This is a genomic window from Paenibacillus sp. J2TS4, from assembly GCF_018403245.1.
GTDB lineage: Bacteria > Bacillota > Bacilli > Paenibacillales > NBRC-103111 > Paenibacillus_L.
In genome coordinates, this window is record NZ_BOSH01000001.1 from 288,357 (window position 1) to 346,027 (window position 57,671).

Below are 57,671 nucleotides of genomic sequence, written 5' to 3' on the forward strand. Positions count from 1 at the left end.
GAGCCGGTGCTTCGGGCACAGGCCGAGCAAGCCGGTGTCGATTTGCGCTACAACACGGAGTTGATCGAATTCGAAACGGATGCCGACGGCATCTCGGCCACGATTCGCGATCGAATCAGCGGCGAAACGCGTCACGTTCGATCCGAGTATATGGTTGGAGCAGATGGGAGCAAGAGTGGAACCCGCACACAATTAGGGATTGGTCAACATGGAGAAGGTACACTCTGCCACCTGATCAGCATCGTTTTTGATGCGGACATTCATGACCTGTTTGGAAGCCAAAACGCGCACATGTGTTTCTTCGCCAATGATACCGCAAGCGGAAGTCTTGTTCTGTACCCTGGAACTTTCAGGCGGCCTCATATATACCGGTTGGACGTTGTATACGATCCGGAAGAGGAAACCATAGACGATTATCCGGAGGAGCGCTGTGTTGAATTAGTTAGGGCCGCCACCGGAATTCCTGACATCCCGGTTACGATCAGAAAGATATTGACTTGGGAAATGGCCGGCCGTGTAGCTGACCGCTTCCAAGATGGGCGCATTTTTTTAGTTGGCGATTCCGCACGGGTTCAACCTCCAAGCGGCGGTTTGGGAGGCAATACCGGCATCGCCGAAGCGCAGAACCTCGCCTGGAAGCTGGCTGCTGTCTTGCGCGGTGAAGCCGGTCCAGCTTTGCTTGCTACTTATGATGCTGAGCGGCGGCCCATCGCGGATTATACGGTAGAGCAGGTCATTATGCTTTCCCAGCAGCGCGAACATGAGGGATCGGAAGGGATTACGGTAAACACCCTGCATGTCAATATGGGTTATCGTTATCAAGACGGCGCAATCGTACCGGAAGCCGACGGGATGAACCTCCCCATGGTACAGCCGCCCGAGTTATGGACGGGACAGCCGGGAACCCGCGCGGCGCACGTCGTTCTCGAACGGGATGGTCAACCCATTTCGTCATTGGATCTATTTGGTTCCCGATTTGTCCTGCTCACCGGCCCTGACGGACAGCATGCGTTGGAGGCTGCTCAACATGTTAAGGATGCACTCCGTCTTCCGCTGGATATTTATCGGATTGGCGGTCATAAAGCTGATTTCAGCGATCCCGGGAACGATTTTCTTGACGCATACGGAATCACTTCCACGGGGGTCATCCTTGTGCGGCCAGACGGGTACATCGGATGGCGAACACCAGTTGGCGAGGAGAATAAGGAAGAAATGAAACAAGTAATAACCCATGCACTGTCAACCATCCTCTTTCGTTAAATCATACACACCTAAAAAGGAAAGGAAGATAATCATGCTTACATTTGAATATTCCGAAAGCTATGAGTATCCTGCCTCTACCGTTTTTTCACGCCTCATTGATCTAAAGGGGCGAGCTTCCTGGATGAAAGGCATTATTGAGAATCGAGTCACCCCCGAAGAACCTGCCCGGTTGGGGACCAACTATTTCGAGAGCGGAAAATATTCAGGCTTTAAAAGTGAAAAAAATATGGTCGTGACCGAGCTTGTTCAGGATCAATTGTTGACAATGGAGACGGTTCCCGATGAAAAACAATTTTTTCGTGAAAGCTACCGTATTGAGCCGGTCTCCGAAAAATCCTGCCGTGTTCATTTCGCCATTCAGGTTGACAAAGTTCCGAAGGTAGCTGAATTTTTCATGCGTCAATCGATGAAGAAAGAGCAGCCGAAAACAGCCGCCAGCTTGAAGGCCGTTCTTAATAGCTAATCATAAATACCAGTTGGCTTGGTCATTGTCGAGATGTCAGTCGATATCGGCTCCGCTCCGAGAGTTACCCAATCGTTGCCTTGCGAAGAGCGCCGTATGATTTCCGAAGAAATATTCGGTGGTATTTAAAGCTTTGCTATAGTGGAAGGAGCGAAAAATGATAGAACAAGAAGATCTGCTGGCCCGCCAACTGCAGCTGCAAGCTGAAGCATCTGCAATTATGGAAGAGTTGAACCTTGACCAATTGCTGAAGGCAGCCGGTAAACCCGTGAAAGTAGGGAGTGCGGCACTTGGTTTAATGGCTTGGAGAGACCTCGATATGACGGTCGTTAGCTCCAAGTTGAACATCGCTGCAGTTACCGGAATTGCTTCACACTTGATGTCCGATCCCGGGATCCGGGATTTGAAATTCATTAACGATACCGGGAAATGGAACACCGACCCGGCCTACCCTGACGGTTATTTTCTCGGTATGACGTATGAGGCCAAGAACGGAAACAAATGGGAACTGGATATTTGGTTCGTAGACGAACCTGAGAAACAACCCGATCTGCAGCATATTCGCACGATGCCCGATCGTCTTACTCCGGCAGCCATTGTTTCTATTCTAAGTATTAAAACTGTTTGGGCATCACGAGCCGAGTATGGGAAACAAGTGAAAAGCTTCGATGTCTATACTGCTGTATTAGACCATAATGTGCGCACACCTGACGAATTCGAGCAGTGGCTGCAAGGTCGCAACAATATATCCCTTTGAGCAGTCCGGTTGTGCATATGAAACGATCCCCCACTCGCCCGACCGCGCGGGCGAACTACGGGGGTTATTCGTTCCCACGCATTTGTACAGATTAGAGACCGTCTTGGAAAAGGCCGACATTGAATCATCCATGATTGCGATAACGAACAACGAAATATTTGAGTGCAGTGAAGGGAGAAAGCAGATGCCCGATTTTTCAACTTTAATTACGTATATAATAGTGGTCATAGGTCTATTTCTGATTCCAGGCCCGGCCGTTCTTCTTACAATTACCCGTACCGTTCAGAACGGGCGCAAAGGAGGCATTATGGCAGGGCTCGGCATCGCAACCGGGGATTTTCTTCACACGTTATTTGCCGCTGTGGGGCTTTCCGCCCTACTGATGACCTCAGCTCTCGCTTTCAATGTAGTCAAATATGCAGGAGTGGCGTACTTGTTATATCTGGGGATTTGCGAAATGATAAGGAAGCCCTCCGAACCGCAGCTTCCAAAGGTTGAGTCGGCAGGAGCATTAAAGTCATATGTATCGGCAACTTTAGCAGAGGTTCTTAATCCGAAGACGGCACTGTTCTTTCTAGCGTTCTTGCCTCAATTTGTTCATCATGAACGAGGCGAAGCCGTCATGCAGTTTTTGATACTTGGATTCATCTTTGTCATATTAAGTGCATTGTATACAACTACGATTGTATTAAGTGTCTCTACGCTTGGAAAGATGGTTAAACGGTCGGCATGGATAAACCGTTTAAGCCGTTGGAGCGGCAAACTCGTCGGAATGATCTATATCGGGTTGGGCTTAAAGGTTGCATTCCAAAGGCAGTAATGACGATTTGTGGCATCTTTTGCAAGGGTTCGAAATCGAATGTTGCTCAGCTGAGATCATTCTCATGGGTGCGCGCCAGAGCCCCCTCAATGCTTGACAGGAAAACAGTTCCCGGGATTCACCACAGGGTGCCAAACGATACGGCTACCCGGGCAGAAGCGACGGAATAGTCCTGATGAAAAAACGAGTGTCAATGGGATACAGATCCACTGGCACTCGTTCCTTTTTGAAGAAATCATTAAATCATTAACTTTCTATTGGTTCAAGTTCCTGCTTGATTGGCCCTAGTTCAACGGATTAAAGCGAAACCGCACATTGAAGAATGCGCCAGGCGGACCGCATATCATCCTGCATGACGGCTTGACAGGGGCGAAGGTTCTGCAGATTCGCCCTGCTTGGTTCGCGCACTCGCAAACAAGCTCAACAAAATCAATGCAAGGTTGAACATCATAGCGATCGTAATTGCCGCTTCCAATGACAATCCCCCCGTTTGACTCATTGCGATGATGGCGCCGCCGATTCCGATCGCCACTCCGGGAGTAAACGAATCGGCAAATTGCAGGCTCCCGGAAACTTGCCCGGATTCCCCTTCTTTAGCGAGAGAGAAAGCGACCGTACCGCTAACGGTATGAGCCAGACCGATTCCGATGCCTGCAATAATTTCACCGAGAACCGCTAATACAATATTGACTGCAGGAATCCATACCATGATCGCGATACCGACGATCATCAGCAGTATACCGGCGATGATCCGTTTATTCCGGCCGCGCCCTTGATCTGCCGCATCCCAGCGAGCCTGCAAAATGGCGATGATACACCAGCTAAGCGCCGCACTGGCCACGATGAGCCCGGCTCTGTCGGGGGCCATTCCTTTCGTATCTGTCAAGGCAAGCACCAGAAAGTTCTGGGTGAAGACATAAGCGGCGAAGAATAATCCACGGGAAGCGATGAGAGACGGTAATCCTGAACGAAATGTCAACGTGCCGGTCGGCAGCAGCTTGCGAAGGGGCTGTACCATAAGCGCCAAACCGATAAGCAGAAGTGCAATTCCCAATATTTTGGGAAGCATGCCAAGACCACTTAAGAAGACCCCGGTTCCGATCGCGAGCAGCACAGACAACCGAATGACTCCACTTTCTTTCTTCTCTTGAACGCTCGGCATTTTCAGTTTGCGGAAGACAGGCAGGCTGAGAAGCACCGCTAAAAGCAAAAAGGGAAGAACTCCCCAAAAAACGAATCGCCAAGACCACTGCTGGGCTATAACCCCGGCAACGTAAGGGCCTAGCATTGAAGGCAAAACGTAGGCTGTGCCGAGAGCGCCCAAAATTTTGGCGCGAAGCTCATCCGGATAACTTAAAGAGATGGCTGTGTATATGCAGGTATACATGGCTCCTGCACCAAATCCTTGCAAGGCGCGAGAGCCGATCAACACATACATGTTGTTTGCAACGGCCGCCATGATCAAACCGACTGCAAATAACAGTATAGCTATTGTAAAAAGGACAGCAGGTCCTTTCCTATCAATTTGGCGGCCGATCACCAAAGTACCGACAATTTGTGCGAGCAGATAAGCGCTGAATATCCAACCGAAGAGATGAAGGCCTTGCAGATCGCCGGCAATGACCGGAGCAACCGTTGTTACGGCCAATCCTTCAAACCCGATCGTCATGGCAGCCAAAATAATACCGATTGATAATGCCAGATAGCGTGGTCCAAAAATGCTTTGCGAGCTTTGCGCAGAAGACAACCTGTTCACCTTCCATCATGAATTCTAAGTAGACGCCGTATCCGGATACTTTATAAACAAAGATCTTTACAAACAAATTATACCACCCTTTTGACTTTGTCAACATTTTTCTTTATAATCTTTTCAAGAACAAATCTGAAGGTGAGTGAAATGAATAAAAGGAATTCGCGAACAAAAGAAGGTGTCGAAAGAACAAGAAGAACCCTTGTGAAGTTGCTTAAACATAACGGATCCATGGATGCCCATCAATTGGCAAGCGAGCTCGGAGTTACCGCTATGGCCGTGCGGCAGCATTTATATGATCTGCAAGAGCAGAGGTTGGTCACCTTCACGGAAGAATCAAGGGCAATGGGGCGACCCGCGAAGATGTGGGCGCTTACCTCCGAAGCGAATCGGCTATTTCCGGACGGATACGCTGATCTTACAGTCAGTTTGATCGAATCCATGAAACAAGCGTTCGGGGACGAAGGCCTGGAGAGACTGCTGGAGATCCATAACCGCAGACAAGTCATGGATTACCAGAGCAAAGCGCCGGCGAGTCTTCCGTTCAAGGAAAAATTATTGGCTTTCGCCGAATCGCGGACGGCAGAGGGATATATGGCCGAAATCATTGAGAACTCCGATGGTTCCTATTATTTTGTGGAAAAGCATTGCCCGATTTGCGAGGCGGCGAGAGCATGTACGGACATTTGCAGGAAGGAATTGGAGATGTTTCAACATGTCCTTGGCGACGATGTTGACATTACTAGAGGCGAGCATATTTTAAAAGGCGACAATCGTTGTTTGTATCGGATTAAACCGGGAGGGACATCTGTGTGAACATCGGGATGCTGAAAGGGGAACTGTACCTATGAAGCTAGTTGGCATATCGGGAACGATATCGGGTTCCAAAACATTGATCACGGTTCAGGCTGTGCTGGACGAAGTTAGGCGGAACTATCCGGAAGTGGAAATAGAATTGCTTGACCTGAAACAATACAATGTTCAGTTTTGCGACGGGCGGGATCCCGCCGCTTATACGGGCGACACCAAGACCGTCATCGACATTGTCTCTTCGGGCGATTTTTTTCTTATAGGCACTCCGATTTATCAAGCATCGCTAACCGGGGCGTTAAAAAATTTGTTCGATCTTGTTCCGGTCTCCGTTTTCCATCATAAGGTGATGGGGTTTGTGGCGACAGGAGGAACCTACCAGCATTATCTCGTCATTGAGAATCAATTAAAGCCGATCGCCGGCTTTTTCCGTGCATTTGTCGCACCAAGCTATGTATATGTTCATAATGAACATTTTAACGGACATAACGAAATTTCCGATAAGGGCATATTAGAGAGAATCCGCAATCTGGCGCATGAACTGGTCTTGATGCAGAAACAATTGAAAGCAGCTCATTAACATTATTCTGAAGAAGATGGTCCTAAACGGTCAGGGCCATCTTCTTGTGTGCGACGGGCAGCATACGCGTCATCTCTAGGGTGAATTCTATAAACTCAATCATTGATCGTAACGATGATCAGCGATTGACATTTTTTGTGTGCTGGAAAAATAACAACATTAGAATGAGGAAGGGTACAAACTTTACTAAGACAACTTCTCAGATACCCCGTACTTGGATATGGAGTAGATCGGGCAAATCCCTATCTACAATAGGTACATGAAGTTGTCCGTGGTAAGAAGCCCCGACTTCAACTCGCGATAGCGAGTAAGTCGGGGAGGTTCACTTTCCGAGATGAAGCAAAGCACTTTATCATCCGGTAAGGCAGGTGGAGTTCAATGAACAGGAATTCAGGCGTAGACTCTGCGAAGTCTTTGTCCGCTATGGATGTGGTGGCATCCATCGATATAGGCACCACCGCAGTAAAGGGGGTGCTCGTAGGCCGGGATGGAGAATTGCGGCACGAACAAACTATCCCTCTAACGACTCTGCACCAGGACGGCTATATGGAACAGGATGCCGAAAGCTGGTGGACTGCGGTGATTCGGATGTGCAAGGAGTGGGAAGAGTTAGGGGTAGGCGGCCCGCATATTCGCTGCGTTGCTTTCAGCGGACAGATGCAGGATTTGATCGCGGTCGGCTCCGATGGAAGACCTCTCCGACCGGCGATCCTGTACTCGGATAGCCGGGCTGGAGCCCAAGCGGAAGCGCTGCTTGCGCGAATCACCGAGCCGGAGATGAAGCGGCGCACAGGAAATCATTTCGACGGAACCGGGCTGCTGCCGGGACAGCAGCCCGCTGTCATGAATGTCATCGGCGGGGGAGGCAAGAGCGAGTCCTGGATGCACATCTTGGCCGACATTACCTCGAGCCGGGTTCTCGTTCCCGATCATGCTCAATTCCTGCCCGCTCTCGGAGTAGCCTCGCTCGGATTCGTGCATTTGGGCTGGTCCGCTGATTTTGCCGATTTTAAAGCGGCGTACTTGCAGCAAGAAGAACAGACCGCCTATCCGGCAAACAGCGAAATAGCGAATCATTACGAAAGCAAATTCGCAAAGTATAAGAAGCTCTATGATGCCGTTCAGCCATTGATATGATATAGGGGTCATTAAGCAAAGCTATCTTTCATTTCAAAGGTGCTTTCAAGTAATCGTTTTAATAAAGCCTGTCTTCCGTAGAAGGAAGGCGGGCTTTATCAGAATTTTTAAGATTCACACTTATCCTTGTACTGATCCATCCCCACGAACCGTTATTTCACTAAATCGTGCATATCCATCCCCACGAACCGTTATTCCACTATAAGAGCTTGGCTGCGGTCGTCTGCGCTTATATTAACGGAACGGATAAATGATCGAGAGGAAAGCGGGTTTCTCCTTGAATTTTTATGAAGGAATGCAAATGTGCAGTCGATGAGTGACTTTTGATCTCATTCCGACAGATCTACTGCAAAAGTACAGTAGATTCGTCCATTTAAGCCTGCAAATGGATGGATCTAAAGATTTGACTGCAGAATTGCAATCGATGGTTTGAAAAGAGCGGATTACGGTCAAAAGGACTGTAGAAATGCAGTCGAGCGTCAGCGGGACGCCCAGCCCTCCTGGCAGCACACTTTACTGCACCTAATTTACGCGCACGCTTGACTGACCTAATTTACGCGCACACTTTACTGCAACTAATTTACGCAGTATCTACGGTGCACGCTTGCTTCCTCATAGGACGCCGAGGCCGTTTATTCTTGTCACCGTCCACACCGGGTGCTCCTCCGTTTTGCCCCCCCCCTTGTAGGCAAGTCGTGGGTTACTCCTTCGAGCATTCGCTCCAGCAGGGCGTTCCTCCTATTAAATTGCCCCACTATAGTTAGTAAATATCAGATTCTGAGCCAAGGGGATAGCAGTCAAAAGAAGAGCCGGCCCAACTTGGTCCGCACTCCTTGATCAGGAATGCTATAATAGTAGAACCGACAGGAAATGGTCTGGTGCAGACGGGCACTCACCGAAGCCTGTGTAGCTGCAGGCGATTCTCATTCGGAACGGAAGGACCACAATAAATAGAGGTGTAACGATGCTTCATAAAGCTGAACAGCTGCTGCGTACGGTTTACGGCTATCCGACCTTTCGACAGGGTCAGGAGGACATTATTTCGGATATTTTACATAGACAGGACACAGTCGGTATTATGCCGACCGGAGGGGGGAAATCGATTTGCTACCAGATTCCGGCGCTGGTGCTTCCCGGTACGACTATTGTAATATCCCCGCTTATTTCCCTTATGAAGGATCAGGTAGATGCTCTTCACAGCTTGGGAGTGGCGGCTACCTATATTAATAGCTCATTGAGTCAAACAGAGACGGAGGAAAGACTGCGTCTGGCGGGCAATGGGGAGTATAAACTGTTATATGTTGCTCCCGAGCGTCTTGATTCTCCCCGTTTTCAATCGCTGCCATATAGGGTTCAGGTCCCGCTCATTGCTATTGACGAGGCCCATTGCTTGTCGCAATGGGGGCATGATTTTCGCCCCAGCTATTTGTCGATTGTACCTTTCCTCAGGCAAATTCCCGACCGGCCGGTTGTGGCGGCTTTTACGGCTACCGCTACGGAGGAAGTCACTCACGATATTGTGCGGTTGCTGGGGATGTCCCGGCCGAGCTTGCATATTACCGGATTTAATCGCGAAAATTTATCACTATCCGTGCTAAGGGGCGTTAACAAAACGGAGTACGTGCTGAATCATATCCATCATCATCCCGAACAAGCAGGCATTGTCTATGCGTCTACCCGCAAGGAAGTGGATGAGCTGTGCGGCTTGCTGGAGCGTAAAGGAGTAGCTGCAGGCAAGTATCATGCCGGGATGAGCGATGAGGAGAGAAAAGCGAGCCAGGAAGCTTTTTTGTACGATGAGATCAAGGTAATGGTGGCGACCAATGCCTTTGGGATGGGAATTGACAAGTCCAACGTCCGGTATGTCATTCACTACAACATGCCTAAAAATATGGAAGCCTACTATCAAGAAGCGGGACGTGCCGGAAGAGACGGCGAACCCGGCGAGTGCGTGCTGTTATTCAGTCCGCAGGATATTCAGACTCAGAAATTTCTGATTGAGCAATCCGTTTCCGATACGGAGCGCAAATCCAATGATTACAAGAAGCTGCAGACGATGATTGACTATTGCTATACCCAGCAATGCTTGCGCAGTTATATTCTTGCTTATTTTGGCGAAGAAACGGCCAGCACTTCCTGCGATAACTGCAGCAGCTGTAAGGATGAAGGGGAATGGACCGACATTACGCTGGAAGCCAGTAAAATTTTTTCCTGCATTTGGCGAATGAAGGAGAGATTCGGAGTTACTTTGGTAGCCCAGGTGCTGAAAGGATCGCGTAATAAGCGGGTTACGCAATTCGGGCTCGATCGGCTTCCTACTTACGGAATTATGAACCAGATGACGGAGAAGGCGATTTCGGATTTGATTCATAAGCTGATTGCGGAGCGTTATTTGGCTATGAGCGAGGGACAGTATCCGGTTGTCAGGTTGTTGCCGAAGGCGGCGGAAGTATTGAAGGGCAAAGAGAAGGTGATGCACAAAGTCCGCCCGGCCCCGCGAGCGGTCCAAGAAGCCGGACCTTTGTTCGAACGGTTAAGGGGGCTTCGCAAACAGCTGGCTGATCAGGAAGGAGTCCCTCCCTACATCATTTTCTCGGACAGCACCTTGCACGACATGGCCCGCCGGTTGCCGCGGAATGAAGAGGAGATGCTTCAGGTCAAAGGAGTGGGGGATGCCAAGTTCCTTAAGTATGGCAAACCTTTTTTACATGCGATTGGTGAGTTAGTGGAAGGAAGGGATACTTCAGCAGCAGAAGACTATGAAGCGGGGCCTGTCTGGCGGAGTGAACAAGCTGCGGCTGAACTGAAACGGACCAAGAGTGGAAGCGGCGGCAAAGGCAGTCATTTGATTTCCTATGAAATGTTTATTCAGGGCAGGACCGTGGAGGAAGTAGCGGAGGAAAGAGGAATGGGGCTGATTACGATTCAGGATCATATCATCCGCTGTGCGAAGGAAGGGCTGGAGCTCGATTGGAGCCTCATCATCCCAGAATCCTATGAGGGACAAATTATTGAAGCGGCTCAGGAGCTCGGGGCTGACCGGTTGAAGCCTCTCAAAGAAGCGTTGCCGGATGAAGTGGACTATTTTGCAATCAAAGCAGCCTTGGTTAAGCATGAATTAATTTGAATTATTGCCGGTGAAAGGTATAGTGTTCATATTTAAAATGAGCCAGGGCTCCCTTCGTTAGGGAGCCCTGAGCATGTTTCAGCTATATCCTTAGGTTAGAAAATGAGTTTTTCCTCAATGTACGCTCGCAGCTGATCGATCGGAATCCGTACTTGCTCCATCGTGTCGCGGTCGCGGACGGTCACTTGACCATCCTTCTCCGACTCGAAATCATAAGTAATACAGAACGGCGTTCCGACTTCGTCGTGACGGCGATAACGTTTGCCAATGGAGCCGGATTCGTCATAATCGACCATGTAGTGTTTGGCCAGATCGGCAAAGACCTGTCTCGCTCCGTCGGAGAGCTTCTTCGACAGCGGCAGGATGGCTGCCTTGTATGGAGCTAACGCCGGATGCAGACGCAGAACGGTCCGGCTGTCGCCGTCTTCCAACTGCTGCTCCTCGTAAGCGTCGACGAAGAAGGCCAGAGTGACGCGGTCGGCGCCGAGCGAAGGCTCGATGCAATAAGGAATGTAGCGCTCATTCGTCTCTCCGTCAATATAATGGAAATCTTCGCCCGAATGCTCCATATGCTGCTTCAAGTCGTAGTCGGTCCGATCTGCGATGCCCCACAGCTCTCCCCAACCGAAGGGAAACTGATATTCAAAATCAGTGGTCGCCTTGCTGTAATGGGACAGCTCCTCCGGAGAATGATCGCGCAGACGAATATGTTCCTCGGTCATGCCCAAGTCGAGCAGCCACTGGCGGCAATAGTCGCGCCAATATTCGAACCACTGCAAATCTTCTCCCGGCTTGCAGAAAAATTCAAGCTCCATCTGTTCGAATTCCCGAGTCCGGAAAGTGAAGTTGCCCGGCGTAATCTCGTTCCGGAAGCTTTTACCGACTTGGGCGATCCCGAACGGTATTTTTTTGCGCATCGTTCTCTGGACATTTTTAAAGTTGACAAAAATTCCTTGGGCAGTTTCCGGACGCATATAGATTTCGTTTGAGCTGGATTCCGTAACTCCCTGGAACGTTTTGAACATCAGGTTAAACTGGCGAATGTCCGTGAAATCCAGGCTGCCGCAATCCGGGCAAGCCAGCTTATGCTCTTGAATCAATTGAGCCATTTCGGCAAAGGACAGACCGTCGGCGACCATTTCTGTTCCTTGCTGCGCAAGCCCTTCTTCAATGAGCTTATCTGCGCGGTGGCGGGCTTTACATTGCTTACAATCGATCATCGGATCGTTGAAATTGCCGATATGTCCTGAAGCGACCCACGTCTTGGGATTCATCAGAATAGCCGCGTCCAGGCCGACGTTATAAGGCGATTCCTGGACGAACTTTTTCCACCAGGCGCGCTTGATATTGTTTTTAAGCTCCACTCCCAATGGGCCGTAATCCCATGTGTTCGCGAGGCCTCCGTAGATTTCGGAGCCGGGAAAAATAAAGCCGCGATGCTTCGCCAATGCGACAATCTGATCCATAGAAACCGTCATCATTCATTCTCCTTTTCTTACGCCTTGCAAGGGATGGCGGCAAATGAAAAAGCCCTCTCCCTTAGGCATGAAATATGCCTAGGGACGAGAGCTTGAGCACCCGCGGTTCCACCCTAGTTGATGCGCCGGAAGGCACATCCCCTCTTTAAACAAGCAGCTCCGGACTGCCGTTTCCCTGAAGCTTCTCCCGGGCTTGCACTCTCCCCGGGTCGCTGGAGCAGAAGGATTTCAGATACTATAGGTCCATCACAGCCGCATTTAATATTATTATCCATGATACTGATTTTAATCAGGAAATGCAAGAGCTACTCCCTAGATCGACAGTTTGTGGAAAAGGAAAGGGGAAGTAAGTATAGGCTTACATCCCTTGGTCAGTACAGAATATCTGGTAAAATCTTCACACCAAATTCATATCCGGTAAGTTAGAATGATAAGAAAATTAACCGCTTACATTTAAAACAGTGAAAGGGGTGCCTACGCGTGGCCCGTATATTGATGAACCATGTATACAAAAGCTACGGCAAAGACAACTTGTACGCCGTAAAGGATTTCAATCTGGAAATATTGGATCAGGAGTTTATTGTCTTTGTTGGTCCCTCCGGCTGCGGCAAATCCACTACTCTGCGTATGGTGGCAGGTCTTGAGGACATTAGTGAAGGAGAAATTTACATCAACGACCAACTCATTAATGATTTGCCGCCGAAGGACCGGGACATTGCAATGGTTTTCCAAAATTACGCGCTTTATCCCAATATGAGTGTTTATGAAAATATTGCTTTTGGCCTGCGGCTGAGAAAGGTGCCCAAACATGAAATCGATTTGGGGGTGAAGAGGGCGGCACGTGTGCTGGAGATTGAACAGTATCTGGACCGCAAGCCCAAGCAGTTGTCCGGGGGACAGCGTCAGCGTGTGGCCCTTGGCCGGGCGATTGTCCGTAATCCACAGGTGTTCCTGATGGATGAGCCGCTGTCCAATCTGGACGCCAAGCTTCGTGTGCAGATGCGTACGGAAATTACCAGGCTGACCAAACAACTCGGGGTGACGACCATTTACGTCACGCATGACCAGACCGAAGCGATGACCATGGGCAGCCGCATCGTCGTCATGAAAGATGGATTGATTCAGCAGGTGGATACACCCGAGACGATCTATAACTTCCCGCAGAATATGTTTGTGGCCAGCTTCATTGGCTCCCCGCCCATGAATTTCATTCATGGCAAGCTGCAGGAAGTCGAGAAAGGCCGCCTGGAGTTCCACACCCGCCGATTCGCCCTGGACATTCCGACGGGAATCGCACAGATGCTGCGGGAGAAACAGTTTGTCGAGCGCTACATTATCCTCGGTGTCCGTCCCGAGAACATCAGCCTGGATCAGATTGTATTCGATGCTTTCCCCGATGCTACCTTCGAAGGGATCCACAAGACCGATGAGCTGATGGGAGCTGACCGTTATATTCATGTGGATGCAGGGACCGAGACCAATATTGTAGCGCGTGTCAATCCCAGAAACCGATTCCAGGACGATGAGAAGGTCAAACTGGTCATGGATATGAACAAAGCGTTGTTTTTCGACAGGGACACAAACGAACGGATTATGAAATGAACCTGAAGCGGAAAGGAGAAAGTACCCCCATGGCATGCTCAACGGAAAAGAACGGAAAAGGGAAAGCTGCAGCTGCCAAGCGCCGGAGAAAAATAAGTCAAACTACCGTCATGCTGCTGTTGATGATGGTCTTGCTCACCTCTTCTTTAACGGACGGTTCATCGGTCAAAGCGAATAATCCTAAGGATGACCGGCTGGCGGATGATCTCAGCCGCTTTATTCAGGAACAGCTGGGGCCTTTTTATTACCAAGTGAAGCAGCAGTGGGAACAGGATGGCTTTCCGGCTGCAACGGAATCGTTCAGTGTCAAAGCTGTGAATTACACAGCTGCTTCCAATGAGGATCTTGTGACGGCAGGGAGCTATGAAGGCCGTCAGAATGTTCTGATCTGGAGAACTAACCGGGAGGAATGGATCGAGCTTGAGCTCGACGTTCCGACCACAGGGCTTTATGAAATGAAAGCCAGTTATAACCATTGGCGGGATCCACAAGCGGAAACGACCTCCTTCCGTCCGGTCAATCTCGCTATGACGATTAACGGAGAGTTTCCTTACCGCGAAGCCCGGTCGATCCGCTTTCCCCGTTATTATCATGACGATTATCCTTGGAAGAAAGACAAGGACGGTCATCATATACGCCCCCAGCCGATTGAGATTGAACGGTGGGCAGAGCTTCCGATTACGGACAGGGAAGATTCCTACGGAACGCCCCTGTTATGGTATTTAGAAGCTGGAACGCAAACGCTGCGACTTCAAGGAAGCTCATCCATCGTGCTGGATGAGTTGCAGTTCGGGCCTCCGAGCATGATTCCCGATTATGCGACGGTGAGACAGGCATACCCAGCCACTGCTGCTTCACCTGATGTCGAGCCAATCGTTATTGAAGCGGAAGCTATGACTGAGAAGAATGAAGTGTCGATTCAGATATTGAGCGATCCCGACGCGTTCATGACTCCCAAAGCCAATGGAAAAATTATATTCAACGGAGTTGGCGGTAACCGCTGGAATGACGGCGGGGAAATGATTACGTGGGAGTTCGAAGTAGTGGAAGACGGACTTTACCAGATAGGTATGCGTGCTCTGAATAACTTGCAATTCAATGTAACCGCTCATCGGAAGGTTTACATCGATGGACAGGTACCGTTCCAGGAAATGCTTGCTTTCAGAATTCCCTACAATCGTTCTTGGCAGAAGGTGGTGCTGAATGATAAAGAAGAGCAGCCCTATGCATTCTACTTAACTAAGGGCAAGCACACCCTGTCGATGAGCGTAACCTATGCTCCTCACAAGCAGGTGCAGGTGCTCCTGGAACAGGTCAACCAGGAGCTGGGAGTAGTATCCCGGAACTTGCAGGCATTGACCAAGGGGGATGACGACAAGAACCGGACGTGGGATATTGCCGCCAGCTTCCCGGAGATGCTCGAGGATTTAAGAAGTGCCCGCGATAAAATCAGCGTCATGGCCGATTTGTGGCTGGATGAGAATCTTGAAAGGGATAACAATTATCAGTCATTGCGTACAGCGATTTCCGATATAGACAAGCTGCTTGATTATCCTAACCATATTCCGAACAAGAAGGATACGCTTTCTCTGATTCAGACAAAAGTGGTTTCCATAACGAATCAACTGCTTAAATCGCCAATGACTTTAGACCAGATCATCATAGCTCCATACGAGCAGGAACTGCCGAGAATGACCGCCAACGTATGGGAGAAGTCGGTCAATGGGATGATGGGATTTTTCCGCTCATTCTCTGAGGAAACAACATTAACCGGAGCTGACGGGGAAGTGCTGACCGTATGGATGAATTACGGACGGGATTATGTCAACCTGCTCCAGGAGCTGGCAAACCAGTACTTTACTCCGAAGACAGGAATACCGGTCAAGATCGACCTGCTTCCAAGCGAGGATCTGCTGGTCTTGGCCAATGCTACTGGCAATGTACCTGACGTGGCGATTGGAATAGGGGAAGGGCGTCCATCGGAATTCGCCTTCCGGAACTCAGTGATCAATCTGGCGGAGTTCGAAGGATTCGATCAGTTGATTGAAGATTTCGCGCCGGGCTCGATTATGCCTTATTACTATGACGGTGGTTATTATGCCCTGCCGGAGACACTTCAGTTCAGGCTGCTGTTCTACCGCAAAGACATTCTCGATCACTTAGGGCTTGAAGTTCCTGATACATGGGATGATGTGTATGAAATGCTTCCGACTTTGCAGCAGAATGGCTACAATTTCTTCCTGCCGACAGGAGAATTCCTTCCCTTTGTCTACCAGAATGGAGCGGATTTCTATGCCAATGACGGAATCAGCACCGGACTGGACTCCCCGGAAGGGTTCGCTTTCTTCCGCGAAATAACGGAATTGTTCAGCATGTACGGCATTGATAGACAGGTATCAAGTTTCTTACAGCATTTCCGTGACGGCTACATGCCGATCGGCGTAGCGGATTTGAATATGTATTTGCAGCTGCTTGTAGCAGCTCCCGAGCTCACCGGCTGGTGGGGGATGGCTCCGCTCCCGGGTTATCCGAACAGTGATGGGGAAGTGCAGCGCTGGTCCGGCGGCAACATCGGCATGCTGGCGCAAGGGCTTGGATTTGGTGCTCAGGCCAGTTCCGGGAGCGGAGGACAGTCGGCAGCAATGATTATGAGCAAATCCGAGAAGTCGGAAGAAGGATGGGAGTTTATCCGCTGGTGGCTCTCTGCTCCTATCCAGGAGCAATTCGGTTCAGAATTGGAAGGATTCTACGGAGCGGAATTCCGCTGGAACACGGCTAACCTGGAGGCATTCATGCGCCTGCCCTGGACTCAGGAGGAGTTGACTCCTATCCTTGAGCAGTGGCGCTGGTATAAGGCCATGGTTAACGTGCCGGGGTCCTACTTTATCCCCCGGGAACTGAACAATGCCTGGAACCGGACGGTCGTCGACGGCATGAACTACCGCCGATCGTTCGAAATGGCCATTATGAACATCAACCGGGAGATGGTCCGCAAGCAGAAGGAATTCGGCTACCGTGACGAGGACAATCAGGTAATCCGGACGTTTAACCTTCCGGAAGTGAACCTGCCGTGGGAAGGAGTAAAGCGCTATGTCAGCGATTGACTATAAGACTCAAACGATCAAGGGCTCTATGCGAACCAAGGGTAGGTTCGGCTTGTTTCTGCAGGAAGTATGGAAATACCGGCTGTCCTATTTGTTCATTGCCCCCTTCCTGATAGCCTTCTCCATCTTTATTCTTATCCCGGTTCTGGCTGCAATCGGATTAAGCTTCACCTTCTTTAACGGAATGGAGGCGCCGAGCTGGATCGGCTGGGCCAACTATGAATATTTGCTCTCTGCAGACTCTCTCTTTCTGCAGTATGCGCTGCCTAATACGATCAAATTTGCCGTCATTGTAGGCCCTGGAGGCTATATTGCTTCTTTTATCCTAGCATGGCTGATAGCGCAAATTCCGGATAAAGCCAGGTTGTGGTATGTCCTAGCGTTCTATGCGCCGTCGCTGGCTGGCGGTGTAACGATGAGCATCATTTGGATTCCGATGCTGTCGGGTGACCGGATCGGGTATTTGAATAGTTTCCTGCTCGGGCTGAACATTATCGATGAACCGATGCTATGGGTGCTCGATAAAGATCTGATTATGGGTTCCATGATCGCTGTAACGCTATGGTCCTCAATGGGAATCGGTTTTCTGGCGATGCTGGCCGGCATTCTTAATGTCGACAAGCAGTTGATCGAGGCCGGACGGCTGGACGGGATCCGCAGCAGACTGCAGGAAGTATGGCATATTACGATTCCGGTCATGAAGCCGCAGATGCTGTTCGCTGCAGTCATGGCCATCGTAGGAGCGTTTAAGGCGGGAAACATCGGGGTCCAGCTCTCCGGACAGAACCCGACCCCGCAGTATGCGGGAAACCTGCTTGTCAACCATGTGGAGGATTACGGTCTCATCCGTTTCGAGATGGGGTATGCTTCCGCGGTTTCCGTCGTTCTACTAGTAATTATCTTTTTTGCCAACCGATTAAGTTGGAAACTATTTGGAACAAAGGGTGATGAGTAATGGCTGCTGCCGAACCGGTTAAAGAGCAGAAGAAATGGCCGATGCGGTGGAAGAAACCCCACTTTATCAGATGGGAGCTGGCGCAAATATGGCTTGCCTTCTGGTTGTTCTTTCTGGGCATCTTCATGCTGCTGCCCTTGATTTATATATTCAATCATGCTTTGAAGCCTTATTCGGAACTGTTCATCTTTCCGCCCAACATCTTTGTAATCAACCCGACGCTGTCTAATTTCTTGGAATTGTTCGTAATTACCCGGGACTCGCTGGTCCCTGCTTCCCGTTATTTGTTTAACAGTATTACGATTGCCATCTTGGCCACGTCAGCGGTAGTTATAGTCAGCGCTTTATGCGCTTATCCATTGTCCAAACACAAGTTCCCCGGTGCCAACGCATTGTTTATGGTCATCATCGTCTCCCTTATGTTTGTTCCTGAGACGATGCTGATCCCGCGCTATGTTGTTGTGTCCAGCCTGGGAATTATGAATACGTACTGGGCGCATATTTTGCCTCATGTTGCCGCACCGGTCAGTGTCTTTCTAATGAAGCAATTTATGGACCAGGTGCCTGATGAACTGCTTGAAGCGGCAAAGATCGACGGGGCCCGTGAATTCACCGTCTTTCTTCGCATCGTTATGCCTATCTGCATGCCCGCTGTAGCGACGACGGCCATACTCCAGTTTCAAGGAATTTGGGGAAGCATCGAAACATCCGTTTTTTTCATGACCGATGATGCGATGAAGACGTTCCCTTTCTTCCTGCAGACGCTGACGCAGAACTTGGCCAACTCGGTAGCCAGACAGGGAGCCGCAGCCGCTGCTGGCCTGGTCATGTTCCTGCCCCTGCTTTTTGTGTTCCTTGTCTTCCAGCGCAAAGTAATCGCTACAATGGCGCATTCCGGAATCAAATAATAGAAGAAAGGAGGAAGTGAGCCAACATGAAGACATGGGCCAAACGATGGGCACTGCTTCTTGCAGTCGTTATGATGGTTTCCATCCTGCAAGGAACAACAGCCGTCTGCGCGGAGGTTACGTATCCGACTTTTACCCGCGACAGCTTTGGAAATGTTATCTTTACCCAGCCTGCTTATATCCCCATAAAGGTTATAGGCAGCGAGCTGACTCAGCCTGATCCTGAAAATCCGGGAGAGGTGATCCCTTCGCCGCTGGCCAATCCCAAAGATGTATTTGTAGGTCCTGATGATCATATCTACATTGCCGACAGCGGCAACAACCGGATTGTCCATTTGGATGAGAACTACGATTTTATCCGTTACCTGACGGTTTCAGAGAAACCGCTGTTGAATCCTGAAGGCGTGTTTGTCAATGAAGCGGGTCATGTCTTTATAGCAGATACGGGAAATAAGCGGATTGTCCAATTGGATGCCGACGGCAGTTTAATCCAGGAAATCGCCAGGCCGGAATCCCGGTTTATCCCGGATTCTTTTCAATATGATCCGGTTAAGCTGGTGGCTGATAAAAGAGGGTACCTCTATGTAGCAACGCTTGGAGGCTACCGAGGGCTGCTGCAATTGGATCCTGAAGGGGGATTCCAAAGCTTCTATGGTGCCAACCGCACCGAGTTCTCGGCTATGGATGCGTTAAAAAGGACGATTTACACCCGGGAAATGTATGAGAACGAAATGAGCAAGCTTCCCGGTACGATCAGCAATGTTACGGTGGGACCTAACGGCTTTATATATACAGTCAGTTCCGGTGAAATTACAAAAAATCAAATTAAAAGACTGGATGCCCAGGGCAGAAATCTGCTGATCAGATCAGATGAGACGCTGACAGGCGCTGGCAAGACTCTGGTTTTTGGAGAGAGCTTGTTCACCATGTATTCCGGTGGGAAGAAGCTGATTCCGCAGCTGACGGATGTTGCCGTTGACCAATATGGCAATATGGTTGTCATCGACCGTCAATTCAATTTCGTCAATCAATATGATCCTTATGGCAACCTGCTGTTCTTCTGGGGAGGCAATTCCTCGAATTCGTTAACCCAGCTCGGGCTTATCAAGAATCCGATAGCCGTCGATATTAATTCGCGGGATGAGCTAATGATTCTGGACGATCAAGGAGCGGTCCTTCAAGTGTTCGAGCTCTCGGAGTTCGGCCACCTGGTTTATAAAGCCAACGAGCTGACGAATAACGGGTTCTATAAAGAAAGTGAACCGTATTGGCAGCAAATCTTAAATTTGAATGCACAGTTTGCCCCTGCTCTGACCGGTCTGGCCAAAGCGGCCTACGCCAATGGAGAGTACAGCCGCTCACTGGACTTGTTCCACAGGGCAGGGGATCAGAACGGCTACTCCGATTCGTTCTGGCAGTTGAGGTTGAACTGGTTCCAGGAGCGGTTCTCTTTCTTCGCGAGTGCTGCTTTGATCGTCGGAATGCTCTATTTGCTAGCCGGTTATTTCAAGAAAAAGATTCCTTGGCTCCGGAGGAAGAACAAAAAATCTGGAAAAACCTTCGAGGTTATTGAACAACTCAAACATGCTTTGTACCTGTTAAAGCATCCTCTGGATGGCTTTACCGCCTTGCGCTTTGAAGGCAAAGGGGGGTTCATGGGGGCAATCATTCTCTTAATAGGCATGTATGCTACGCTGGTGATCACGCGGATGTATACCAGCTTTACGTTTAACAACATACCGCCCAATTCGGTTAATGCCGTTGCGATTCTGATCCAGTTCGCCCTGATTTGGCTCGCCTGGGTCGTATGCAATTACTTGATCAGCTCGATTTATCGTGGAGAAGGCCGCTTCCGGGATGTCTTTATTGGCAGTTCTTATGCCTTGACGCCATTCGTTCTGCTAGGCATTCCTTTGGCTCTTGTATCTAATGTAATGACTGGATCCGAGGAAGCCATCTATCAGTATCTGCTCTATGCAATCTATGTATGGGTTGGAGCGATGTTCTTCTGGAAGGTCCAGTCCCTGCAGAACTATGGGGTTGGAGAGACCGTTGTCAACCTGTTATTGTCGTTGTTCGCTATGGTGGTCATGGGCGTCATTATTTTTGTAATCGTTGGACTATCCAATGAGCTTCGCTTGTTTATCTATGAGATTTATCAGGAGGTGTCGATGCGGTGAATAAGATAAAATCATTCATTGCCGGGCTGCCATCCCGAATGATGTCAGGCATCCGCTCCCATCTTCTGCAAACGGTCTTTGCCGCGGTCCTGATTATTGCCATAGCCATCTTCCTGTCCCAGACCAATATCAAGTTTCGGGACAGTCCGAGCGCTAGCGCGCAACCCCCTCCGGCTTCATCCACGCCTAATCCGATGAAGTCGCATGATCAACTGCCCTCCCTTGAAGGGTTTGCCGAGGTGGCTAAAAATGAGAATCTCGTGTTGAGGTTTGACCAAATCAGCGGGCATTTTGCCGTTGATGACAAGCGTACGGGCCGCACCTGGCTCTCTTACCCAGATCCGCAGGATTGGCCCAATGAAACAATCGGAGGAATATGGAGGGACCACCTTCGTTCCCCGCTGATGCTCTCTACTTTGGATTTCTCCGTATTCAACTCGCAGGCCAAGGTATCGAACTGGATCGTGGAAGATGGGACGATTGAGAATTATGAGCCTATTGAGGGTGGGGTAAGTCTGGTCTATAAGTTCCCTCAGCTTAATGTGGATATTCCGGTACAAATCCGGATACAAGATGATTACGTGGAAACCAAAATTATCAATGACGGAGTAGTTGAAGGTAAGAACGGTCTTCTGTGGGTAAGGCTGTTTCCGTTTTTTGCAGCAGAACACAGCAGAGGACAGGAAGGGTACCACTTTATTCCTGACGGCTCCGGAGCGCTAATTGATTTCAACCGGCAGGGAACGGCAGGCAATCTCATCTACAAGGCTCCGGTTTACGGATCCGATGGGTCCTTCTTTTCAGGAAATCAGTCAAGGCAGAGTGTAAGTATGCCGGTGTTTGGAATGAAATCGGAAGATGGCGCCTACTTGGCAGTAATTGGCGAGGGTGCTGAGTATGCCGATGTAATGGCTTCCCCCGCAGGAGCCTACAGCCGGTACAACTGGATGGGAACCGAGATGCGTTACCGGTCCCTGTTCAGACAGATCACCAACCGTTCCCGGGGAACCGGATTTGACAAATATCCCGAGGAAATCCGTTTTGGCAGCGACCGTCAGGTCCGTTATTATTTCCTTGAACCGGATCAGGCTTCTTACTCCGGAATGGCGAACCGCTACCGCCAAGTATTGATGGAAGAGCAGGAATATGAGCGGATACAGCCTAATGGAGGTTTGCCTCTCCACTTAACGTTAATTGGGGGCGCCCAGGAGAGGGGGACTTTTCGCAATCGTTACATTCCGATGACGACCTCCTCCCAAGCAATGGAGATCGTTAACAGATTGTATGGCAGCGGTGTCGAGAAGATGCAGATCAACTTGCTGGGCTGGCAGAAAGGGGGATTTTCCGAATTCGGAACTATGCTTCCGGTAGACAACAGGCTTGGAGGCAATGACGGGTTGTCCCAATTCATTGATTTTGCCCATTCCTTGCAAATCCCAGTGACCTATGGGGTTAATTATTTCCTGCATAATGGCAAGGGCGGTTTCTCAGAGCGCTATCACGCCATGAGGGATTTATCCGGAACCATTGTTAAGTATTGGGATTGGGGGAACCGGGAAATGCCCATCGTCAGCCATGGTTATGTCCAAGAAGCGATCTCCCGGGACATTGAAAAAATGAAAAAACTGAAACTGGATGGAATGACTTTTGGAGGTGGCTACTGGTACGGGGAAGGACTTGGCCAGAGACTGATCAGTGACTTCAATAACCGATTCGGCACCACCCGGACCGGCTCCATGGAAATCCAGAACCAATACTTCGAGATGGCGCAAGAGGCGTTCGATATAGTAGGGGGAACGAGCACCAAACAATTTGTTAATCAGCATGTCGATCATATTATCTACCAAAGTGATGACTATTCTTATGATCTCTTTTCTTCCAGAGCGGTTCCCTTTATTCAAATAGCGACACATGGGCTGTTGACTTATTCATCCGAATATGTCAATGAGCGGCAGGAATTCGGAAACCAGTTGCTGCGCGATCTGGAATTCGGGTCTGTGCCGGCCTTCCTGATTTCCAAAGAGCCAACGGATTTGCTCAGCAGGGCTTTCGGAATATCTCCTTTCAGCACACAATTCAGCGATTGGGAGACGGAGGCGGTCAGACACTACCAGATCTATAATGAAGTTTTGGGTGATGTCCAAGACCAATTCATTGTGGATCACCGGCAGTTGGCCCCGCAGGTGTTTGCCACCACATATGAGAATGGAAAACGGGTAATTGTCAACCATGCTCCCACCCCTTATAGGAAGGATGGAATAACTGTTGAGGCCAGGGGCTATACGATCGAAGGGGGGATGTGACGGATATGCGTACTAGACGGTTAAATGCCAGAATTCTCCGCAATATCGAGGGTTCACTCTTCATTTTGCCCTGGCTCATCGGATTCCTGCTGTTCGTGCTTATTCCTGCCGCGTTCTCGCTTTATATGAGCTTTCACAATGTGAAACTAAGTGCGACCGGAATTCAAATGACTCCTAACGGATGGGATTATTACAAGTTTATTTTGCTGGAGAACGGCAGCGTGCTGTATAACGATTTAATCCCGTTTTTTAGTCAGGCTGTTGTGATGATTCCGATTATTATCATCTTTTCTCTGCTGATAGCCATTATGCTCAATCAAAAATTTATGGGAAGAACGGCTTTCCGGACGATATTTTTTCTGCCAGTTATCTTTACTACAGGGCAAGTGGTGCTGGAATTTATCGCACAAGGTGAAGGGGGCCTGGACTTTCTGGCCCGCTATAATGTCAACGATCTGTTAACCAGCAGTCTGCCTCCAATCATTTCCGGCACCCTTATACGCATCATGAGTTCCTTTATTCTCATCCTGTGGTATTCCGGTGTTCAGATCCTCATATTCCTGGCCGGAAGACAGACCATTTCGCCATCCGTTTATGAAGCGGCCCGAATTGACGGTGCTACGCCATGGGAAACCTTTTGGAAGATCACCCTTCCCGGGATGGTCCCGTTTATTTTACTGAACATTATTTATACGATCGTCGATTTGTTTACGTTCCCGACAAATCCGATCATTAAGCGGGTGACCTCGGCAGATTATGGCATGTCCAGCGCTTTGGCTTGGATTTACTTTGCTATTATCCTTATCTTCCTCGGACTCATATTGCTGGTCTTTTCCAGAGTAACCCGATCCTACCAGAGCGGGAATCGATAAATGAGGTGAGCAAACATGGCTAAACAACTGCCATCGGTCAATAAACCGGCCTGGGAGGGTCGCCATTGGAATACGAGTAATCTGTTAAGCAAAAGGTCACTGCGGAAAGCGAAACAGGTCATCCTGGGAAAAGAAGCGGATAAGGGACTGCTGTTCAAGCTGTTCATATATGTCCTTCTGTTGGATGTGGCCTACATTTATTTAAACCCTTTAATCTATATGGCCACCACCATGGTCAAAGATTCCGTGGATTTGTTGGATCCTGCTGTGCAATGGATCCCCAGGACGATCTATATGGGTACCCTGCAGGACGCCTGGGATATGCTCAAATATGTTAAATCTTTCATGATCAGTCTCGGCCTTTCGACAACGATTGCCATTTGTCAGACGGTGTTTTGCGCAATCGCAGGGTATGCCTTCGCCCGACTGGTATTTCCGTTCAAGAAATTGTTGATGCTCGGGCTGATCCTGTCCTTTATCATCCCGCCTCAAGTGACGATCCTGCCCATGCTTATCGCTGCAAGGGAATTAGACTGGGTAAATACACTATACCCGATCTTGCTCCCTGCTTTATTCGGCCACGGCTTGAAAGGTGCGCTATTCGTCATTATTTATCGGCAGTTCTTCAGTACTCAGCCTAAGGAACTGGAGGAAGCTGCACGGATAGATGGGGCAGGAGCGTTCAAGGTGTTTTACCGGGTAATGATGCCTCTTGCCCGTCCAGCGATTGTCGTTGTGTTCTTGTTTTCCTTCGTTTGGAACTGGAATGACTCTTACTTTCCATCCATGTTCCTGATTAATTCTGATACCGTTCCTCTGTCTATGGGGATCTCTCAAGTATCCGCCCAACTGGCAACCTTGGAAAAAGAGGCGGGCCCCTCCATATTCTCTGAACCATTGAAGATGGGGTCGTCCTTTATGATCATTCTGCCTCCGATTCTGCTATATATCTTTACTCAGCGACATTTCGTAGAAGGGGTGGAGAGAACGGGGCTTGTGGAATAAATACCCTTGCTTGAAATGGACTATAGAGAGAATCCATCGGAAGTGTTTCGCCGGTGACAGGTCATTCTGGAATAATATTACAAATTTCCTTTAATTTCATTTAATAAACTGTCTAAACTAATTATTAGCTAAAATAGTGATGTAAGTGGAAACAATTATCACATCCTGTTTTAGGGGGCTGGGGAAAGTGAACATATTTATTGTAGAAGACGAGCCTAAAATTAGAAATGTTCTGAAAGCTTATTTGGAGAAGGAAGGCTGGAAGGTGGATTACACAGCTGATGGACATGAGGCTGTCCGGCGGTTTGACCAAGAACAATACGACCTGATCCTGCTTGATCTCAAGCTGGCTGGCTTAAGCGGGGAAGAGGTATGCGCCAAAATCCGTGAAAAGTCCAATGTTCCCATAATTATGATCACCTCCAAAAACCGCGAGAATGATACGATCCGTGGGTTGAATCTCGGGGCGGATGATTATATTGCCAAGCCTTTTCGCGTGAAAGAGGTGGTTGCGCGGATCCAAGCCCTGAAGCGGAGACTGAAGCCTTCCATCGCGGAAAACAAGCAGAGTCATATTTTTTCCTATGACCACCGCCGGCTTATTATTAATACTTCCTCACGTTGGGTCCAAGTGGAAGGGAAATTGGTCAGTCTGACAGCTACGGAATATAAGCTGCTCAGTGTTTTGATGGAGAACGAAACCAAAATTTTCAACCGCAGTGAATTGTCCTATTTGGTGCAGGGATACCGGTTTGAGGGAGATAGCCGTACGATTGATGCCCATGTGAAAAATTTAAGAAAAAAACTCGAGCCCGAAGGACAGCCCCCCCGTTATATCTTAACCCGCATCGGGAGGGGCTACCAGTTCTGTGCCGTATTGGATGAGGAATGATAAGCATCATAGTTACGTTTTTTAGAAGAATGAATGTCCTGTTGTTCCTTGCTTTTTTCAGCTTTTCCCTTATCTTCATTCTGATTCTGACCATCTTGTATAACATTAACTGGGAGCAGCTGTTCAATAAGTATCATACCAGCCTGTTGAACAGCAATGTGTACAAGCTGATGGATGATATGCGCAGCAAGGGGCTAACCGGATCGCTCGGTTCAGAGGATGAGGAATGGCTCAGGCGCAGGGCCAATCTGTATGGGATCCTGATCCGCTATACGGATGAAAGGGAACAACAGGTGTGGTTCGATATGATTGCCGAGTCGGAAGGGGTGGAACTGGAGAAGCTGGAGCCGGTTTCTTATGTCCTTCGTGGAGAGATTACGGGGAAAGTGACCGCAGCTCATTTGGTGGCCAGAAAAAACCTCAGTCCGGCGATGATCCAATATCAGGAAACGATGAGGACCCGTTTGAAGCTCATCTATACTTCCGTATTGGTGGTCTCCTTAATGTTCAGTCTGTGGATTGCCCGGATGTTATCTAGGCATTTGACTTTATTGGAAGAACAGACCAATTTGATCCGCATGGGCAAGAGGGAGTTGAATATTCCGATAAGAGGACCGGAGGAAGTAAGGAAGCTGGCCGTTACGATGAATGGAATGGTGAAGGAACTGAAGAAACAGGACGATTGGCGGCAGCACCTTATGGAGGATCTGACCCACGAGCTTCGTACTCCGCTTACTTCGATGCTGTCTCAAATAGAAGCCATTCAGGACGGAATCTATGAGCCCGATGAAGAGCGAATGAGTGAAATCTATGAAGAACTTGAGCGGCTGTCCCGGCTTATCAATGATATGGAAAGGCTGTCTGAAGCGGAGAGCGCCAAATTCAACCTGAACATCAAACGGACGGATATGGTCAAGTTGGGGAGAAGAGTATATGAGAATTTTCAGCCCTTGGCCCGCAATAAAAGCATCCGATTAACATTTGAAGGTTCCACCGTCCCCTGCTTCTGTGAAGTGGATAGGGACAAGACGATCCAGATTATTTCCAACATCGTCTCCAATGCTAATAAATACAACCGTCCCGGGGGAACCGTTCATTTATCGGTCAGCTGCGGTCCGGACCATACCTATATAGTCTGCCGCGATACCGGTATCGGCATTGAAGAGGAAGATTTACCCTATATCTTCAACCGGCTGTACCGTGCGGACAAATCGCGTTCACGCTTTAACTCGGGGGTGGGGCTGGGCCTCAGCATTGTCCAAGCCCTGGTCGAAGCCCACCACGGTGAAGTGGAGGCGGAGAGTGAATACGGCAAAGGCTCGGTGTTTACGGTCCGCATTCCTAACAAGTACACGCCAAAGGATGATATCGAATGAAAATGATTTGATATGACCGCTTGCCTTTCGCCGAATTTTGAATCCCGTTGCCGGCTCCATATTTTAAACTATTTTTACCAGTTTAAAATGTGGTTCACATAAATAACCCCCCTGCGAAAGTAGTAGGAGGAGAGCAATTTGGATGGGTTGGCCAAAGCCTTGTCCCATCTGCCTCGGCTAAACGCCGAAAAACTATTTGATAATTAGGAGGATGATTCAAATGATGTTACGCAAACAGCTACATACCGCAGTTATTGGATGTATGATGGTTCCGTTACTTTTAGCGGGATGCAGCGGCGGAGGGGAAAGTCCCAGGGATCAAACGAATATGGGAAAGGACCCTGTTCCGGGTACAGAGGCGGTTAGTCCTGGCAAAGAAGAGTTAAGCAGTGATCCGGTAACGATTAAGTTGTATTCTTATAACGCAGGTATTAATACGGAGCAAGATTTGCATGATCTGTTCATAAAGCCTGTGCAGGATAAATACCCTCAAATAACGATTGAGCAGATTAAAGATGTCAAAATGGATGCAATGGTAGCGGCAAATGAAATTCCCGACCTTATTGTTACGAGCAATTACTACTTGCGTGAAGTGTTGGATTATGGATTGGGGAGCGATCTTAACGACTGGGTGGAACGGGATGGAGTTGATTTGTCGAAGCTGGATCGGCATGCGATGAAAGTAATGGAACAGTTCGGCGAGGGGGGAGAGCTGTATGGCATCCCTTATTCGATGAATTATGGAGTGTTGTTGTATAACAAGGATATCTTTGATCTGCTTGGTGTCGATTATCCAACCGATAATATGACCTGGGATGAAGTGGTGGCGTTGGCCCGTAAAGTGACCCAAACGGTTGACGGAGTTTCCTATATAGGACTTGATCCTGGTCCAATTCAAGCGATGATCCGATCCCGTTCCCTGCCGGTTGTGGACGAAGCCGGGAGCAAAGCGGCCATAGATAATGAGGAGTTTCGGCAAAGCTTTCAACTGCTAAAAGAAATTTACAGCATCCCGGGAATTGTTGGACCCGATAACAAATACAGCTACGGAATGGATTTCTTCATGAAGGAAAAAAGGCTTGCTATGCACCCTTATTGGATTGCAGCGACTCAAAGCCGGGTTCCAATTATGCAGGAGACCGGAGTTCAATGGGATATGGTTTCTTATCCGCAATTTTCTGATCGTCCGGGAATCGGGCGTGAAGTAGACTTTCATCTGGCAGTAGTCCCCCAAACCGCAAAAAATAAGGAGGCGGCTTACCGCGTCATTGAAACGCTTATTTCGGAAGAAGCCCAGATTGAAATGAATAAGGGCAGCCGCTTGACAATTATGGAGGATCCGGAACTGAGAAACCAGTATTCCAGTTCAGCAAATAGCTTTGAAGGGAAAAATCTGCAGGGTATCTATTCCGTTGATCCCGCTCCGCTGCCTGTAAGTACAAGATTTGATACGGAGATTTATAAATTTTTGCGCGAAGGTGTAACCAGTATGGTCGCTGATGGGGTAGATGTTAATACAGCCGTAAGGGTTGCAGGGGAAAAAGCAGACCAATTCATCCAAGAGGCGGGGCAATGACGGGGGCCCGCCTGCTCAAAGATCACAACCGAAACGCTGCTTGATCCAACAGGCCGGCCCCTATAAGGAGCCGGCTTAAGTTGTCCTTAATGGTTGATGCAGAAATCAGAGAGAAGCGGTTGAGTGCCCGGAAGGTTCGCCTTCCGGGTACTTTTCTTCACCACCACAATACAACTGTAGAAAATCGATATTTACAATTACATAAAAAGTATACAATAATAATTAGCTTACTATTTATTAAGGACAATTAAATTTTCAATTACTACGGAATACAGCTATGATAAAATAATGAAGGAAGGAGTGATAGTTATGCAAGAAAAACAGCTGTGTCCCAATATGGAATCCGCTTTTGAATTGCTTGGCAAACGCTGGACCGGACTCATCATCCATGTATTAATGAGTGGGCCTATGCGGTTTAAAGATATTTCGGACCAGATTCCAAGCATGAGCGATCGGATGTTGTCGGAACGGTTCAAGGAACTGGAGTCGGCCGGAATTGTGGAACGTAAAGTATATCCGGAAACACCGGTTAGAATTGAATATACATTAACGGATAAAGGAAAAGCCTTAAAGCCGGTTATGGACGAAGTGCAGCAATGGGCCCAGGCTTGGGGAATCGCGAAGTGATCTACTTCGTTGTCGGTCTGGCGGGGGCTCTGGGTGCCCTGGCCCGATATTACGTCGGGATGGGGGTTGCTGCGGCTGCCGGCGGGCCTTCCATCGCCGGTACGTGGACAGTCAATATGATCGGATGTCTGCTACTAAGCTGGCTGACCTCGTACTGGTCGCGTAAATGTTCTGTTCCTGCTTGGCTGACTACGGGGGTTGGAACGGGGTTCATCGGTTCTTTTACCACGTTTTCCACGTTCAGTGTAGAGACCATCCAGCTTATGGCCGGGGGGCAATGGGGAACGGCTTCTCTCTATCTATTGGCGAGTCTCTTGGGAGGATTGGCTGCCGCTTGGGTGGGCTGGAGAATCGGAAGTACTGTGAGGGTTCCCGGAGGAAAGGAGGAGGGACGTTGAATCTCTATGGCTTATGGGTGGCGGCCGGAGGATTCTGTGGAGCGATAGCCAGATATGCCGTGTCGGTCTGGGTCGCAAGAAGGTTTCCTTCCTCTTTCCCTTATGGAACTCTTTTTGTCAATTTATCCGGCTCACTGCTTCTTGGAATGGTTATTGGAGCGGGAATGACCCGCTGGGCTGAGATTTTATTCGGCGTCGGTTTTCTGGGCGCGTACACTACATTTTCCACATTTAAGCTGGAAAATGTCAAGCTCGCGGCGGATCGCAAATGGGGGACGGCCCTTGTCTATATGGCCATTAGCTATAGCGCCGGGCTGACCATGGCCTGGGCAGGCTATGGACTAGGTTCGCTCATGACGAAATGAGCCTTAAATTTCATTAGGGATGGAGGAGAAGCCATGACGACAATAGGCTTGGTCCGGCACGGAGTAACGGATTGGAATCGCGAAGGCAGGGCACAAGGACAGCGGGATATTCCGTTGAACGAAGAGGGATTGCAGCAAGCACGGCTGATTGGAAACCGACTGGCTCAGGAAAATTGGGATTATATCTATACGAGTGATCTGATCAGAGCAAGGAGGACGGCTGAACTAATTGCTTCAGCCATAGGCATACCGCTAACGGGAACCGACCCGAGATTACGGGAGAAGTCCCATGGACGTCTGGATGGAACCATCGAACAGGAAAGAATCGAACTTTGGGGAAGCCAGTGGCGGGAATTGGATCACGGAGAGGAAAGCATTGGGGAGGTCAGGGAACGCAGCCTGAGCTTTCTTAAAGAAATTATTCGCAAGCATCCCCGGGATAAAGTGCTGATTGTAAGTCACGGTGCCTGGATTCGTGCAACGATCGGAGGCCTTGTCAAGGACCGCGAGATAACCCCGCTTCACAACACGTCTATCTGCGTATTGCAGCATACAGAGGAGCATTGGAACTGTCTATTGTACAATTGTACCCGTCATTTGGCGCCTAGCACGTAACGGTAAAGAATTAAGCTTGGCACAAGGCCAAGCTTAATTCTCAAACTAAATATTAATTACAGGGCGGAACCACCAAAGACGAAGCGGTGCTCCCAATGCTTGCCGGCGATGCTGTCTACGCGTACTCCGCCGGATTTTTTAGAATAGGTATGGAGAATTTTACCATTTCCAAGATAGATTCCGACGTGGCTAATTCTTTGCTTGGATTTGTTAATTCCTTTATAAGAGGAAGCCGTAGATCCTTTATAATCCATGAAGAACATAAGGTCTCCGCGCTTCAGGTTTCTCCAGTTGGTTGTGGTGTTGCCTTTTTTCTTTACATAGTCCGCTTGTTTCCTGGAATCGGAAGGAAGAGTGACTCCCACACCCTCTATGAAGGCTCGACGGACGAAATCCGAACAATCGAAGGTTTTGGTACTATTCCGGTTGGAACCGAATTCATAGGGAGTACCAAGATACTTCATTCCCGTGCTAATGATCTTCTCCACCTTGGCTGAAGAAGAAGCAGACGGCGTCGCGGCATTAGCCGAAATGCTGCCTCCATTGGAAGCGGGCTGGTTCACCACGCTTACATACTTGGAGGATGAAGAAACATAGCCGGTTTTTCCGTTTTTATCCTTGACTTGATACCAATAAGAATTAGGTTGTCCTATAATATCTAAAGTTTCACCCGTTTTCAAAGAACGGATTTGATTGCTGTTTACATTAGGTTGTGTGCGGAAATTAACACTGTTCACGACTTTTATAGTTCCTTGTCCATCGGTAGCGGCCATGGCTTGAAAAGGAATCGCGCTAAGTCCAATAGAAGCGGCAATTATACAGGATATGATTTTCTTTTTCATTTTCAGCTTCTACCTCCGAATGAATTTGGTTTAGTACTTAACTCTAGTTTTCAGTCACTCTGAAAAGGGAAGAATTTCAGACTCTATAAATATCATCCTCCTAAATTACCAATTTTGGGCTTGCTCAAAAAGCATAACACAGCCTTTATTGGAAAAAGGGCGGAAAATGTTCCCAATTGGTATTTTTCCAGTTTAGTAATAAAACGCTTACGAAATGAAATGGATAAAACGTCTCATTTTATATAAATCTAAAGAACTATTAATTCTGTTTATTTTCGACTTTTTTCGTTAAAATTTTGCTTTTTATCACAATGAATAGGTACTAAGACTTATTTTTGTAAAAAAGGTTTCAAAATGGTTAAAATCTTCTTTTTGCTGTATAGGATTGGAGGAATTGACACCTATTGGAATGAATTGTTGCCCAAATTTTCCATTCTTTGTAACACAAATGTAATCTTATTTTCATCCTCCCTTAATGTCGATCGCCTATACTAATTATCGACCCCCCTTTTTATGATATATATTTTTTGAAAGCCTATAACCCCGTTGGTTGTAGGCTTCTTTCTTTGCCGAGAAGCTTCGTTAAGGGGAGAATGCGATGGTTGAAGTAAAAATAAGCGAGATTTATTTACGGAGACTTTGTTAAGGAGAACGTCCATGGTAAGATTTATAGAGTGGTGTAGGATACATCAGCCACAAACCATGGCTTAAATAAGATGATAGGCTCTGAAGAGAGTTAAGGGGACAAGATACGTTTATGGAAATGATCAGGCAATTAAATCGAGAGGAACTGGCTGAAAGTATTAAGCTTTCCGAATTTGCTTTCCAGTATGAGCTTAGTTCGGAACAACGGGCGGAAAGAATGGCTTCGACCAAACCAGAGGATCAGTGGGGGTATTTCATTGACGGCAAGCTGGCGGCCAAGATGACCATTCATCCTATGACTACATGGATTAACGGGAGGAAGATGAAGTTCGGCGGTGTAGCTTCCGTAGCTACGTGGCCAGAGTATCGGCGCAAAGGAATGGTAGGAAAGCTTCTGGTTAACGCCCTTCACATCATGAGGGAGCAAGGACAGACGTTAGCTTGCCTGCACCCTTTTGAATTTCCGTTCTATCGCAAATTCGGCTGGGAAACTTATGTGGAGTACAAGGAATATGAGCTCGAAGCGAAGCATCTTCCCCACTATTTTACAATAGATGGAAGAGTGGAGAGGACAGAGGACCGGGATCTGATTAAAAAGCTCTATGCCGAATATGCCGAAGCTTATAACGGGATGCTGGAAAGAACAAACGAATGGTGGGAAATCCGATTTTGGAAGAACAAGGGGTCTGTAGTTGTATTCTATAATGAAACGGGTAAACCGGCCGGATACTTGCAGTACCATGTAGCGGACAGCATAATGACCGTTCATGATTTTGTTTGCCTTCATGAGAAGGCAAGAGCTTCCCTATGGAAATTTATTGCTAATCATGATTCGATGATCCGGTCCGTTAAGCTGAAAGCGCCGGCGGACGATCCGCTGCCGTTTATTCTCCAGAATCCCCGTTTTAAACAGGAAACGATCCCTTATTTCATGGCCAGAGTGGTGGACGCCGAAGCATTTTTAAGAGAATACAAGTTTACAGCGACTGGCCGGCAGACCCGTCTTACCCTCGCTCTGGAGGATAGTCATGCACCCTGGAATCATCAGGTGTTCACTGTGGAGATTAGTGGCGCAGGAGAGGCGAATATCCGGCCTAGCGGTTCACTGCCGGAAGGCTCTGGAATGGAGCGGAACGAGACCGGCGGGCATGAACTCCAAAAAGCGGCAGCCGATCTGAGCTGCGACATCCAGACGTTGACCGCGATGTTGATCGGTTATCGGAGCCCGGAGCTGATGCATGCGATAGGAAGGCTTCAGGGAAGTGAAGCGATGGTAAAGGAATGGGCAGAACGTTTGACTAGCCAGACCCCTTATCTGATGGATTATTATTAAGGGGGTTGCAGGGCGGCAGCCAAAGGGCTAATTAAGTAATCGATGAGGAATTTTAGATGCTTTCTCTAAACCTGAATGGAATGGAAGAAAAACAGCCTGAGCGCAATAAGCGGCCAGGTTGTTTTATTTGATCCGGCTATATATGTCGGAATCTATTTGGCGATTTATATATCCTTTTGTAAATATAGAAACTTTATGTTTTTACTATAGTAATAATGTGTAGCGAACGGGATCACGACAGGGAGACTTGAGGGGCCTGAGGAGACAAAGCGGGAGATATAAAAGGGGGGAGGAAATTGCGGACGGAAAAGCAGTTTGTATTTGATCCGACACATTATCCAGAGCACCCGGGATGTTATTTAATGAAAAATACTGAAGGTCTCATTATTTATATCGGCAAAGCCAAAAATTTACGGAATCGTTTGCGCTCCTATTTCTATCAAGGCCGCAGTTCATCCCGTCACAAGCTGTTGGTTGAAGAAATTGCCGGAATTGAGGTGATCCTGGTCCATAACGAGGCTGAAAGCCTGCTTTTGGAAAATAATCTGATCAAGCGATACCAACCAAAATATAACCGGGCGCTTAAGCGCGATAACAGCGGATACGCTTATTTAAAGTTAACGGACGACAAGTATCCCCGGCTGGAAGCCTACTATCGGAACAGGATGGCTGTAAGGGGGAGGACAGGGGGGGACATAACCGGAAGAACAGCTTCCCGCATCTTTGGCCCTTACGCCAATATGGAATTTCGCAATTCATTGATGGCTTGGGTGGCTGAGCATTATCAGCTCCGGACTTGCGACGACCTTCCGCGAAAAGTTTGCTTGCATTATCATCTGGGCAAGTGCAGCGGGATTTGCGAAGGTAAAATTTCCGAAGAAGCCTACAGTGAATCCGTCCGTCATGCGGAGCGGTTGTTGGCTCTGTCTGAGGGGGAGCTGCTGGAATATTTGCGGCAGGCTATGACAGAATGCGCAGATAAGCTGGAGTTTGAAAAAGCTCAAAAAATCAAAAAACAGATGGAAGCGCTGGAACGAATGAGCGGAGAACAGATCGTCGACCGAACGGCACGCTCCAATCAGGATGTTATTTATTTAGAACACCCCTATGCCATGGTGCTTTGTCTTCATGAAGGGATGGTGACCGGGGCCGAATGGGTAGAGCTGCCGGCGGAGGTAGCTGAGCAAGAGGCCTGTCGTCAGTTCATTCAAAGCCGTTATTCCGGAAGGAGGCCGGATGAGCTCGTTATTAATCAGCTTCCTGATTGTGGAAGCTGCTTCACCCTTGCCGGGAAAAAGAAGCTGACGATAACGGTGCCTCGAAGAGGAATTAAGCTTCGTTTGCTGGAGCTGTGCCGGCTGAATTACAATTACCGCCTGGAGAGGGCTGCGCGTGGCAAAGGGACAGCCGCAAGGATGACTGCCCCTAACCTTTAGTGGTGTTCTTAACTGACATATCGGTCAGGCGATAACGGTGAAGGCTTTGGGATAGGTCGTCAACACTTGAACCCCGTTGGCAGTGATGACTATATCGTCTTCAATGCGAACGCCCCCTGCTCCGGGTAAATAAATCCCGGGCTCGATGGTCATGACCATACCTTCCTTAAGCAGGTCTTCATTCTGACCGTGAATGGAAGGATATTCATGTACATCCAGTCCGAGGCCGTGGCCTAGCCGATGCATGAAGTAGGGACCGTAGCCCTGTTCCTCTATATATTGTCTGGCCGTTTGATCCAGACGAGAAATCGGAGTACCCGGACGGGCGGCGGCAATGGCTCGGCTATTGGCCTCCAGCACGGTCTCGTATATGGCGGTAAGCTCGGGCGCGATGTCGCCAACGGCAAAGGTGCGTGTAATATCAGAGGAATAGCCGGCTGCGTAGAGGCCGAGATCGAACAGCAGAAGCTCTCCCTCGCGAATGGCCCTTGTCCCAGGAACGCCGTGGGGCAGGGCGGATTTTTCTCCGGCGAGCACCATTGTATCGAAGGCCGGCCCATCGGCTCCTAGCTTTTTCATCCGGTATTCCAATTCGGCTACCAGATCTAGCTCCGTTATTCCTGGCTTTACTTGCTCTACACCATACTGCAGTACTTGCTGCACCAGTCGGACGGCATGCTGGATCCGTTCCAATTCATCCCGGGTTTTAAGCTTCCGCATTTCGAGCAGCGGCGGGCTTATATCGATATAGGCCTTGGCGTCCAATATATCAGCCAGCGCCTCGTATTGATGAACCGTCCAATAATTTTTCTCCAGCCCGACCCTTTCTGTCGAGGAAGAGAGGAGCTTCTTCAATAGCTGATAGGGATTATCCGTATCCTTGTGAGTAAATATTTTTTCCCAGCCGGTCGCTTGAAAGGCCGCCTCACGGTCCAATTCCGGTACGAGCAGCAGCGGCTCCTCCTGGCGGATAAGAATCAGGCCCATAAATCTTTCATGAGGCTCGGAGGCAAATCCGCTCAAATAATAAACATGTCTGGGAAATGTAATGATTACAGCGTCCAGCGCTTCCTGTTCCATATAGGAATACATAGATTTTAATCGGTTATGCATGACTGAATCCACCCTTCTCACCCGGCTTTCTGATTTAGATTCTTTACCAACAATATAACAATAAAATTAGGCGCGAGTATACAGATTTTCCTTTTTTGGGACGATGATGAGATAAATGCTGTTTAATCCCTTGTTGAAAAGGGCAGTTTCCATGTCGGAAAGCTATTTCCTGTTTCGGATAAAAATGGCGCGGGTAAAAATAATGCTGCGGGCCATTATAGTTGAAAACATTTTTCTTGAACTTATGCTGAGCTGTCTATATAGTTAGATCATTATACTACATTCTCCAATTTTGCCCTTCCCGTCCATCTTTTGCCCCTTATTTGGACGGTAGTAGAAAAAGGTGCAAGAAGGCTTGGGGTTGAAACAAGATTTAGCAGCAATCAGCGAGAAATCGGATACTAATCCAATTAAATTAGCACTGAATTACAGGAGGAATACTTGATGGAGCGATCGATGGCCAGGAGTGAAAATTTGGCATCGGATGAAGCAAGCCGCTCCTCTGCATCTGCCAAGACCGGGAAATCCGCGGGCCGGATCCGTGAACTAGAGCTGCTGAGGGCCTTTGCCATAGGGGCGGTCGTTCTAATTCATTCGACAGCCGGAGCAACGGTGGAGCTGGCGTCAGGAAGCCGTTCCCAACTGTTGTATCTAATCATTAACCAAATGAGCTCGTTCGCCGTACCTGTCTTTATTATGCTGAGCGGTATCGTATTGTTTTATCGTTATAATAACCGCTGGAGCCTTTCGGAAGCTGTTTCTTTTTATCGCAAAAGGATTCAATATATCGTCATTCCCTATGTCCTTTGGTCCTTGTTTTATTCCTTCTTCTATCCATGGTTATTTAAGACGGTCTCGCTAAAAGCATGGTCCTTCGACACCTTCTTGAATCAATTGTTATGGGGGAAGGCCAGCTATCATTTATATTTTATGGTTATTATTATTCAGTTGTACGCGATATTTCCGCTTGTGATGACCTTAGTTCACCGCTTCTCCGTCTTCCGGCACCTGCTGCCCTTCATTGGGTTAGCCGTGCAGGCCGGGGCTTATGCGTATCGTTATTACGGCAATGGTCTGCCGCATGGCGCTTCCCTTGCCGTTACTTACGCTTTCGTATTTAGCGTCGGAGGATGGATCGGATTGAATTACGACCGTTTTCGTCAATGGCTCCATTCCTATTCTTGGGTAGCCAGCGCGGCTGCTGTCGCTGTCGGGAGCGCTTATACCATGCTGCATATCGTCAGCCCATTCGGAATCCGCTTTGGTTGGGAAACCGAGGCCATCCTATTTCACCTATATGGAGCGACCGCCACGGTCGGTTTGCTGGTTCTCTGCACTCATCTCCTTAATCACTGGACAGGCCTAACTCGAGTTCTTATGTCCATTGGCGGAGTTTCCTTTGGAATCTATTTTGTCCACCCGGCTTTGCTTGCGGTCTTCCGCACTTATTTGGTCGCTCCCGCAGGAAGCTTGCTGTATCATGCGCTAACTATTGGTGGTTTTTTCATTGTCTTTTTGCTATCTTGGGGATTCAGCAGTGGATCGAAGCCGCTTTACGGCAGCTGGGTTATTCTGGGGAAATAATTCGCTCGCAGGTGTTTTGTTTTAAGGCCCCGCTGGTAAAACTATAGACGATTGTCATTTTTAACCGAAGCTGCATACCAAGGCGAGCTTTATCGTTAATTTAGAGGTAAAGGGCCGGAATCGTTGATCTGATTTCTACATCTATATACTGGATAAGGGGGGAAGAATATGTCCAACGAAACGGTTATTCAACTCAATAACGTATCCAAAACAATTAAAGGCAGGCCGATCATTAAACAGCTTTCTTTTACGGTCCGCCGCGGAGAGGTGTACGGCTTTCTCGGGCCTAACGGTTCGGGCAAAACGACGACCATTCGAATGATGGTCGGTCTTATTTCGATTACCGAGGGCGACATTTATATCGCCGGACATAATATTAAAACCGAACGCAGCCAGGCGATGAGCCACGTAGGAGCGATCGTCGAAACCCCGGATCTTTATGGCTATATGAGCGGGTGGAAAAATCTGATTCATTTTGCAAGAATGAGTCAGACGGCGGTTTCCCAAGAACGGATGCTGGAAATTGTCCGGCTCGTAGATCTGGAAGACGCGATTTATCGCAAGGTAAAGACCTACTCTCTCGGTATGAAGCAGCGTCTGGGAATTGCTCAGGCGCTGCTTCATCAGCCGTCGATTCTGCTTCTGGATGAGCCGACCAATGGGCTCGACCCAAGCGGAATCCGACAGCTGCGGGATTATTTGCGCAAGCTGGCCAAAGAAGAGAATATTGCGATTGTCGTCTCCAGTCACCTTCTATCCGAGGTGGAGCTGTTGTGTGACAGAGTCGTAATCATTAAGGACGGTCAGTTCGTTGACGAAAGGGAGCTTCATGGAGAAACGGAAGGCATGATGATCTATCCGGTTCTGTTCGAGGTAAACGACGCCCAGAAGGCGGCAGCATTGCTGGAGTCGTACGGGGAAGTTAAAAAGAAGGACAACAGCGTAACCGTCGAACTGAGCCGGGAGAGCATCCCCGAGGTGGTCGCCTTGTTCGGACGGGAGGACATCCTTCTCTACCAGATCCGGACTCTGTCTCCGACACTGGAGGACATGTTCCTGTCCCTTACGAAAGGGGAACGATAATATGGGGTTTATTTCATTAATTCAGAATGAATGGATGAAAATTAACAGCAAAAAACAAAGCTGGTTTTTCTACCTGTTTCTGATTACTTTCATTCTGATGGCCGGCTTCATTATTTTCTTTTTCTTGAAGGAATTGGCCGGAAGCATCGGCTTTGGTGATTTTGCCAACTATATGAATACGGGCTTCGGCATTTTTGTGACGATCTACTTGATGGTTATGGGGGCTCAGATCATTACCGATGAGTACAGGGATGGCACGATCAAGCAGCTCCTGATTCGCCCTTCCAGCCGTAGTGCGGTGCTGGGCTCCAAATATGCTACCCTGATTCTGCTTATGCTGGCGACTTATGCGATTCTGTATATGTTCAGCCTGCTGCTGGGAGCCATTCTGTTTGGAATCGAGAATAGCACGATGACGCCGGGCAGCGTGCTGATGGCCATCCTCTACCAGCTGCCTGGACTTGTCTTTTTTCTGACACTGTCGTTTTTTATGGCGGTTGTTTTTAAAAGTCTGGGGCTGGCGATCAGCATCTCGATTGTAGCCAATTTCGTGGGAAGTATTTTGACAGGCTTCTTTTCAAAGTATGCCTGGTCGAAGTATATTATTTTCGCAAACACGGATCTGACTGTTTATATGAAAAATCCGGTAATCAATATGGGGGGGCGTCCTTTTATGGAAGGAATGACGCTGGGCTTCTCCCTGACCATTATCGCTATCTACGTGGTTGTATTGTACGCCATAGCCAACTGGATATTTCTTAAAAGAGACATTCAATAGACAGTTTTTACATGGTATCTAGAGCCTTCTCCTGCATGCTTCGGGGGAAGGCTTTTTGCCGGCTGTAAAGAGGGTCTGGGCAGGGGTCTGACCGAAGGTTGGCTTGTCCCCCGACTTAGGTCCAGTGCCAAAAACCGACGGGGGTCCGTTTTGACTTAAAGCGATATGACCTAGAATAAAGACATGAACAAGCGAGAAGACAAAGAGAGGCGGTGAACAACAATGAAGTTGGATGGAAAAAGCGGTTTTGCTATCCTGCTCATCGGTTGCGGAGCATTGATCCTGCTGAATAAAATCGGATTGAATCTGGGGGGGCTGATGGGATACCTGATCCCGATTGTCATGGTGGCTCTTGGATACTACGGAATCCAGAGTGGCCGCAAAATTATGGGTGGAATCGTTCTTCTGCTAGGTATCCTCATCCTGATTGGCAAGTTTTCCTGGCTGATCGGCATCGCAATTGCAATTGCGATGATCGTATACGGAGCCTCGATGCTGAAGGGAACGGGCCGGACCTACTGATCCTTAAGTCCGGGGAGATAGGAAATACCGAGAAGGAGGAAGGTTTATGAGCATACTTAGACGAATGCGGGATATTACCGTGGCCACTCTCAACGACAGACTTGAACAAAGCGAGGACCCGGTTCGCCTGATCGATCAGTATCTCGCGGCTCAAAGGGAGCAAATCCAACAATCCGAGAGATTGTACTCTCAATGTGTACAGCATGCGGAAACTTTAAAGCGGCAGTACATGACTGCTAAGGAGATTATGGAGAAGCGGGAGCAGCAAGCTCTGCTCGCCTTGAAAGCCGGGGAAGATCAGGTTGCCCGAATGGCCCTGCAAGAGAAGATGACGCAAGAAGAGACATACTTGAAATATTATGAGCTTTATGAGAATGCCAGAGGGCCTATAGAAGAGCTGGAGGAGCAGCTTCAGTCGCTAAGGGCGGATTACCAGGAGGTAGCTGCCAAACGGAGTTATTATCAAGCAAGAATGGAGACCGCCCGGCTGCAGCAGCGGTTGAATGAACGGTTGAACGGCAGCGGCGGAACGCAGCAGACCTACCGGATGTTTGATCGCCTGGAGGAGAGGGTCTCGGATATGGAAATGGTGGCCAAGTCGCTGAAGGATGTCCGGGAGATGACCAAGGAAGCCTTTATGCAGGCCGGATCATCGATTCAGTCCGCATTGGAGCAAGAAATGGAGCAATTAAAGCGTAAGCTGGAGAAGGAGGGTTGGACTAAACGATGAAAAAGTTGTATCGCTCACGCAAAGACAGCAAGCTGTTCGGCTTGTGCGGCGGATTGGCGGAAATGCTGAACGTGGACTCGACTTTGGTTCGACTCGTCGTGGTCGTCACAGCAGTATTCTCCAGCGGTACCTTGATTTTGCTGTACTTTATCGCAAGCATGATTGTACCGAAGGAACCCGATTACGGCCCTTCCTTTGAAATACCAGGCGGGCATTCATCATCCTACGGTTACAAAGGTCCTTTCGCTGAGTCCGCTCCGAAATATGAGCCGGCCCAGCCGAAGTCGCCTGATTTGGATGAAATGATGAAGGATATTGAGAAGAAGGCTTTGCAAAAAGAAATCGAAGAATTAAAAGCCAAAGTGGCTAAATATGAGAAGGGAGACGTGTAAAAAATGGGAGTATTTTCGAGAATTAAAGATATGACGAAGGCGTCTATTCATGAAATGTTGGATAAGGTGGAAGATCCGATCGTTATGCTTAACCAGTATCTGAGAGATATGGAGGAAGAGATTGCTCAGGCCGAGGTGACGGTAGCCAAGCAAATCGCCAACGAGCGCAAGATTCGCCAGCGGATGGAGGAAGCCGGACGCTACAGCATGGAGCGTGAAAAGCAAGCGGGTGAAGCATTGAAGAATGGTCAGGAAGCGATCGCCAGACAAGCGCTGGAGGAGAAGCTTTACTACGACCAGAAGGTCAATGAATATAGCGAAATGCATTATCAGTCCAAGAGCCAGGCTGACGAGTTGATGAAGCAGCTGCATGAAATGAAGGATGAGTTCTACAAAATGCGCAACAAGCGCAATGAGCTGGTGTCTCGCGCTCAACTGGCCAAGGCGAAGAAGCAGATGTCGGAAGTAGTCTATAATGGTGTTATCGGAGGAGGGCAAGCTTCGCGCGGGTTCCACCGGATGGAGGAGAAAATTATCCAACTGGAAGTAGAGGCGGAAATCGGTCGCAAGCCTTATAACTATACTCCCGGGGCAACCTCCTATGGAACGGCAGATTTGGCCAAACAGCAAGCCGTGGACGAACAAATGCAGCAATTAAAAGAAAAACTGGGTTTTTCTGAACAGATTCAAACAAAAGCTCCGGTTGAGAAATCCGGACCGGAAGCAAAATAGTATTTGACGGAAATAATCAATATGGTATGCTATGGATGGAAAAAGCCATTGGGCGATACAGAGAGGCCTCAATGGCTTTTCTCCCATATCCAGCGAATTCGGGAATTTTCAGAGGTTTAATTCTTGAATTAGGATTGTTTTCTTCTACCAAGATTACAACTGCAGGGGGGTGCGACATGGAAAATCAAAAAACGAACCGAAACCGGAATGCATATCTTCTATTCATCGGTGCGGGAGTATTTTTGCTCGTACAGCATATTTTCGGATTTGAAGCCATCGTCGCCCTTTTCCTCATTTTTCTGGGTGTTCAATACATTCAAACGGATGCTAAAAAGCGGGGCTACGTCTTATTGGCGATTGGCCTGCTTTTTATCATGGGAGACAAAATGACGATAGTGGTGGCGCTCATTTTCATTTCACTGGGTCTCTTTTATTTTAAGTCCAAACAGCAGCATAAGGAATCGAATTACAGGCAGAAGCAGCGGATCATCGACAGTATAAAGTATGATAAAGGTCCATGGGTTCTTAACAATATGAGTCTATGGTGTGTCATTGGAGAACTCCATATGGATTTGTCACTCGCTATTCTTGAGGAGAAGGAAGTGACAGTAGTTCTGCAGGGAGTCATATCCGATATCGACCTGATCGTTCCTGAGGATATCGGAGTATCTATTGAGAGCTCTGTTCTGTTCGGTCAAATCGATGTTCCTTATCGTAAGGAAGAAGGAATATTGAACAAGCTGGACTGGAAGTCGCCTAATTATGATACAAGTGAGAACAAGGTCAAATTTGTAATTTCTTACGTTGTTGCCGATGTAGATATTAAAGTGATGTAGCAGTGATATTTAATTTATCGGACTTTTAGAGCCGATATTGCTAATAAGAATGAATTGGATTAAATCGATCAGAGGGGGGAGCGAAGCTTTGAAGAACAGACTGACCAATATGATATGGAGAACCATGGGAGAGTCTATTCTTTTCAGCCATCTCCTTCTCGGAATTATTCTCTATATTTTGTATACTTATGATTATATAGATGTGCCGGAAACGTGGAAGGAAAGAATCATTATCGGCTTTGTGCTCATTGCAGCGGTTCTCGCGGTCGGAGCTATATTTGGTTACTGGCAGGCAAGCCGTCTCAGTGTTCGCCTGGAGCAGCTTCGGGAAATTATGCTGCTATTCGAGAAAGGCAACTTATCCCGCAAGGTCCCCCCGCTTGGCGAGGATGAAATCGGAAGACTGGGAGAGCAGCTTAACCGGGTTAGCAAAAAATGGGAGGAGCAAGTCAGCTCGCTGCAGAGATTGTCTAACGATAATGCGCAATTGGCTGAGAAAGCGAAATATTCGGCGGTCGTCGAAGAAAGGCAAAGGCTTGCTAGAGATCTGCACGATGCGGTCAGCCAGCAGCTTTTTGCCATTTCGATGACCGCTACAGCCGTTGGCCGGACGTTGGATAAAGATTTTGACCGAGCGAAGCGGCAAATCCATCTCATCGAGGAAATGTCGTCGGTGGCCCAGTCGGAGATGAGGGCGCTGTTGCTTCATTTGCGGCCGGTTCATTTGGAGGGTAAGCTACTGGCGCAAGGCCTTATTGAGCTTCTGCGGGAGCTGCAGGCCAAAACCCCCATCGATATTTCCTGGGAGATGGATGATGAAATACAGCTTCCAAAAGGAATTGAAGATCATCTGTTCCGGATCGTTCAAGAAGCGTTGTCGAATACATTGCGCCATTCCAAGGCGACCAAAATGGAGATAAAGCTGCTGCAGCCTCCGGAAGGGGTAAGGCTGTCTATTCGTGATAATGGGGTGGGCTTCGTGTTGGATGATAAAAAGCTGGCCTCTTATGGATTGGTTTCGATGAATGAACGGGTGAACGAAATAGGAGGATCCATGAATATAGTGACTGCCCCGAATCGGGGAACACGTATCGAAATTCGGGTGCCGATTATGGATGCAGAGAAGGGAGATTGGATGGCAGATGGAGCAACCGATCAAGGTGCTGCTGGTAGATGACCATGAAATGGTGCGCATTGGATTAGCTGCGGTGCTGGGCACGGAGGAAGGCATTGAAGTAGTCGGGGAAGCGAGCAACGGGAACGATGGAATCCGCTTGGCCCAGGAATATAAGCCCGATATTGTTCTGATGGATCTCGTGATGGAAGGAATGGACGGGATTGAGACGACGAGGAAGCTCCTGCAAATTTATCCCGACTGTAAAGTCATTGTGCTGACCAGCTATTTGGACGATGAGAAAATGTACCCGGTTATTGAAGCCGGCGCCTTCAGTTATTTATTGAAAACGTCCAGAGCGTCCGAAATTGCCCAAGCTATCCGGGCGGCAGTGAAGGGGCAGCCGATTCTGGAATCACAGGTGGCCACCAAAATTATGAACCGATTCCGGCAGCCTAAGCAGGAGCAGGCTCCTCATCATGATTTGACAGACCGAGAGATGGAGGTGCTTCGGCTGATCGCCAAGGGACAATCTAACCAGGAAGTGGCGGACGGATTGTTCATTGGAATTAAAACAGTGAAATTCCATGTCACCAATATATTGGCCAAGCTGGGGGTGGATGATCGTACTCAGGCTGCGATATACGCTCATAAACACGGCTTGGCGGATTGAGTGGGCAGGAATCCATTAAGGAGTTTATATAATGAGAGGGGGGTCTCGTTATGGACTTCACGAAAATCATCGTTACGGCCATTATCATCGTTATTTGTGTGCCTTTTCTATGGCTGGTGCGCAAAAAATATTTCAAATAAGCCCAAGTCCGAATCGTTCGTTTCTTGGGGCTGATCATCTTTGGAACCCTCTTTTACTCGGGTGAAGCATACCAAGGATTAAGATGGACGAGCACTTCATCCACCTCTGGATGGGCCTCCATGATCGAATGTTTAATAAAGCGGCTTAAATCATGGCCTTGCTGTACAGTCATGTGCCCGGGAACACCAATCCGAAGGTCGACCAGAATGTAATGTCCGTGTTCACGGGCACGAATTCGGTCGATTCGTTTAACTTCGGGGAACCTCTGTACGATTGTTACGAATTTCTCCAGCTTGGCAGGGTCCACCGCTTTTTCCATCAAAATATCAATGGCCTCCCGGCCCATACTCCAAGCCAGCTTCAACACGAGCAGGCTGACGATGATTCCGGCCATCGGATCACCATAACCAAGCCACGAGATGCCATATACTTGTCCCATCATAACGAGTCCAATTCCGATCACTGCAGCGATCGAGGCATAGACATCGGCCAGATGATCGTAGGCAGTAGCTATTAATCCTTTGCTGTTTATCCGCCGGCCGAGCTTTATGGTATAGAGATATAACAGCTGCTTCCACACCAAGGATACGACAGCGGCTGCCAAAGCTATCCAATGTGCGCCGCCTGCCGGAGGGGCAAACAAAGCTTCGAATGAATGATAGCCGATCCAAATCGCCGCTGCGGCCAGAATGAGCGCGATCAGACCGGCTCCTATGACTTCTGCTTTGCCATGCCCATAAGGATGGTCTTCGTCTGCCGGGCGGTTAGCTATCCGCATGGAACCAAGCGCAGCGGCGGAAGCGATTAAATCGCCGGCGTTGTGGATTCCGTCTGCGATCAGGACCTGACTATGGAACATCCAGCCGATGACCAGCTTGATGACGGTTAACAATGCGTTGCTAATCAGACTGATCCAAGCGGCGATCATGGATTTGGTCTTATCGGTTATCCCCTTGCGCTCCTCGTTTACACCCATAGCCTTGCGGCTATGCAGGGGGTCGTCCAATGGATCCTCTCCCCGGTACGTTCCTTCATTATGCTTATTCATTCCATCCGCCCCTTTAATTTGCATAAGCACCAGCAGCATTTTTGGATTATGAGCACCTTATCTGTTAAGTTGAGTACGAGAACCTGATTTTATGTAAAAAAGAGGTTGGTTCCCAAAGTCATTTTTTGAATGATAGAATGTATAAAAATCGTTATCGGTAACTTTCGACGGTAACGCAGGCTTTCTTGATCAGAGATCAAGGACGCCGCGGGCGTTTATCCTTGGACCACATAGATTAGAAGCTTATGATTCCCGAGTTCCGTCAAATTTTGATTTGGCGGTAAGAAAGCTTTTATTGAAGCCAAATCGGAGAGGTAGCCCGCCCGATTCTGTGGTTGACTTGGTTTGGAGGCGACAGTCTACAGCAAAGTTTCCCAGCGTAGCGTAGGATAAGGGGAGGCCAATAGCTGGAGGTGGGGACGTTGTTGATTCGGACCCGTAACAGGCAAGGGGATAACCGGTATATCTTACGAATGATTGAAGAAGAGCTTATTCCCTATGCCAAAGAAGCAAGACCTGACACAACGGTGAGCCGGACGGAAATATATGAGAGGCTGCGCAAGGGGAAAGTCTGGGTACTTTCCAGAGAGGCGAATGGCAAGCCTGTCGGATTCGTTCTGTTTCACAAACGGGGCGAAGAATTGCTGATTGAGATGCTGGCTGTTGATCGTAAGTATCAAAGCTGTGGGTTCGGCGGAAGATTGATGGATGCGGTAGAGCAGTTTGGAAGAAGAAATGGGTGTAAGTCGGCCAAGCTGTTCGTGGATGAACCTAACCCGTCCGCGCAGAAATTTTATTCTCGCAGAGGATACGTCATCTCTGATTATTATTTGGCTCACCGCTGCTTTAGTTTAAGTAAATCCCTTCACTGACTAATTAAACAGAGAAGTAGACAGAGAATTTAAACGCAAAGCCCAATTCAAGTCAATGGAAAAGCCGGGAATGGGTAACCCAGAGGCTCGCGCTCTAATTCCCGGCTCCGAGATGATGACATGATTAATCTGTTGCATATAAAATGTATGATCGCATCAAACTGGAAGAAGAAACAAATAATCGATGGAGTCTATGGGGAGCGCAGCTCGGCTGCCAAAAGGCGATTGCCGATAACCCGGCCAAGGACTGGCTTGCTCCTGCAGCTCCGGATCGATTTCCGGAGACAGTCCGGCCGTAAAGGCGGCGGTCCTTTTATTCACGCTTCTCGTTTTTCTCCGTCTTCTCGTCCGGATTCGCGCAGTTTTTCCTTTGACGCTGCTGGCTTCAAATTCTGCTGAAGTGCCGTCGTCATTTAAAATAAGCTCACTGTTATCGATCCTGCCAAGGATGCCGATTTGCCGGCTTCCGTCCTTCATCATAGCCATCACCGGGAAGCCCTGGAACGGGGTGCACGTTGTTTGATCGACCGGGTAGATTCTGTACACCTTGCACACACCTCCTTAATATATTCAAGATAGTATATTCACCTAATGGAGCGGGCGAATAGACGAATACCGGGGGTGCCCGCCCATTTTCTTCGCTTGCCGCATGGCGAATTTGATGGGAGTATGCTAAACTGGTGGAATAGAAACAGGTAAGCTCGTTACCATATTACCTCGTAAAGGGAAGAGATGAACCATGCTTGATACGAATCACGATAACTTTAAAGAAACAGGTGTTCTGTTCTTTATTTTTGGGGCAACAGGAGATTTGGCCAGCCGCAAGCTGTTTCCCGCCATCTACAGCCTGTACCGGGAAGGGAAGCTGTCGGATAAATTCGCGGTCATCGGATTGGCCCGCCGCGAACGGAGCCGGGAGCAATTTCATGAGGATGTACTGAATTCCATTAAGGAATTTGCCAGATATAAAGTGACTCCGGATGATCCGGAATGGACTAGCTTCGTCGAACATTTTGAATACATGTCCTTGGACATCAACCGGGTAGAAGCGTTCAACGAATTGAATATAGCTGCCGGCCGGTTAGAGAACCAGTTCGGTATTACCGGCAACCGGTTGTTCTATCTGGCGTTGGCCCCGGATTTGTTTGGAAGTGTGGCGCACAATTTGAAAGCGGGAGGACTGCTGGAAAGCGGAGGATGGCACCGTCTTGTCATCGAGAAGCCATTCGGCTTCGACCTGCCTTCCGCTGAGAAGCTGAATAAGGAAATTCGGGAAGTATTCGAAGAGCACGAAGTATACCGGATTGACCATTATCTGGGGAAGGAAATGGTTCAGAACATTGACGTAGTCCGTTTTGCCAATGCCTTCTTTGAGCCGCTCTGGAACAATAAGTACATAGCGAATATTCAAATTACGCTCGGAGAAACGGTGGGGGTGGAAGATCGCGGAGGCTATTACGACCATTCCGGAGCGCTGCGCGACATGGGACAGAACCATATGCTGCAGATGGTGACGATGATGGCTATGGAGCCTCCGAGCCGTCTCCATCCGGAAGATATTCGCGATGAGAAGGTTAAAGTTCTTCGTTCCTTGAGACCTTTTGCATCGCCGGAGGAAGTCCGCAAGCATGTCGTTCGCGGCCAGTATACAGAAGGTCAAGCCAATGGCAAGGTACTGCCCGGTTACCGTTCAGAGGATAAAGTGGATCCTAATTCCAATACCGAGACATATTTTGCAGCGAAGGTATACGTAGATAATTTCCGCTGGGCGGGAGTTCCTTTCTACATTCGAACGGGCAAACGACTGCCGCTTAAAACGACGGAAGTCGTCGTCGAGTTTAAAAATATGCCGGAGAACGTGTACCATGGCAATAAAACAAACCTGCAGCCGAACTTGCTTGTCTTCCGAGTGCAGCCGATGGAAGGGATTTATATTAAAATCAATGCCAAGAGACCGGGCTCCGAAGGAGTTATTGTCCCGGTAGCAATGGATTTTTGCCAAAGCTGTCAGGTAGGATTGAATACGCCGGAAGCTTATGAAAGGCTGCTGTTCGATGCGGCTCGCGGCGACTCGACCTACTTTACCCGTTGGGATGAGGTAGCATTAGCTTGGCAATATGTGGATCGGATTGCGTCTGCATGGACCGAGGATGCAAGCGACCTGCGGCCATATCCGGCAGGGTCGTGGGGCCCGGATGAAGCGCACGCTTTGCTCGAGCAGGACGGCTTCCACTGGTGGCCCGTTAACGGGCAGCAGGAGTCCGAAGTAGTCTGGGTGACGAATCGGAACGAATAAAAAACTATATCGGGGATGGGACGGCGATAGCCGTTTATCCTTGCAACAAAATGATTAGATCCACAATCGTCTATATATTCACTGTGAAATTTTGCTCAGCTGTTAAATGATGCCGCTGGCGCTAATCCTAGCGTATGCATCAGCTTAATAGCAGTAGCAACAGCAGTAAGTAGTAGCAGTAATCGGTAGCAGTGCAATATAAGGTGTAGAGTATTGGCTGTTGCCAATACTTTTGCTGCAGGTTACACTTGAGTTAATTGGTCGTGAAGCACACGCCGCTTCGATACTTGTGTATCGGAGCGTTTTTGTTTTTCAATTGAAAAATAGGAGGGAAGCGTGTTGTCGACATTCGATCGGAAATATGAGGAGTGGCTGGAAAAGAATATTGTGCAAGAGAAAAATCAAAGAAGGCTTGAATTGCTTAAGAATGGGCTGGGGCACGGGACGATAGAATTTCTGCGAGACGTTTGGTTTCCCGCTGTTCAACATTTCGATCACTTGTATCCCGAATGGGAAGTGCGCGATTTTCATAATGGATATCGCTACGTCGATCTGGCTTATATGCCTGGAGGTATTAAGGGAGCGATTGAAATCCAAGGATATGGTCCTCACGCCAGGGATCTTAATGTCCGGCGTTTTAAGGATCTATGCTGGCGGCACTGTTTGTTGGCGCTCGATCATTGGATCTTACTGCCGATCGCTTATCTTTCCATCAAGGATGAGTCTCAACGTTGCCAGCAGCTTGTTCTTTCCTTCATTGGCAGATTCATGGCGACGGATGTATCGTCGGAGTTGACTTGCCTTGAGGCGGAAACTATTCGGTTTGCCCGGCGCCAGTTATGGCCATTTACTCCTATGGAAATGGCAGCTCATTTGCAGATATCGGACCAATATGCCCGACGCATTCTACATAAGTTGGTTGAGTTGAAGCATTTGGAAGTGGCGAGCGGGAACAAGCGATATCGCAAATATTGCTTACGAAACACATATCCGATATTCGGGTGAAATGGTGCTTCTGGATTTTCTAACGGAACTAGAGAGGCTGTCAATTCGTTGTGGAACCGTTATGCGGATCGTAATTGAAGAGGTTATTCGGATTACGGATTACGGATTACGGATCACGATCACGGATCACGATCACGGATCACGATCACGGATCGTGTTTAAAGATCGTATTTACGGATCGTAACGAAACTCCATATCGTTAAATCGCCATTTTTGCCCTGTTTCAAATCCTAACGAAACTGTGTATCGTTATCTTCACTTTTTCACCTCTTTTTATCGATTTTTCCGGTAATAGCGTTACCCAGTTTCGTTACAATCCCGCCGTGCCTGTTTTTGCACAAATAAGGTTACCCAGTTTCGTTAGGCGCCCGATGCGCCCCCGTTCTCGGGCAGGAGCCCGCCCGGGACGCCTCCGTCCTGGCCAGTGCGCGCCCGATGCGCCCCCGCTCTCGGGCCAGTCCGCGCTGGTGCGCTCCTGCCTCCGGCCACCTCTGTGCACGTTTCTCCCGCCGCGACTTTTGTGCGGCGATATCGAATCGCAGACGGAATGTCGTCCCAAGGGGTAAATCTCTTGCGTGCAGGATGATTAAAAAGCGACTATAATAAAAATACGGAAGATCAACCCAAGGAGGCGACGCCGTGTCAAGAAGAGCTTTTATAAAGTGGCTGCTAGGTCTTGCTGCTGCTGCGGCCGCCTTTATTATAGCGCTTGGACAAGGATGGTTCAGAGAGCGGACCGTTCCCTTAGACCGTGAAGCGGAACCCGGCCCTTCATCTCCGGCTCCGACGCCCGTTTCCTCTGAAGATGAAGTGCCGGCCAAGGGGCTACTGTTAACTTTGCTGATCTTGAGCGACCCCCATATCAATCCGGATATACCTGCTCATAGTCAGCATCTGGTTAAAGGGCTGGAGGATATGAAGCAGCTTCCCCATTCGCCGGATGCGGTCGTGATTACGGGGGATCTGACCGACTACGGCCGTGAGAAGGATTATAAGGAGCTTAGAAGAGTGTTGGACGGCTTTGACCTCCCGCCTCTTTATGCGAATATGGGGAACCATGATTATTATAATATCTGGATGGATAAGCAGGGTCAGTTTAACCGTGAAGGGATGCCTAACGGCAAGTCCGATGCTGATTCGCGAGAAGCCTTCCAGGCTTTTATGGGGCAAGATAAACCTTATCACGAGACCTGGATTAACGGAATCCATCTGATTATGCTGTCCCAGGAGGTTTATATGGAGGAGAAGCCCGACGTTGGGGAGGGCGCCTGGTATTCCGATGAGCAGATGGCCTGGTTTAAGGAACAAATGGAGCCGCATCGGGACGGCAAGCCCGCCCTGGTCATGATTCATCAGCCGCTTCCGGAAGCCGGCCAGGATGGGGGAACACATCGCTTGATCCGAGCCAAGGAATTTCGCGCCATTGTGCAGTCGTGTCCGAACGTGTTCGTGTTTTCGGGTCATCAGCATCAGGATTTCACCGATGGAATGGGGCCTTACGTTCAAGAACAATTTCATTGGTTCCGCAATTCCTCTGTCAGCCGGGTGATGAACCGAAAGTATGAAATCGTCAGACCAGAAGCCTCACAAGGATTATATATCGAGGTTTACGAAGACCGCGTCCTGTTGAAGGGCCGTGAATTCAGCGACGGCCGTTGGATCGCCGAGGCGGATTGGGACATTACGCTCGTCAAGGGTTAAAATAGGTACTTAAATCTCCACAGATTTATGTCGCTATATACTCGGCACTAAAGATTTCAAAGCTCATGAAGTGGAGAAAGAAAGATGCTTCCAGGGCGAGTTTTGGCTTTGTATTCCTACTATCCGAAGGACCATCTATATAGAAGTGATCTGTTGGTTCGGGGTCCCCGAAAAGTACCCGGAATCCCCTCGAAGCCTATCCTCACTTTTTGGGGAAGGAGTATGATGTTTGAAGCTTCGGAGGCACTTTCCTTCGGAACGGAATGATAGCTTTCTTTAGTGCCACATATATAACAGCTGTATAATTATTCTTCGAAGGAAAGGGATTACCATCTATGACGACTAAATTAGTTCAGGAACTACAGGCGGAGGTAGATAGAAGAAGAACGTTCGCCATCATATCTCACCCGGATGCGGGGAAAACAACATTGACCGAGAAGCTGCTGCTATTTGGAGGGGCGATCCGTCTGGCGGGGACGGTCAAAGGAAGAAAAGCTAATAAACACGCCACCTCAGACTGGATGGAAATCGAGAAACAGAGAGGAATTTCCGTCACCTCCAGCGTTATGCAGTTTGACTATAAGGGCAGTCGAGTGAATATATTGGACACCCCCGGTCACCAGGATTTCAGTGAGGATACTTACCGTACGCTTACTGCTGCCGATAGCGCGGTGATGTTGATTGATTCGGCCAAAGGGGTCGAGGTTCAGACCAAGAAGCTGTTTCAGGTATGCCGTCAACGGGGGATTCCGATTTTTACGTTTATTAATAAATTGGACCGGGAAGGGCAGAATCCGTTCGACTTGCTGGAGGAGCTGGAGCAGGTGCTCGGCATTCGTTCCTATCCGATGAACTGGCCGATCGGCTCCGGCAAACAATTCTGTGGCGTATACGATCGGGAGCAGACAAGAATTGAGCTGTTTAAAGGCGACAATCACGACGACATAGAGGTAAAGCCGGTTAGTGGATATGACGATCCGCTTGTCCGGGATATAGCCGGCGACTATTTATTCGAGAGACTGTGTGAAGATTTAGAGCTGCTTGATGTTGCTGGGGATCCTTTCGATATGGAGAAGGTCAGACAAGGGGAATTGACTCCGGTCTTCTTCGGCAGCGCTATTAATAATTTTGGAGTGCAGACGTTCCTGGAGAACTTCCTTCAGCTGGCTCCCAAGCCGGAGCCAAGAGTAAGTGGTTCCGGAAAGATTGAGCCGACGAAAGAGCAATTTTCCGGGTTTGTGTTCAAAATTCAGGCCAATATGAACCCGGCCCATCGGGATCGGGTAGCTTTCCTGCGGATTTGCTCCGGTAAGTTCGAACGGGGAATGTCAGTTAAGCATGTGCGTGTCGGTAAAGACGTTAAGCTGTCCCAGCCCCAGCAATTTCTCGCTCAGGACCGGGATATTGTCGATGTCGCTTATCCTGGAGATATTATCGGGCTGTTTGACCCGGGCATCTTCCGCATCGGAGATTCTTTAAGCCAAGGATCGGCCATTGTGTATGATGAACTGCCGACCTTTTCTCCAGAGTTGTTCAGCAAGGTGACGGTCAAGAATGCTTTGAAGCACAAGCAGTTCCAAAAAGGGATGGACCAACTGACCGAGGAAGGAACGATTCAAGTATTCAAGACGATCGGCTTCGAGGATTTAATTCTTGGCGTGGTCGGGCAGCTTCAGTTCGAGGTGTTCGAATATCGAATGAAGGCGGAATACGGAGTGGAGGTTATGCTGCAGCGAATGAGCTATCAATTTGCCCGTTGGCTAGTCGGGGATTCGATCGACCCGGGGAAATTCCGAATTAACTCCCAATTGGTTAAGGACAAGAAAGATAATTATGTTGCTTTGTTTGAAAACGAATATGCTCTGCGGACAGCCATGGAGAAAAACCCGGATATCAAATTCCTGGAGGTGGCTCCTTAAATCTGCGGGCAAGAGGAGGGGGTCATGGAGACCGCCTCTCCTTTTACCACTATATTGAAAGCGATTACATTAAATTGCAAGGGCGAATTATTATTTCATTGGTTGAGGAGGGAGTTACCGTGATGCAATCGATTCGCTTCTTGAAGCAGATAAGCTTTAAAAGAAAGCTGTTGATGTACTCTTTGCTGTTAAGCGTCATTCCGGTCACGCTGCTTGGTCTGATCTCCTCTTATTTGGCCGGATCCAGCGTGCAAGAGGAGGTGGACCGCAATCATCGAATTATTTTGAAGCAGATCGAATATCAGATGGATGGCATCTTGAAGAGCTTGGAGGCCTCTTCGTTACAAATTGCCAGTGATCGAACGGTGGAGAAATCGGTTCACCTTGGAATTTCTCTGGATCAATTGGAGGCACTGGAAACGACTTTGGACATGAAGGAAATCATCCGCCAATACCGCAGCTATAACGGAACTCTATTCAATATTTCTCTAGTCTACAATCGATTCAACCAGGTTTACTCGAATCATTACGGGATGCAGGCACTGACGGATTTTCCTTATTATGAGCTCATTCATTTCTCCAAGCCGCAGTATACCGGGGCGATGGTTGTGCCGCCCTATACCTATCCCCAGCAGAAAGAATTTCTGCTGCTGCGCCCGGTGCCCGTCGATTCACCGGAGCAGGAAGGATGGCTAATGCTGCATGTTGCTCCCGATATTATCTACGAAGTGTTTCAATCCGCCAGCTTGGGAAGCGGAAGAAAGCTGCTGGTTATTGATGAACAGGGACGGATCGTCCTGGGAAGCAGTACCAAGGAGATCGGGACCCGGCTGGCCCCTACGGATGATTTGTATCGTTTTTGGCTGAATCCTTCTTCTTTTGAGGGGACGTATACTTATAATCAGGAGGCATATCATCTGTCTTCCGAAAAATCATCCTTCAATAACTGGACCTACGTAGCCATGACCCCGCAATCGGAGCTGACGGCCAAATCGGATAACATCCGACGGCTTACCTGGATAACCGTGGGCGTCCTGATTGGATTATGGATGCTCATTTCCATCATTGGCTCACGCAGGCTATATTTTCCGATTCAGAGGCTGGCCGGCAAATTTTCAGACGCCGAGCGGGGAGCGGATGATCTTAAAGCGCTGGATGTATATTTAAGCAAGGTTCTAACTACTAATGAAAGGCTGCGGGTTCAATGGCAGGAGCAGCTGCCTCATTTAAAGGAAAGCGTATTGTTCAAGCTGCTTAGAGGAGAAATGACCGAGCAGGAATTCGCCGCTCATTCGGCTCCTTATCATCTGACGCTTCAAGGAAGCCGATTTTATGTTTGCGCTCTGGAAGTGGATCAGCCAGTGCCTTTTCGCCAAAAATACCGATCCAAAGATCGATCCCTCATTATGTATGCTCTTTCCAAGCTGATTCAGGAAATTTGTGAAGAGCTGCGGAGCTGTGTTACCCTGACTCCCAATCCCGGACAGGTGGTCTATATTCTGGGTACGGAGCAAGAGGATGAGGAAACCTGGAGCAAGGTTAACGAAATGAACCGCCTGATCAGGGAGAAGGTTCGCGAATATTTTCAATATACGATTACGGTGGCTATAAGTGATCCCCATCCCTCCCTGGCCACGATAAGTGTCGGCTATGAACAAGCGCTGCAGCTGCTTCGCTACCGTTTTTTGACAGGAGGAGATACTATAATCAGCCGGGAACTTGTGGAAGGCTCAACGGCGATTCGGCAATTCAACTGTTTCTTTGCCAATTGGCAGCGGATGATTCTGAGCAGTATAGCCGAAGGGGAGATTGACCGGGCACAGGAACAGTTTTCACAGATGATGGATGACGTCCCTCAATTTATGGCCAATATGGAAAGCGTGCTGGGTCTGATCGCCTATCTGTTGGGAGAAATCGATCAATGTTTACACGACAAAGGGTATGATCTCCATGACTGGATGGATGATCCCTTATATATGAATATTTATTCGGCCAGTACATTGGAAGAGATTCGACAATGGTTCTGCGACGAGCTGTTCCCGGCCATACAGCGTCAGATGGAGCAGTCTCGGCAATCGAGACAAAGCATTCTTATTCATCGGGTTATCGATTACATTCATGAAAAATTCGAAACCGATTTGTCTTTACAGCAGGTGGCGGATGAATTTCAATGCTCGCCTTCACTCATCAGTCGTTCCTTTAAGGAAGAAAAGGGAGTCAATTTTGTCGATTATCTCATTCATTACCGGATGACCAAAGCGAAGGAATGGCTGGCGCATTCGGACTTATCGATCAAGGAGATAACGGACCGGCTTTGTTACGCGACGACGCAGAATTTCTCCCGAGTATTCAAGCAAAGCACGGGGATCCCTCCGGGAAAATACCGTGAACAATATCGTAAAGGGCACAGCTCTGACAGACTCCATTTTTGATCATGCCGGCAATATAGCTCTCAGTACCTTTCTTCCTAGGGGGAAAGGTTCTTTTTATGCAAAAATTGTTTCTTTTTTTGCTGAGGATCCATTCAAGAAAGGAAACTTCCTATTTGTCTCCATTCCGTTTACAGTACAACTACAATCATCAGGAAAGGGGGAACACACGAATGAAAACAGATGCAAAAACGAAAGCCCATTCACCGATTCCGGCTCAGCTCTCCATCAAGTGGATGCGAAGCAAGAAAAAGATATGGCAGGGCCGTTACATGTATGTGTTCGTCCTGCCGGGCCTCGTCTATTTTTTGCTATACAAATATGTCCCTTTGCTGGGCTCTGTCATCGCCTTTAAAGAATACAGCCCGTTTCAAGGCTTTGTGGACAGCCCTTGGGTAGGCTGGGCTCATTTTATTAGAATCTTTGACAATGCCGAAGTGGTACAGGTGCTGATTAATACGCTGGTCCTGTCGTTTTTACAAATTGCCTTTGCTTTTCCGGTGCCCATTCTGCTGGCCATTATGCTTAATGAGGTCCGTCATGAACGATTTAAAAAAGTGATTCAATCGATCGTGTACCTCCCGCATTTTTTATCCTGGGTCGTCGTTATTGGAATAGTTACGATATTTTTGCGCAGCGACGGGCTCGTCAACAACCTTCTTCAAGCATGGTTTGGTCTGGAGTCGATTCAGTTTTTGCAAATTCCTTCTTTGTTCAAGCCGCTGCTGGTGCTGGAGGTGATCTGGAAGGAATCCGGCTGGGGAACGATCATTTTCCTAGCAGCCTTAGCGGGTGTCCATCCGGAGTTGTATGAAGCGGCCGTAGTCGATGGGGCGAGCCGCTTGAGGAGGATATGGCATATCACACTGCCGGCTATTCGCAGTACCGTGGTCATTCTGCTTATTCTAAGGCTTGGAACGGTGCTGGATAACGGCTTCGAGCAAGTATTTCTAATGCTTAACCCATACGTGATGGATATAGGGAACGTGCTTGATACTTACGTCTATTACAAGGGGATTTTACAATCGGATTTCAGCTTTGCGACGGCAGTGGGGCTATTTAAGTCCGTCGTTGGACTCCTGCTGGTCATCACAGCGAACAGGCTGGCCAAAAAATTCGGAGAAGAAGGCATTTATTAAATCTGGAGTGGGAGGTGAATCCCATGTTTCATCGAACGATCGGAGATCGGATTCTGGAGACCGTTAATATTTTTCTGCTTATTGTAATCTCCATCAGTATGTTTGTTCCTTTTTTGTACATTTTTTCGGTATCCTTTTCTTCAATGAAGGATTATCTGGAGAATGACTTTATTCTGTGGCCCAAGGAATGGGTGGCGGACGCTTACCGCTATATTCTTGGCAATGACCGGTTTATCCGCTCAATCGGGGTCACGATCCTCATTACGGTACTCGGCACTCTGCTGAATCTCATTTTTACAACGACGATGGCTTATGGCCTGTCCCGAGAATTCGTCGGGCAGAGAA

Annotated in this window: 50 protein-coding genes (2 of these 50 cut by a window edge); 44 read left to right on the forward strand and 6 right to left on the reverse strand. The window is 48.6% G+C overall.

The window, feature by feature from the left end:
• The 4 genes from KJS69_RS01320 to KJS69_RS01335 all read left to right on the forward strand — a co-directional run.
• Nucleotides 1-1,260, forward strand: the 3' portion of a protein-coding gene (locus KJS69_RS01320; RefSeq protein ID WP_213581210.1) for an FAD-dependent monooxygenase. 378 nt of this gene lie to the left of the window's left edge; the window shows 1,260 of its 1,638 coding nt (coding positions 379-1,638); the start codon falls outside the window, past its left edge; its stop codon occupies nt 1,258-1,260.
• A gap of 34 nt (nt 1,261-1,294) precedes the next feature.
• A complete protein-coding gene (locus KJS69_RS01325; protein WP_213581211.1) occupies nt 1,295-1,726 on the forward strand; it encodes an SRPBCC family protein in 432 nt (143 codons plus the stop codon).
• Nucleotides 1,727-1,883: 157 nt separating this feature from the next.
• Nucleotides 1,884-2,483 carry a hypothetical protein gene (locus KJS69_RS01330; RefSeq protein WP_213581212.1) on the forward strand — a complete coding sequence of 200 codons (600 nt, stop codon included), beginning with the start codon at nt 1,884-1,886 and terminating at the stop codon, nt 2,481-2,483.
• A gap of 184 nt (nt 2,484-2,667) precedes the next feature.
• Nucleotides 2,668-3,303, forward strand: coding sequence for a LysE family translocator (locus tag KJS69_RS01335; protein ID WP_213581213.1), 636 nt, complete (start codon nt 2,668-2,670; stop codon nt 3,301-3,303).
• A 343-nt stretch (nt 3,304-3,646) separates the two neighbouring features.
• Here the strand turns inward: KJS69_RS01335 and KJS69_RS01340 are convergent, their stop codons facing one another.
• Nucleotides 3,647-5,050, reverse strand: coding sequence for an MFS transporter (locus KJS69_RS01340; protein WP_249730293.1), 1,404 nt, complete (start codon nt 5,048-5,050; stop codon nt 3,647-3,649).
• Nucleotides 5,051-5,200: 150 nt separating this feature from the next.
• On the opposite strand from KJS69_RS01340, the gene KJS69_RS01345 reads away from it, so the two are divergent.
• The 4 genes from KJS69_RS01345 to recQ all read left to right on the forward strand — a co-directional run bounded on the left by KJS69_RS01345 (nt 5,201) and on the right by recQ (nt 10,707).
• On the forward strand, nt 5,201-5,869 hold the full coding sequence (locus tag KJS69_RS01345; RefSeq protein ID WP_213581214.1) for a helix-turn-helix transcriptional regulator: 669 nt from the start codon (nt 5,201-5,203) through the stop codon (nt 5,867-5,869).
• Between the two features lie 31 nt (nt 5,870-5,900).
• On the forward strand, nt 5,901-6,443 hold the full coding sequence (locus tag KJS69_RS01350; protein ID WP_213581215.1) for an NADPH-dependent FMN reductase: 543 nt from the start codon (nt 5,901-5,903) through the stop codon (nt 6,441-6,443).
• 378 nt (nt 6,444-6,821) lie between these two features.
• Nucleotides 6,822-7,580 (forward strand): FGGY family carbohydrate kinase, encoded by a 759-nt coding sequence (locus KJS69_RS01355; protein WP_213581216.1) that lies wholly within the window; start codon nt 6,822-6,824, stop codon nt 7,578-7,580.
• Between the two features lie 964 nt (nt 7,581-8,544).
• On the forward strand, nt 8,545-10,707 hold the full coding sequence (recQ, locus tag KJS69_RS01360; RefSeq protein ID WP_213581217.1) for a DNA helicase RecQ: 2,163 nt from the start codon (nt 8,545-8,547) through the stop codon (nt 10,705-10,707).
• 95 nt (nt 10,708-10,802) lie between these two features.
• On the opposite strand, the gene KJS69_RS01365 is transcribed toward recQ, so the two are convergent.
• On the reverse strand, nt 10,803-12,185 hold the full coding sequence (locus KJS69_RS01365) for a glycine--tRNA ligase (RefSeq protein WP_213581792.1): 1,383 nt from the start codon (nt 12,183-12,185) through the stop codon (nt 10,803-10,805).
• A gap of 480 nt (nt 12,186-12,665) precedes the next feature.
• Between KJS69_RS01365 and KJS69_RS01370 the strand changes: the two genes are divergently transcribed.
• From KJS69_RS01370 to KJS69_RS01440, 15 genes are all read left to right on the forward strand, one after another.
• On the forward strand, nt 12,666-13,787 hold the full coding sequence (locus KJS69_RS01370; RefSeq protein ID WP_213581218.1) for an ABC transporter ATP-binding protein: 1,122 nt from the start codon (nt 12,666-12,668) through the stop codon (nt 13,785-13,787).
• 29 nt (nt 13,788-13,816) lie between these two features.
• The gene (locus tag KJS69_RS01375) at nt 13,817-16,891 is read left to right on the forward strand and encodes an extracellular solute-binding protein (RefSeq protein WP_213581219.1); all 3,075 of its coding nucleotides are present in this window, start codon (nt 13,817-13,819) and stop codon (nt 16,889-16,891) included.
• Entirely contained in the window at nt 16,878-17,846 is a 969-nt protein-coding gene (locus KJS69_RS01380) for a carbohydrate ABC transporter permease (protein ID WP_213581220.1), read from the forward strand. The genes KJS69_RS01375 and KJS69_RS01380 overlap by 14 nt, the downstream gene beginning before the upstream one ends.
• Nucleotides 17,846-18,754 (forward strand): carbohydrate ABC transporter permease, encoded by a 909-nt coding sequence (locus tag KJS69_RS01385; protein WP_213581221.1) that lies wholly within the window; start codon nt 17,846-17,848, stop codon nt 18,752-18,754. The genes KJS69_RS01380 and KJS69_RS01385 overlap by 1 nt, the downstream gene beginning before the upstream one ends.
• 26 nt (nt 18,755-18,780) lie before the next feature.
• Nucleotides 18,781-20,934, forward strand: a complete 2,154-nt coding sequence (locus KJS69_RS01390; protein WP_213581222.1) for a nuclease PIN — start codon at nt 18,781-18,783, stop codon at nt 20,932-20,934.
• Nucleotides 20,931-23,237, forward strand: a complete 2,307-nt coding sequence (locus tag KJS69_RS01395) for a DUF5696 domain-containing protein (RefSeq protein WP_213581223.1) — start codon at nt 20,931-20,933, stop codon at nt 23,235-23,237. The genes KJS69_RS01390 and KJS69_RS01395 overlap by 4 nt, the downstream gene beginning before the upstream one ends.
• A 5-nt stretch (nt 23,238-23,242) precedes the next feature.
• The gene (locus KJS69_RS01400; RefSeq protein WP_213581224.1) at nt 23,243-24,109 is read left to right on the forward strand and encodes a carbohydrate ABC transporter permease; all 867 of its coding nucleotides are present in this window, start codon (nt 23,243-23,245) and stop codon (nt 24,107-24,109) included.
• Nucleotides 24,110-24,124: 15 nt separating this feature from the next.
• A complete protein-coding gene (locus KJS69_RS01405) occupies nt 24,125-25,114 on the forward strand; it encodes a carbohydrate ABC transporter permease (protein ID WP_213581225.1) in 990 nt (329 codons plus the stop codon).
• A gap of 187 nt (nt 25,115-25,301) precedes the next feature.
• On the forward strand, nt 25,302-26,006 hold the full coding sequence (locus KJS69_RS01410) for a response regulator transcription factor (RefSeq protein ID WP_213581226.1): 705 nt from the start codon (nt 25,302-25,304) through the stop codon (nt 26,004-26,006).
• A complete protein-coding gene (locus KJS69_RS01415; RefSeq protein ID WP_213581227.1) occupies nt 26,003-27,382 on the forward strand; it encodes a sensor histidine kinase in 1,380 nt (459 codons plus the stop codon). Before KJS69_RS01410 ends, KJS69_RS01415 begins: the two co-directional genes overlap by 4 nt.
• Nucleotides 27,383-27,602: 220 nt before the next feature.
• Nucleotides 27,603-28,958 carry an ABC transporter substrate-binding protein gene (locus tag KJS69_RS01420; RefSeq protein WP_213581228.1) on the forward strand — a complete coding sequence of 452 codons (1,356 nt, stop codon included), beginning with the start codon at nt 27,603-27,605 and terminating at the stop codon, nt 28,956-28,958.
• 309 nt (nt 28,959-29,267) lie between these two features.
• Complete coding sequence (locus tag KJS69_RS01425) at nt 29,268-29,585, forward strand: winged helix-turn-helix transcriptional regulator (RefSeq protein ID WP_213581229.1); 318 nt, start codon at nt 29,268-29,270, stop codon at nt 29,583-29,585.
• Nucleotides 29,582-29,983 (forward strand): fluoride efflux transporter CrcB, encoded by a 402-nt coding sequence (crcB, locus tag KJS69_RS01430; protein WP_249730295.1) that lies wholly within the window; start codon nt 29,582-29,584, stop codon nt 29,981-29,983. Before KJS69_RS01425 ends, crcB (KJS69_RS01430) begins: the two co-directional genes overlap by 4 nt.
• Nucleotides 29,980-30,348 (forward strand): fluoride efflux transporter CrcB, encoded by a 369-nt coding sequence (crcB, locus tag KJS69_RS01435; RefSeq protein WP_213581905.1) that lies wholly within the window; start codon nt 29,980-29,982, stop codon nt 30,346-30,348. Before crcB (KJS69_RS01430) ends, crcB (KJS69_RS01435) begins: the two co-directional genes overlap by 4 nt.
• Nucleotides 30,349-30,381: 33 nt before the next feature.
• Complete coding sequence (locus KJS69_RS01440; RefSeq protein WP_213581231.1) at nt 30,382-30,963, forward strand: histidine phosphatase family protein; 582 nt, start codon at nt 30,382-30,384, stop codon at nt 30,961-30,963.
• Between the two features lie 56 nt (nt 30,964-31,019).
• Here KJS69_RS01440 and KJS69_RS01445 read toward each other — a convergent pair whose 3' ends face one another.
• Nucleotides 31,020-31,805, reverse strand: a complete 786-nt coding sequence (locus KJS69_RS01445) for a C40 family peptidase (protein WP_213581232.1) — start codon at nt 31,803-31,805, stop codon at nt 31,020-31,022.
• Between the two features lie 757 nt (nt 31,806-32,562).
• Here KJS69_RS01445 and KJS69_RS01450 point away from each other — a divergent pair.
• Together KJS69_RS01450 and KJS69_RS01455 are read left to right on the forward strand one after the other, a co-directional pair.
• A complete protein-coding gene (locus KJS69_RS01450) occupies nt 32,563-33,783 on the forward strand; it encodes a GNAT family N-acetyltransferase (protein WP_213581233.1) in 1,221 nt (406 codons plus the stop codon).
• A 296-nt stretch (nt 33,784-34,079) separates the two neighbouring features.
• Nucleotides 34,080-35,219 (forward strand): GIY-YIG nuclease family protein, encoded by a 1,140-nt coding sequence (locus tag KJS69_RS01455; protein WP_283777428.1) that lies wholly within the window; start codon nt 34,080-34,082, stop codon nt 35,217-35,219.
• 24 nt (nt 35,220-35,243) lie between these two features.
• On the opposite strand, the gene KJS69_RS01460 is transcribed toward KJS69_RS01455, so the two are convergent.
• On the reverse strand, nt 35,244-36,332 hold the full coding sequence (locus tag KJS69_RS01460; RefSeq protein ID WP_213581235.1) for a M24 family metallopeptidase: 1,089 nt from the start codon (nt 36,330-36,332) through the stop codon (nt 35,244-35,246).
• A gap of 444 nt (nt 36,333-36,776) precedes the next feature.
• Here KJS69_RS01460 and KJS69_RS01465 point away from each other — a divergent pair, with 444 nt between their 5' ends.
• The 10 genes from KJS69_RS01465 to KJS69_RS01510 all read left to right on the forward strand — a co-directional run bounded on the left by KJS69_RS01465 (nt 36,777) and on the right by KJS69_RS01510 (nt 44,776).
• Nucleotides 36,777-37,916 (forward strand): acyltransferase, encoded by a 1,140-nt coding sequence (locus KJS69_RS01465; protein ID WP_213581236.1) that lies wholly within the window; start codon nt 36,777-36,779, stop codon nt 37,914-37,916.
• Between the two features lie 168 nt (nt 37,917-38,084).
• Nucleotides 38,085-38,999: an ABC transporter ATP-binding protein gene (locus tag KJS69_RS01470; protein WP_213581237.1), complete on the forward strand. Its 915-nt coding sequence runs from the start codon at nt 38,085-38,087 to the stop codon at nt 38,997-38,999.
• Nucleotide 39,000: 1 nt separating this feature from the next.
• Nucleotides 39,001-39,777 (forward strand): ABC transporter permease, encoded by a 777-nt coding sequence (locus KJS69_RS01475; RefSeq protein ID WP_213581238.1) that lies wholly within the window; start codon nt 39,001-39,003, stop codon nt 39,775-39,777.
• Nucleotides 39,778-39,999: 222 nt separating this feature from the next.
• Nucleotides 40,000-40,299: a LiaF transmembrane domain-containing protein gene (locus KJS69_RS01480; protein ID WP_213581239.1), complete on the forward strand. Its 300-nt coding sequence runs from the start codon at nt 40,000-40,002 to the stop codon at nt 40,297-40,299.
• Between the two features lie 46 nt (nt 40,300-40,345).
• Nucleotides 40,346-41,029 (forward strand): PspA/IM30 family protein, encoded by a 684-nt coding sequence (locus tag KJS69_RS01485; protein ID WP_213581240.1) that lies wholly within the window; start codon nt 40,346-40,348, stop codon nt 41,027-41,029.
• Nucleotides 41,026-41,421: a PspC domain-containing protein gene (locus KJS69_RS01490; RefSeq protein ID WP_213581241.1), complete on the forward strand. Its 396-nt coding sequence runs from the start codon at nt 41,026-41,028 to the stop codon at nt 41,419-41,421. Before KJS69_RS01485 ends, KJS69_RS01490 begins: the two co-directional genes overlap by 4 nt.
• Before the next feature lie 3 nt (nt 41,422-41,424).
• Entirely contained in the window at nt 41,425-42,153 is a 729-nt protein-coding gene (locus tag KJS69_RS01495) for a PspA/IM30 family protein (protein WP_213581242.1), read from the forward strand.
• Between the two features lie 176 nt (nt 42,154-42,329).
• Nucleotides 42,330-42,989, forward strand: coding sequence for a cell wall-active antibiotics response protein LiaF (gene liaF / locus KJS69_RS01500; RefSeq protein WP_213581243.1), 660 nt, complete (start codon nt 42,330-42,332; stop codon nt 42,987-42,989).
• A gap of 49 nt (nt 42,990-43,038) precedes the next feature.
• Complete coding sequence (locus KJS69_RS01505) at nt 43,039-44,166, forward strand: sensor histidine kinase (protein WP_249730296.1); 1,128 nt, start codon at nt 43,039-43,041, stop codon at nt 44,164-44,166.
• Nucleotides 44,132-44,776, forward strand: coding sequence for a response regulator (locus KJS69_RS01510; RefSeq protein WP_213581244.1), 645 nt, complete (start codon nt 44,132-44,134; stop codon nt 44,774-44,776). Before KJS69_RS01505 ends, KJS69_RS01510 begins: the two co-directional genes overlap by 35 nt.
• Before the next feature lie 193 nt (nt 44,777-44,969).
• Here the strand turns inward: KJS69_RS01510 and KJS69_RS01515 are convergent, their stop codons facing one another.
• Entirely contained in the window at nt 44,970-45,893 is a 924-nt protein-coding gene (locus KJS69_RS01515; RefSeq protein WP_249730349.1) for a cation diffusion facilitator family transporter, read from the reverse strand.
• A 494-nt stretch (nt 45,894-46,387) separates the two neighbouring features.
• Here KJS69_RS01515 and KJS69_RS01520 point away from each other — a divergent pair, with 494 nt between their 5' ends.
• Nucleotides 46,388-46,837, forward strand: coding sequence for a GNAT family N-acetyltransferase (locus KJS69_RS01520; protein WP_213581245.1), 450 nt, complete (start codon nt 46,388-46,390; stop codon nt 46,835-46,837).
• Nucleotides 46,838-46,993: 156 nt separating this feature from the next.
• Here the strand turns inward: KJS69_RS01520 and KJS69_RS01525 are convergent, their stop codons facing one another.
• Nucleotides 46,994-47,383, reverse strand: coding sequence for a hypothetical protein (locus tag KJS69_RS01525; protein ID WP_213581246.1), 390 nt, complete (start codon nt 47,381-47,383; stop codon nt 46,994-46,996).
• A gap of 193 nt (nt 47,384-47,576) precedes the next feature.
• Here KJS69_RS01525 and zwf point away from each other — a divergent pair, with 193 nt between their 5' ends.
• From zwf to KJS69_RS01560, 8 genes are all read left to right on the forward strand, one after another.
• Nucleotides 47,577-49,133 (forward strand): glucose-6-phosphate dehydrogenase, encoded by a 1,557-nt coding sequence (gene zwf, locus KJS69_RS01530; RefSeq protein WP_213581247.1) that lies wholly within the window; start codon nt 47,577-47,579, stop codon nt 49,131-49,133.
• Between the two features lie 339 nt (nt 49,134-49,472).
• Nucleotides 49,473-50,138 carry a transcriptional regulator gene (locus KJS69_RS01535; protein ID WP_213581248.1) on the forward strand — a complete coding sequence of 222 codons (666 nt, stop codon included), beginning with the start codon at nt 49,473-49,475 and terminating at the stop codon, nt 50,136-50,138.
• A 61-nt stretch (nt 50,139-50,199) separates the two neighbouring features.
• Nucleotides 50,200-50,322 (forward strand): hypothetical protein, encoded by a 123-nt coding sequence (locus KJS69_RS29900; protein ID WP_283777429.1) that lies wholly within the window; start codon nt 50,200-50,202, stop codon nt 50,320-50,322.
• Nucleotides 50,323-50,777: 455 nt separating this feature from the next.
• Nucleotides 50,778-51,839 (forward strand): metallophosphoesterase family protein, encoded by a 1,062-nt coding sequence (locus KJS69_RS01540; RefSeq protein WP_213581249.1) that lies wholly within the window; start codon nt 50,778-50,780, stop codon nt 51,837-51,839.
• A 335-nt stretch (nt 51,840-52,174) separates the two neighbouring features.
• A complete protein-coding gene (locus KJS69_RS01545) occupies nt 52,175-53,758 on the forward strand; it encodes a peptide chain release factor 3 (RefSeq protein ID WP_213581250.1) in 1,584 nt (527 codons plus the stop codon).
• A gap of 122 nt (nt 53,759-53,880) precedes the next feature.
• Entirely contained in the window at nt 53,881-56,190 is a 2,310-nt protein-coding gene (locus KJS69_RS01550; protein ID WP_249730350.1) for a helix-turn-helix domain-containing protein, read from the forward strand.
• 233 nt (nt 56,191-56,423) lie between these two features.
• Nucleotides 56,424-57,326 (forward strand): ABC transporter permease, encoded by a 903-nt coding sequence (locus tag KJS69_RS01555; RefSeq protein ID WP_374706605.1) that lies wholly within the window; start codon nt 56,424-56,426, stop codon nt 57,324-57,326.
• A gap of 23 nt (nt 57,327-57,349) precedes the next feature.
• Nucleotides 57,350-57,671: the start of a carbohydrate ABC transporter permease gene (locus tag KJS69_RS01560; protein ID WP_213581253.1), read on the forward strand. 548 nt of this gene lie beyond the right edge of the window; the window shows 322 of its 870 coding nt (coding positions 1-322); the start codon lies at nt 57,350-57,352; its stop codon lies off the right edge, out of view.

Bases quoted from the DNA above. Each gene is read 5' to 3' on its own strand.
- KJS69_RS01325 (WP_213581211.1), top strand. From the start codon at position 1,295: ATGCTTACATTTGAATATTCCGAAAGCTATGAGTATCCTGCCTCTACC.
- KJS69_RS01330 (WP_213581212.1), top strand. From the start codon at position 1,884: ATGATAGAACAAGAAGATCTGCTGGCCCGCCAACTGCAGCTGCAAGCT.
- KJS69_RS01335 (WP_213581213.1), top strand. From the start codon at position 2,668: ATGCCCGATTTTTCAACTTTAATTACGTATATAATAGTGGTCATAGGT.
- KJS69_RS01345 (WP_213581214.1), top strand. From the start codon at position 5,201: ATGAATAAAAGGAATTCGCGAACAAAAGAAGGTGTCGAAAGAACAAGA.
- KJS69_RS01350 (WP_213581215.1), top strand. From the start codon at position 5,901: ATGAAGCTAGTTGGCATATCGGGAACGATATCGGGTTCCAAAACATTG.
- KJS69_RS01355 (WP_213581216.1), top strand. From the start codon at position 6,822: ATGAACAGGAATTCAGGCGTAGACTCTGCGAAGTCTTTGTCCGCTATG.
- recQ (WP_213581217.1), top strand. From the start codon at position 8,545: ATGCTTCATAAAGCTGAACAGCTGCTGCGTACGGTTTACGGCTATCCG.
- KJS69_RS01365 (WP_213581792.1), bottom strand. From the start codon at position 12,185: ATGACGGTTTCTATGGATCAGATTGTCGCATTGGCGAAGCATCGCGGC.
- KJS69_RS01375 (WP_213581219.1), top strand. From the start codon at position 13,817: ATGGCATGCTCAACGGAAAAGAACGGAAAAGGGAAAGCTGCAGCTGCC.
- KJS69_RS01380 (WP_213581220.1), top strand. From the start codon at position 16,878: ATGTCAGCGATTGACTATAAGACTCAAACGATCAAGGGCTCTATGCGA.
- KJS69_RS01385 (WP_213581221.1), top strand. From the start codon at position 17,846: ATGGCTGCTGCCGAACCGGTTAAAGAGCAGAAGAAATGGCCGATGCGG.
- KJS69_RS01390 (WP_213581222.1), top strand. From the start codon at position 18,781: ATGAAGACATGGGCCAAACGATGGGCACTGCTTCTTGCAGTCGTTATG.
- KJS69_RS01400 (WP_213581224.1), top strand. From the start codon at position 23,243: ATGCGTACTAGACGGTTAAATGCCAGAATTCTCCGCAATATCGAGGGT.
- KJS69_RS01405 (WP_213581225.1), top strand. From the start codon at position 24,125: ATGGCTAAACAACTGCCATCGGTCAATAAACCGGCCTGGGAGGGTCGC.
- KJS69_RS01415 (WP_213581227.1), top strand. From the start codon at position 26,003: ATGATAAGCATCATAGTTACGTTTTTTAGAAGAATGAATGTCCTGTTG.
- KJS69_RS01420 (WP_213581228.1), top strand. From the start codon at position 27,603: ATGATGTTACGCAAACAGCTACATACCGCAGTTATTGGATGTATGATG.
- KJS69_RS01425 (WP_213581229.1), top strand. From the start codon at position 29,268: ATGCAAGAAAAACAGCTGTGTCCCAATATGGAATCCGCTTTTGAATTG.
- KJS69_RS01440 (WP_213581231.1), top strand. From the start codon at position 30,382: ATGACGACAATAGGCTTGGTCCGGCACGGAGTAACGGATTGGAATCGC.
- KJS69_RS01445 (WP_213581232.1), bottom strand. From the start codon at position 31,805: ATGAAAAAGAAAATCATATCCTGTATAATTGCCGCTTCTATTGGACTT.
- KJS69_RS01450 (WP_213581233.1), top strand. From the start codon at position 32,563: ATGGAAATGATCAGGCAATTAAATCGAGAGGAACTGGCTGAAAGTATT.
- KJS69_RS01460 (WP_213581235.1), bottom strand. From the start codon at position 36,332: ATGCATAACCGATTAAAATCTATGTATTCCTATATGGAACAGGAAGCG.
- KJS69_RS01465 (WP_213581236.1), top strand. From the start codon at position 36,777: ATGGAGCGATCGATGGCCAGGAGTGAAAATTTGGCATCGGATGAAGCA.
- KJS69_RS01470 (WP_213581237.1), top strand. From the start codon at position 38,085: ATGTCCAACGAAACGGTTATTCAACTCAATAACGTATCCAAAACAATT.
- KJS69_RS01475 (WP_213581238.1), top strand. From the start codon at position 39,001: ATGGGGTTTATTTCATTAATTCAGAATGAATGGATGAAAATTAACAGC.
- KJS69_RS01480 (WP_213581239.1), top strand. From the start codon at position 40,000: ATGAAGTTGGATGGAAAAAGCGGTTTTGCTATCCTGCTCATCGGTTGC.
- KJS69_RS01485 (WP_213581240.1), top strand. From the start codon at position 40,346: ATGAGCATACTTAGACGAATGCGGGATATTACCGTGGCCACTCTCAAC.
- KJS69_RS01490 (WP_213581241.1), top strand. From the start codon at position 41,026: ATGAAAAAGTTGTATCGCTCACGCAAAGACAGCAAGCTGTTCGGCTTG.
- KJS69_RS01495 (WP_213581242.1), top strand. From the start codon at position 41,425: ATGGGAGTATTTTCGAGAATTAAAGATATGACGAAGGCGTCTATTCAT.
- liaF (WP_213581243.1), top strand. From the start codon at position 42,330: ATGGAAAATCAAAAAACGAACCGAAACCGGAATGCATATCTTCTATTC.
- KJS69_RS01505 (WP_249730296.1), top strand. From the start codon at position 43,039: ATGAATTGGATTAAATCGATCAGAGGGGGGAGCGAAGCTTTGAAGAAC.
- KJS69_RS01510 (WP_213581244.1), top strand. From the start codon at position 44,132: ATGGAGCAACCGATCAAGGTGCTGCTGGTAGATGACCATGAAATGGTG.
- KJS69_RS01515 (WP_249730349.1), bottom strand. From the start codon at position 45,893: ATGGGTGTAAACGAGGAGCGCAAGGGGATAACCGATAAGACCAAATCC.
- zwf (WP_213581247.1), top strand. From the start codon at position 47,577: ATGCTTGATACGAATCACGATAACTTTAAAGAAACAGGTGTTCTGTTC.
- KJS69_RS29900 (WP_283777429.1), top strand. From the start codon at position 50,200: ATGCGGATCGTAATTGAAGAGGTTATTCGGATTACGGATTACGGATTA.
- KJS69_RS01545 (WP_213581250.1), top strand. From the start codon at position 52,175: ATGACGACTAAATTAGTTCAGGAACTACAGGCGGAGGTAGATAGAAGA.
- KJS69_RS01550 (WP_249730350.1), top strand. From the start codon at position 53,881: ATGCAATCGATTCGCTTCTTGAAGCAGATAAGCTTTAAAAGAAAGCTG.
- KJS69_RS01555 (WP_374706605.1), top strand. From the start codon at position 56,424: ATGCGAAGCAAGAAAAAGATATGGCAGGGCCGTTACATGTATGTGTTC.